We start from the raw sequence: 57671 nt of genomic DNA, 5'->3' as shown, positions 1-57671 counted from the left end.
CCGGGCGATACCCCGGCGAGCGTCGTACACTGGACGGTCCACCGCAGGCCGGTTCCCTCCGTGGGAACCGGCCTGGTCGTCCCTAGAAGGAGGTACGTGGATGACCAGCACCGTCCCCGCGCCGTCGACCCGTACGGCCGACGGCTCGGCCCTGCAGGCCGTTCTCCTCGACATGGACGGCACCCTGGTGGACTCCGAGGGCTTCTGGTGGGACGTCGAGGTCGAGGTCTTCGCCTCCCTCGGCCACACCCTCGACGACACCTGGCGCCATGTCGTGGTCGGCGGGCCCATGACCCGCAGCGCCGGCTTCCTCATCGAGGCCACCGGCGCCGACATCGGCCTGGACGAGCTCACGGTGCTGCTCAACCAGGGCTTCGAGGACCGTATCGACCGCTCCCTGCCGCTGATGCCGGGAGCCGCCCGGCTGCTCGCCGAGCTGTCCGAGCACGGCGTCCCCACCGCCCTGGTCTCCGCCTCGCACCGCCGCATCATCGACCGTGTGCTCACCACGCTGGGCCCGCAGCACTTCGCGCTCACCGTCGCCGGCGACGAGGTGAGCCGCACCAAGCCCCACCCCGACCCCTATCTGCTCGCCGCGGCCGGCCTGGGCGCGGACCCCGCGCGCTGCGCGGTCGTCGAGGACACGGCGACCGGGGTCGCCGCCGCCGAGGCCGCCGGCTGCCAGGTGGTCGCCGTCCCCTCGATCGCCCCCATCGCCCCGGCCGCCCGCCGCACGGTCGTGCCCTCGCTGGAACACGTCGATCTGGCATTTCTCCGCGGGCTGATGACAGCCGCCTGATGACAGTTCGACCACGACTCGTCACTGTCATGACAACTCGAATGCGCCGGCCGTTCACCCGCTTCTTCATCCGCCTGTTCACCGAGCGTGCAGCGCCGATTGCGGAGAAATTCCGCGCGTAAATTCGAACGCGCCGGACGGCCGAATTCCAGCGCTCTCCAAGATCGTCCAACCTGTGACGTTCGCCACTCCCGAGGCGCACTCGGGGGCGCCCGCCTCGCGCGGTCCGCCCCCGAACAACGGTTTTGAGCCCACCCTTGTGTCCCGATTGATGGACCCGTGCGCCAATCCTTCCGCCCTCGGCCTTCCGGTGCGTCCACACCCGATTCCACTGAGTGAGGAAGCCCCAACTCCGGTCCCCTCCAACCGTCCTGTGGGCGCGGACTAATCTCATCGCGAGAACATCGCCCTTACCCCGTGATCGGCCGCACCACCCTCTGCATGCCGGGTACACGGAGACAACAGCTGGAGAAACCCGAGCATGAACCGTAAGACTTTGGTGCTGCCGGTCGTCATCGGCCTGCTCGCGCCGGTTCTCGCCGCCTGCGGCGGAACCGACAGCGGCAGCGGCGGCGGCGACGCGATCGTCGTGGGCACCACGGACGTGTTCACTGCCTCGGAGGAGAGCCCCGCACCGCTCGACCCGGCCTGGGCCTACGACGTCGGCCTGTGGAACGTCCTGCGCCAGACCGTGCAGACCCTCATGATCCAGCCCCGCGGCGAGGGCGAGCCCGTCCCCGAGGCCGCCGAGAGCTGCAGCTTCACGGACAGCGGCAACGAACGCTACGCCTGCACCCTGCGCAAGGACCTCACCTTCGCCGACGGCGACCCCGTCACCGCGGACGACGTGAAGTACTCCATCGACCGCGCCCTCTCCCTGAAGGCCGACAGCGGCGTCTTCGCCCTGCTGTCCACCATCGACACCGTCGAGACGCGCGGCGACCGCGAGGTCGTCTTCCACCTCAAGACCGCCGACGCCACCTTCCCGTACAAGCTGTCCACCCCGGTCGCCGGCATCGTCGACCCGGACGCGTACGACAAGAAGAAGCTGCGCGACGGCTTCGAGGTCGACGGCTCCGGCCCCTACACCTTCAAGGCCGACGTCGAGGGCGACAAGCTCGTCTCCGCCGTGTTCACCAAGAACCCCGAGTACAAGGGGAGCCTCAAGGTGAACAACGACAAGGTCGAGATGCGCAACTTCGACAGCGCCGACGAGATGGGCGCCGCCCTCGACCGCGGCGACATCGACGTCATGACCCGCGCCATGTCGCCCGAGCAGATCGACGCGCTGGCCGCCGACTCCGACGACGACGTCGACCTCATCGACCTCGCCGGCCTCGAGATCCGCTACCTCGCCTTCAACACGAACGACTCCACCGTCCGCAGCAAGGCCGTCCGCCAGGCCATGGCCCAGCTGATCGACCGCGGCGAACTCGTCTCCAAGGTGTACGGCTCCCAGGCCGAGCCCCTCTACTCGCTCGTCCCCGCCAGCATCACCGGGCACTCCAACGCCTTCTTCAACAAGTACGGCGACCCCAGCACCGCCAAGGCCAAGAACATCCTGGAGCGGGCCGGTGTCACCACCCCGGTCCAGCTGACGCTGCACTACACCACCGACCACTACGGTCCGGCCACGAAGAAGGAGTTCGAGCTGCTGAAGGAGCAGCTCAACGGCAGCGGCCTGTTCGACGTCGACATCAAGGGCGCGCCCTGGGACGTGTTCCGCCCCGCGGAGAAGAAGGGCAAGTACGAGGTCTACGGCATGGGCTGGTTCCCGGACTTCCCCGACGCCGACAACTACGTCGCCCCGTTCCTCGACAAGGACAACTTCCTCGGCTCGCCCTACGCCAACGCCCGCGTCCGCAACAGCCTGATCCCCGAGTCGCGGCGCGCCGCCGACCGGATCGCCGCGACCGGCAGCCTCACCGAGATCCAGGACATCGTCGCCAACGACGTGCCGTTCATCCCGCTGTGGCAGGGCAAGCAGTACGTCGCCGCCGGCGACGACATCACGGGCACGGCCTACGCGCTCAACTCCTCCTCCACCCTCCAGCTCTGGGAGCTCGGCCGCGGCGTGAGCGGCTGACACCCCCGTCCGGCGCCCCCACCCGGGGCGCCGGACCCGCCCGGCTCCCCGACGGGCCCGGGTTCCTCACACAACCGACGACAAGGCGCTCGTAAGTGAACATGCGCAAGCACTGGCCGGTGCTGCCCCTCGTGGCAGGGCTGGCCTCCGGCCTGTTGACCGGCTGCGGAACGGAATCCGGGGACGCAGGGGGCGACGGGAACACCGTGGTCATGGGGATGTCCGACGACGTCCTCGCCACCGACCCCGCCTCCGGCTACGACCCGGGCTCCTGGCTGCTGTTCAACAACGTCTTCCAGTCGCTGCTCAGCTTCCCCAAGGGCGCCACCGAACCCCAGCCCGAAGCCGCCGAGCAGTGCTCCTTCTCCGACACCGGGGCCACCGTCTACAAGTGCGCCCTCAAGGACGGCCTGAAGTTCAGCAACGGTGACGAACTCACCGCCGCGGACGTCAAGTTCTCCTTCGACCGGATGCTCAAGATCGACGACCCCGACGGCCCCGCCGTCATGTTCTCCACCCTGGACAAGGTCGAGACCCCCGACGAGCGGACCGTCGTCTTCCGGCTCAACACCCCGGACGCCACCTTCCCCAGCAAGATCGCCTCCGGCGCCGGCTCCATCGTCGACCAGGACCAGTACGACGCCGACGGCCTGCGCGAGGACGGCGAAGCCGTCGGCTCCGGCCCGTACAAGCTCGAAGAGTTCAACGACGACCAGGCCGTCTTCACCGTCAACGAGAACTACAAGGGCACCGCCGAGGTCAAGAACAGCGGCGTCACCCTCAAGTTCTTCCGCGGCGACCAGCAGCGCCTCAAGCGCGCCCTGCTCGCCGAGGACATCGACATCGCCTACCGAGGCCTCACCGCCGGCGACATCGCCGACATCGAGAAGGCCGGCACCGACGCCTCCGGCGTCGAGGTCGTCGAGGGCAGCAGCGCCGAGGTCCAGCACCTCGTCTTCAACATGGACGACCCGGTCACCGGACAGCTCGGCGTCCGCAAGGCCATCGCCTACCTGCTCGACCGCGACGCCCTCATCCGGGACGTCCACGAGGGCACCGCCAGCCCGCTCTACTCGATCATCCCGGCCGGCATCGCCGGCCACAACACCGCCTTCTTCGACACCTACGGCGCCCGCCCCTCCCGCGCCAAGGCCGCCGCCGCCCTGCAGAACGACGGCATCACCGGCAAGGTCGAACTGACCCTGTGGTCCACTCCGTCCCGCTACGGCCCGGCCACCGACCAGCAGCTCAAGGCCATCGCCAAGCAGCTCAACGACAGCGGCCTCTTCAAGGCCGACGTCCGCTCCGTCGCCTTCGACCAGTACGAGAAGGACATCGCCAAGGGCAAGTACGGCGTCTACGTCAAGGGCTGGGTCCCGGACTACCCGGACGCCGACAACTTCACGGCACCCTTCTTCGGCAAGGGCAACGTCCTCAGCAACAACTACGACAACAAGAGCATCACCAACACGCTGATCCCGAGCACCGCCGCCGAGAGCGACCGCGCCGCCACCGACGACGCCTTCGGCAAGCTCCAGGACATCGTCGCCAAGGAACTGCCCATCCTCCCGGTCTGGCAGGGCAAGCAGTACGCCATCGTCCACGAGAACGTGTACGGCCTGGAGTACTGCCTCGACGCCTCCACCGTCTTCCGCTTCTGGGAGCTCAAGAAGGGCTGACCAGCGGCCCGCCCACACACGCACACGCCAGAGGGCGTCCCTCCACCGGAGAGACGCCCTCTGTCCGTCGCAGGGCCCGTCGCAGGCAGCGGCGGCCGGGACCGGCCCTACTGCGCGCCCGGACGCACCAGACCGCTCTCGTACGCGTACACCGCGGCCTGCACCCGGTCCCGCAGCCCCAGCTTCGTCAGCACATGCCCCACATGCGTCTTCACCGTCGTCTCGCTGACGAACAGATCCGCCGCGATCTCCGCGTTCGACAGACCCCGCGCCACCAGCTTCAGAACCTCCACCTCACGGTCCGTCAGCGTGTGCAGCGTGTCCGGCACCGGCTCGTCACCCGACGGCAGATGCGTGGCGTACTTGTCCAGCAGCCGGCGCGTGATGCTCGGCGCGAGCATCGCCTCACCCGCCGCCACCACCCGGATCGCCTGCACCAGCTCGGTCGCCGGAGCGTCCTTCAGCAGAAAGCCGCTCGCCCCCGCCCGCAGCGCCTCCACCACATACTCGTCGAGATCGAACGTGGTCAGCACCAGCACCTTCGCCGGGCCGTCCCGCCCGGGCCCGGTGATCTGCCGCGTCGCCTCCACCCCGTCCATCCGGGGCATACGGATGTCCATGAGCACCACATCGGGCTGCAGGGCCCGCACCTGATCGAGGGCCTGCAGACCGTCACCGGCCTCGCCCACGACCGCGAGATCCTGCTCGGCCTCCAGAATCATCCGGAACCCGGTGCGCAGCAGGGGCTGGTCGTCGACCAGCAGGACGCGGATGGCCACGTAAGTCTCCTTCGCTAGGCAGGCCCCATTCTGCCCTGCGCGCCCGCCCCGGACTCGGCCGCCCCGGACACCGGCGTCAGCGGATACGGCGGGGGAGTGCCGCCGAACTCCGGGCAGTGCGCCCGGTGATCGCACCAGCCGCACAGCTTCGTCTGCCGCGGCCGCCAGTCACCCGTCTCCGTCGCCACCCGGATCGCCTCCCACAGCGCGAGCAGCTTGCGCTCCACCCGCTCCAGGTCCGCCAGCACCGGGTCGTACGTCAGCACATCACCACTGCCCAGATACACCAGCTGCAGCCGGCGCGGCACCACACCCTTCAGCCGCCACACCACCAGCGCGTAGAACTTCATCTGGAACAGCGCGCCCTCCGCGTACTCCGGGCGGGGCGCCTTGCCCGTCTTGTAGTCGACGATCCGCACCTCACCCGTGGGCGCCACATCGACCCGGTCGATGATCCCGCGCAGCCGGAGCCCCGACTCCAGCTCCGCCTCCACGAACAGCTCCCGCTCCGCCGGCTCCAGACGCGTCGGATCCTCCAGCCCGAACCAGCGCTCCACCAGCTGCTCCGCCTCACCCAGCCAGGTCGCCAGCCGCTCACCCTCCGGATCGTCCGCGAACAGCTCCACGACCTCCGGGCGGCTCTCCCGCAGCCGGTCCCACTGCCCCGGGATCAGCGACTTCGCCCGCGGCGCCGTCCGCTCCGCCGCCGGCGCGTCGAAGAGCCGCTCCAGCACCGCGTGCACCAGCGTCCCCTTCGTCGCCGCCGCACTCGGCTTCTCCGGCAGCCGGTCGATCACCCGGAACCGGTACAGCAGCGGACACTGCATGAAGTCACTGGCACGCGACGGCGACAGCGACGAAGGAGCCCGCACCACCGACGGCACACCGGCAGCGCCCTCCACCGGCACCTCCCCATCCGCCCCCGCCGACCCCGCATGAACGGCCGCCCCCGTGGGGTACACGTCCGTCATCGGCGCCGTCGCCCCCGCGACCTCGCCGCCGCCGTCCGCCGCGGCGCCCTCCGTGCTCGTCTCCATGACCACAGACCCTACGGCCCACCACTGACAGTCACCCAGCCACGGGCACCCGCGGACAGCCCCAGCGGGGTGCCGGGGCGGAACGCCACAGCACCGCCGCATACCATCGACTCGAGACCTTCCGCCCGGCAGGCGCGGACGACGCATCCAACGAGGGGACACCGTGGACGAGAGCGGCGGGAGCGGGAAGCCGCGCTCCGGCACCGACGAGCCGACCGAGCACCGTACGGACCGGCCGGCCCCCGACCCCGGACGGCCCGACGCACCCACCGGCCCCGAGACGGGCAGCACCCCCACCGGCCCCGGCCCGGACGAAAAACCGCCCGCCGAGGACCAGGACCACCAGCACCCCACGGGCGAGGACACCCGGCCGCCGCACACCACGCCCGGCACCGACGGCCCCCACCCCCCGCACCTCCACGACGACCGCGCCTTCGCCCACTCCGACGACGACAAGCCCCGCCCGCCCCGGCGCCCCCGCGACCCCCGAGGCGGACTCCTCATGGGCCGCCCCTTCGGCGTACCCGTCTACGTCGCCCCCAGCTGGTTCCTCGTCGCCGCACTCATCACCTGGGTCTTCGGCGGCCAGCTCGACCGCGTCCTACCCGAGCTCGGCGCCGCCCGCTACCTCGTCTCCCTCTTCTTCGCCATCGCCTTCTACGCCTCCGTCCTCGTCCACGAACTCGCCCACACCGTCGCCGCCCTCCGCTTCGGCCTGCCCGTACGCCGCATCCAGCTCCAGTTCTTCGGCGGCGTCTCCGAGATCGAGAAGGAAGCCGAGACACCCGGCCGCGAATTCGTCCTCGCCTTCGTCGGCCCCCTCCTCTCCCTCGTCCTCTCCGGCGTCTTCTACGGCGCCCTGCGCCTCGTCGAACCCGGCACCGTCCCCGGCGTCCTCCTCGCCGGACTGATGATCTCCAACCTCATCGTCGCCGCGTTCAACCTGCTCCCCGGCCTCCCCCTCGACGGCGGCCGCATGCTCCGCGCCGTCGTCTGGAAGATCACCGGCAAACCCATGACCGGCACCGTCGCCGCCGCCTGGGTCGGCCGCGCCCTCGCCGTCTCCGTCCTCATCGGCCTGCCCTGGCTCACCCAGTCCGGCGCCCTCGGCTCCGACGCCGTCGACAACGTCGGCATGGACACCGTCATGGACGCCCTGCTCGCCGCCATCCTCGCCGCGATCATCTGGACCGGCGCCGGCAACAGCCTGCGCATGGCCCGCCTGCGCGAACACCTGCCGGAACTCCAGGCCCGCGCCCTCACCCGACGCGCCGTCCCCGTCGAAGCCGACACCCCCCTCTCCGAAGCCCTGCGCCGCGCCAACGCCGCCGGCGCCCGCGCCCTCGTCGTCGTCGACGCCGACGGCAGCCCCCTCTCCCTCGTCCGCGAAGCCGCCATCGTCGGCGTCCCCGAACACCGCCGCCCCTGGGTCGCCGTCAGCAGCCTCGCCCAGGACATCACCGACGGCATGCGCGTCTCCGCCGAACTCTCCGGCGAAGAACTCCTCGACGCCCTGCGCACCACCCCCGCCACCGAATACCTCGTCGTCGAGGAGACCGGCGAGATCTACGGCGTCCTGTCCGCCGCCGACGTCGAGCGCGCCTTCGTCAAAGCCATGGCCCGCCCCAGCTGACCCCCCACCGCCCGTGGTCGGCGGCCCACCGAAACGCCGGTAGGCTGTTCACATGTCCGAACCGACCGGTGCCGCCCGCAGGCGCGGGCCCTTCAAGGTCGGGGACCAGGTTCAGCTGACCGACCCCAAGGGCCGCCACTACACGTTCACGCTCGAAGAGGGAAAGAACTTCCACACCCACAAGGGTTCCTTCCCCCACGACGAGCTGATCGGCGCTCCCGAGGGCAGCGTTGTCCGCACCACCGGTAACGTCGCCTACCTCGCGCTGCGCCCCCTGCTCCCCGACTACGTCCTGTCCATGCCCCGCGGGGCGGCCGTCGTCTACCCCAAGGACGCGGGGCAGATCCTCGCCTTCGCCGACATCTTCCCCGGCGCCCGCGTCGTCGAAGCCGGCGTCGGCTCCGGCTCGCTCAGCAGCTTCCTCCTGCGCGCCATCGGCGACCACGGAATGCTGCACTCCTACGAGCGCCGCGAGGACTTCGCCGACATCGCCCGGCAGAACGTCGAACGCTACTTCGGCGGCCCCCACCCCGCCTGGCAGCTCACCGTCGGCGACCTCCAGGACAACCTCAGCGACACCGACGTCGACCGCGTCATCCTCGACATGCTCGCCCCCTGGGAATGCCTCGAGGCCGTCTCCAAGGCCCTCGTCCCCGGCGGCATCGTCTGCTGCTACGTCGCCACCACCACCCAGCTCGCCCGGACCGTCGAGTCCATCCGCGAGATCGGCTGCTTCAACGAGCCGACCGCCTGGGAGACGATGATCCGCAACTGGCACATCGAGGGCCTCGCCGTCCGCCCCGACCACCGCATGATCGGCCACACCGGCTTCCTGCTCACCGCCCGTCGGCTCGCCGACGGCGTCGAGCCGCCCATGCGCCGCCGCCGCCCCGCCAAGGGCGCCTACGGCGAGGACTACGAAGGCCCCAACGCCGACCGAGGCGCCGGCCGCTGACCCCGGCCCGCACACCGACAACGCGAAGACGCCGGGGTGGAGTTCCCGAAACCGACAGGGAACTCCACCCCGGCGTCGTTCCGTTCACCGGACCCGCCCCCGGCCCTCCCAGGAGAACCGGACCAAGTACCCACCCCGCCGTTCCCCCGCACTGTGACGTGTGGCACGATGCTGGCCACCCCCACCGGCACAGCCCTCACAGGAGACGCTCCTCGTGCAGCAACCCGCCGTCCCGGAACTGGCACACACCCACACCCGGCCCATCCACTGGGTCGCCACCGCCACAGCCCTCGCCGGCGTCGTGGCGCTCTCCAGCGTCCTCCAGTCCAACTCGGCGACAGCGGCCCAGCCGACCGGCACCGACGCCAAGAACGCCCCCGCCGCCACCGCCGCGCCCCCCGACCCCGCCAAAGCCGACTTCCCGCTGACCTGCGGACCCGTCAAGGCCATCGTCGTCAAGAAGGCCACCGGCGACCTCGACGGCGACCACCGCCCCGAGACCGTCGCCGTCGTCCACTGCGACTCACCCATGGGCACCCCGCCCGACGGCGTCTACGTCCTCACCAACGCGACGGGCAAAACCGCGCCCCGCATCGTCGCCACCCTGATCGACCCCAAGGACAGCGTCACCGTCCGTGACATCGCGATCCGCGACGGAGCCGTCACCGCCCACCTCTTCGGCTACTCGTCACCCGACGTGCCCCGCTGCTGCCCCGACGTCAACGACAGCGCGAAATGGCAGTGGAAGAACGGCTCGTTCCTGCGCTCGACACCCGCCGGAGCACACAGCGTCTGACATCCATGACGCACCGTGTGAGAAATCAGACAGCCGTAACGAGCCGTACCCGCAAGGTCACTCGGCGTCCGGACCGAACACCTCGACCTTGTCCAGAACCCGACGTACATGGATGCACTCGCCCGGACACTCCCGCGCCGAATCCACCACATCCGTGAGAAGCGGCAGCGGCACGGGCGTTGTCGCCCCCTCCGCCTGCAACAGCTCCTCGTCGGCGCCCTTCACATAGGCCAGACCATCGATGTCCAGCTCGAACACCTCAGGCGCATACTGGGCACAAATACCGTCACCCGTGCACAACGCCTGATCGATCCAGACCTCCAGCGCCTCACCCTCGACCGAGGCCGCCTGCTCCACGCTCATCTCTCCCACCGCTTCCCCCGCCCAGCCGCACGGGAATCCGGCCAGCTCCGACGGGTGTTGAACACCTCGACACTACCCCCGCCTGGGTTCCATTCATGTCCGGTGGGTATTCCCCTGGCGTGAGGGAGAGCGCAAGGGTGAAGATCGGACACACCCCGACCGTCTTTGTGATCTAGGGGTTTCAATCGACACCCACCCAGGTAGGGTCTGGAAGCGTCCAGCTCCCTTTGGAGGAGGTGAGGACCGTGGCAGCCCACGACGACGACATGAACCGCGGCATCCGCCCGGGACGAGGGTCCGACGACCCGGCCGGGCAGATCGCCTATCTTGAGCAGGAGATCGCCGTCCTGCGACGCAAGCTCGCCGACTCTCCGCGGCACACGAGGATTCTCGAAGAGCGGATCGTCGAGCTGCAGACCAACCTGGCCGGCGTATCCGCCCAGAACGAGCGACTCGCCAACACGCTCCGTGAGGCCCGCGACCAGATCGTGGCCCTCAAGGAAGAAGTCGACCGGCTCGCCCAGCCACCGGCCGGCTTCGGAGTCTTCCTGCAGGCCAACGAGGACGGCACCGCCGACATCTTCACCGGAGGCCGCAAACTCCGCGTGAACGTCAGCCCGAGCGTCGAACTCGACGACCTCCGGCGCGGCCAGGAAGTCATGCTCAACGAAGCCCTCAACGTGGTCGAGGCCATGGAGTTCGAGAGCGTCGGCGACATCGTCACCCTCAAGGAGATCCTCGAGGACGGCGAACGCGCACTCGTCCTCGGGCACACCGACGAAGAACGGGTCGTACGCCTCGCCGAACCCCTGCGCGGCATCACCATCCGCCCCGGCGACGCCCTCCTGCTCGAACCCCGATCCGGCTACGTCTACGAGATCGTCCCCAAGAGCGAGGTCGAAGAACTCGTCCTCGAAGAAGTCCCCGACATCGGCTACGAACAGATCGGCGGCCTCGGCGGCCAGATCGAGGCCATCCGCGACGCCGTGGAACTGCCCTACCTCTACCCGGACCTGTTCAAGGAGCACGAACTGCGCCCGCCCAAGGGCGTCCTGCTCTACGGACCCCCCGGATGCGGAAAGACACTCATCGCCAAGGCCGTCGCCAACTCGCTGGCCAAGAAGGTCGCCGAAGTCACCGGCCAGGCCGCCGGCAAGAGCTTCTTCCTCAACATCAAGGGACCCGAGCTCCTCAACAAATACGTCGGCGAGACCGAACGGCAGATCCGCCTCGTCTTCCAGCGCGCCCGCGAGAAGGCCTCCGAGGGCACACCCGTCATCGTCTTCTTCGACGAGATGGAATCCCTCTTCCGCACCCGCGGCTCCGGCGTCAGCTCGGACGTGGAGAACACCATCGTCCCGCAGCTCCTCGCCGAGATCGACGGCGTCGAAGGCCTGCAGAACGTGGTCGTCATCGGCGCCTCCAACCGCGAGGACATGATCGACCCCGCCATCCTGCGCCCCGGCCGGCTCGACGTGAAGATCAAGATCGAGCGTCCCGACGCCGAGGCCGCCAAGGACATCTTCGGCAAGTACCTCACCGAACGCCTCCCGCTCCACTCCGAAGACCTCGGAGAGCACGGCGGCGACAAGTCCATGACGGTCCAGAGCATGATCCAGACCGCCGTGGAACACATGTACGCCGAATCCGAGGAGAACCGCTTCCTGGAAGTCACCTACGCCAACGGCGACAAGGAAGTCCTCTACTTCAAGGACTTCAACTCCGGCGCCATGATCGAGAACATCGTGGGCCGCGCCAAGAAGATGGCGATCAAGGACTTCCTCGAGCACAGCCAGAAGGGCCTCCGCGTCTCCCACCTCCTCCAGGCCTGCGTGGACGAGTTCAAGGAGAACGAGGACCTGCCCAACACCACCAACCCGGACGACTGGGCCCGGATCTCCGGAAAGAAGGGCGAGCGGATCGTCTACATCCGCACCCTCATCACCGGAAAGCAGGGCGCCGACACCGGACGCTCCATCGACACCGTGGCGAACACCGGTCAGTACCTGTAAAAGACAGGGCGGCTGCGGGCTCCCCACCGGGAACCCGCAGCCGACTGTTTTTCCGGCCACGCCGGACCGAAGGCGACCAACGCAATGACGCAAATGATCTCCCCACCAGCGCAAAGGCGTTCTAGGCTCTTCCATACCGCGCAGTCGCGCAGTGCGGGGACGGGCACCGCACACGCCACCGAGCGCCAGCGGTATCTGCGCGGCGCCCACGACCGAGGGCGCCGCCGGGCAAGGAGGGCCGCATGACCGTACGGCGAGTAATGGGCATCGAGACCGAGTACGGAATCTCCGTCCCCGGCCACCCCAACGCCAATGCCATGCTCACCTCATCCCAGATCGTCAACGCCTACGCCGCGGCGATGCACCGGGCCCGCCGGGCCCGCTGGGACTTCGAGGAGGAGAACCCCCTGCGCGACGCGCGAGGCTTCGACCTCGCCCGCGAGGCCGCCGACTCCACCCAGCTCACCGACGAGGACATCGGCCTCGCCAACGTCATCCTCACCAACGGCGCACGGCTCTACGTCGACCACGCACACCCCGAATACAGCGCCCCCGAGGTCACCAACCCCCGCGACGCCGTCCTCTGGGACAAGGCCGGCGAACGGATCATGGCCGAAGCCGCCGAACGAGCCGCCCAGCTCCCCGGCGCCCAGCCCATCCACCTCTACAAGAACAACACCGACAACAAGGGCGCCTCCTACGGCACACACGAGAACTACCTGATGAAGCGGGAAACCCCCTTCTCGGACATCGTGCGCCACCTCACGCCCTTCTTCGTCTCCCGCCAGGTCGTCACCGGCGCCGGACGCGTCGGCATCGGCCAGGACGGCCACGAACACGGCTTCCAGATCAGCCAGCGCGCCGACTACTTCGAAGTCGAGGTCGGCCTCGAGACGACACTCAAACGGCCCATCATCAACACCCGCGACGAGCCCCACGCCGACGCCGAGAAATACCGCCGCCTCCACGTGATCATCGGCGACGCCAACCTCTCCGAGATCTCCACCTACCTCAAACTCGGCACGACCGCCCTGGTCCTGTCCATGATCGAGGACGGCTTCATCGCCGTCGACCTCGCCGTCGACCAGCCCGTCCGCACCCTCCACCAGGTCTCCCACGACCCCACGCTCAAGCGCCTCATCACGCTCCGCAGCGGCCGCACACTCACCGCCGTACAGCTCCAGATGGAGTACTACGAACTGTCCCGCAAGTACATCGAGGAACGCTACGGAGCCGACGCCGACGACCAGACCAAGGACGTCCTCACCCGCTGGGAGGACACCCTCAACCGGCTCGAGAACGACCCCATGAGCCTCTCCGGCGAACTCGACTGGATCGCCAAACGCGAACTCATGGAGGGCTACCGGCGCCGCGACGGCCTCGACTGGGACGCCGCCAAGCTCCACCTCCTCGACCTCCAGTACGCCGACGTACGGCCCGACAAGGGCCTCTACAACCGCCTCGCCGAGCGAGGGCGCATCAAGCGCCTCCTGGACGAGGACACCGTCCAGCGGGCCAAGACCACGCCCCCCGAGGACACCCGCGCCTACTTCCGCGGCCGCTGCCTCGAGCAGTACGCCGACGACGTCGCCGCGGCCTCCTGGGACTCGGTCATCTTCGACCTCCCCGGACGCGACTCCCTCCAGCGCGTCCCAACCCTCGAACCACTTCGCGGAACGCGAAATCACGTCAAGGAGCTCCTGGACCGCTGCCGCACCGCGGAAGACCTGGTCAGGGTCCTGTCGGGCAACTGAGGGGTACCCGGACCGGGCCGGCCGAGCACCGGCCCGGCAGGGTGGAAAACCCGGCGGCCGGGAATCATCGAGATGGCCCCCGTACGTTGGAGAAACTGCGGGGCCGATGTCGGACCCGGCTTGTAGGGTCTGATCATCACCGATCGGCAGGAAAGCCGACCTGTCGACCATGTCGGGCGAACTGAGCGGGGTGAGGGATATGGCAACCAAGGACACCGGCGGCGGGCAGCAGAAGGCCACGCGCTCCACCGAGGAGGTCGAGGAGCAGAGCGCCGAGGCGCAGGCCTCGGAAGACCTCAAGGAGCGCCAGGAAAAGCTGAGCGACGACGTCGACTCGGTACTGGACGAAATCGACGACGTACTCGAGGAAAATGCCGAGGATTTCGTGCGCTCCTTCGTGCAAAAAGGCGGGGAGTAAAGGGTCCTAGGTCGATTTTCCTTCGAAGTGAAGGAAAGCGGGGGAGTCGGGTGACTGGGCCGGACGTCAAGAGATGCAGGGGCTGCGAGCGAGATCTGCCCCTCGCGTCCTTCGCGCGGGACAGGAACCGGCGGGACGGCCTCCAGGTGCGCTGCCGGGAGTGCGTGGCGGAGTACAGTGCCGCGCACTACCGGCGCCGCCGGGCGGCCATCGGCAAGTCCGTCCGGGAGAAGGTGGCCGTTCCTGCCGGACACAAGTTGTGCAGGCAGTGCGGAGAGGTCAAGCCGCACAGTGAGTGGCACCGCAACGCCACGGCCTCCGACGGCCTGGCGACACGATGCAAGGCATGCAAAGCCGTCCAGGGCCGGCAGGGTCACCTGAAGCGCGCGTATGGCATCACGGAGGCCGATCGCCAGGGGTTGGTCGCCTCGCAAGGGGGCGTCTGCTGCATATGTTTGGCGGCTTTGCCCGAGCATGTGGATCACTGCCATGAGACGGGTAGGGTCCGTGGCGTACTGTGCTTCAGCTGCAATGCCGCGCTGGGGCAGTTCAAGGATCGGCCCGACGTCATAAGGCGGGCTGCTGCTTACGTGGAAGGAATCGCGTGGAAGCCAACACTCGTAGCACCGGGCGTCTACCAGCTGCCTTCCTGACGCCTGGGTCGTCCTCGTTCATGGACTTTCTCGCCGAGCACCAGCCGGAGATGCTGCCCGGCAAGCGTCAACTGCCGCCCACGCAGGGCGTGATCGAGGCGCCGCACGGCACCACGATCGTCGCCGTGACCTTCCCGGGCGGTGTGGTCCTCGCCGGTGACCGGCGGGCCACGATGGGCAATGTCATCGCGCAGCGGGACATCGAGAAGGTGTTCCCGGCCGACGAGTACTCGGCGGTGGGGATCGCCGGCACGGCGGGTCTGGCCGTGGAGATGGTGAAGCTGTTCCAGCTGGAGCTGGAGCACTTCGAGAAGGTCGAGGGCGCGCAGCTGTCGCTGGAGGGCAAGGCGAACCGGCTGTCGACGATGATCCGTTCGAACCTGGGCATGGCGATGCAGGGTCTGGCGGTGGTGCCGCTGTTCGCGGGGTACGACGTGGACCGTGAGCGGGGGCGGATCTTCTCCTACGACGTCACGGGCGGGCGTTCGGAGGAGCACGGTTACGCGGCGACGGGTTCGGGTTCGATCTTCGCGCGCGGCGCGATGAAGAAGCTGTTCCGTGAGGATCTGAGTGAGGCCGAGGCCACGACGCTGGTGGTGCAGGCCTTGTACGACGCGGCGGACGACGACTCGGCGACGGGTGGTCCGGATGTCGCGCGCCGGATCTATCCGATCGTCACGGTGATCACCGAGGATGGTTTCCGTCGGCTCGGCGACGAGGAGTCCTCCGAGATCGCGCGTTCCATTCTGGAGCGGCGTCTGGAGCAGCCCGACGGTCCGCGGGCTTCGCTGCTGTAGCGGTGTGGTCCGGTTGTTTCCAGGTGATCGTGTGACTTCGACAGAAAGGGACGGATAACCGGTGTCGACGCCGTTCTATGTGTCACCCCAGCAGGCGATGGCGGACCGGGCGGAGTATGCCCGGAAGGGCATCGCGCGTGGTCGCAGCCTGGTCGTGCTGCAGTATGCCGATGGCATTGTGTTCGTCGGTGAGAACCCGTCCCGTGCGCTGCACAAGTTCAGTGAGATCTATGACCGGATCGGTTTCGCGGCCGCCGGTAAGTACAACGAGTACGAGAATCTGCGGATCGGTGGGGTGCGGTATGCCGATCTGCGGGGTTACACCTATGACCGTGACGATGTGACGGCGCGGGGTCTGGCGAACGTGTACGCGCAGACGCTGGGCACGATCTTCTCGTCGGCGGCGGAGAAGCCGTACGAGGTGGAGCTGGTCGTCGCGGAGGTCGGTGAGACTCCGGAGGGTGATCAGATCTATCGGTTGCCGCATGACGGTTCGATCGTGGATGAGCACGGTTCGGTCGCGGTCGGTGGTAATGCGGAGTTGATCAGCAGCTATCTGGATCAGCGGCATCAGGACGGGATGAGTCTGGCGGAGGCGTTGCAGCTGGCCGTGCAGGCGTTGTCGCGGGAGTCGAACGGTTCGCAGCGGGAGATTCCGGCGGAGCGGCTGGAGGTGGCGGTGCTGGACCGTACGCGTCCGCAGTCGCGGAAGTTCAAGCGGATCGTGGGCCGTCAGCTGGATCGTCTGCTGGAGGCGGGTGGCGCGGCGACGGAGGCGGAGAGTTCGGACGAGGCGGAGGGCCCGTCCAGCGGTTCGGAGAAGTAGTCAGCCCTCTACACACCCTGCTTGTGCCCCGGTCGCCTGTGCGGCCGGGGCTTCGGCGTTCCAGGAAGCAGCAGGGGGCCGGTCAGGAGGCTCTGGGGGGTGCCGTGGAGCCGCGGACGACGAGCTGGACGGGGATGTCTCCTTCTTCCGGTGTGCGGCCTTCCAGGACGGCGAGGAGGGCTTGCATGCCGCGTTCGCCGAAGAGTTCGGCGTCGAGGCGGACGGTGGTGAGTTCGGGGTCGATGGCGGTGGCGAGGGCGAGGTCGTCGAGGCCGGTGACGGAGATGTCGTCGGGGACGCGGAGGCCGAGGCGGCGGATGGCCTTGTAGGCGCCGGCGGCGAGTTTGTCGTCGTCGCAGATGATCGCGGTGGGGTGGGGGTGGTGGGTGGCGAGGGCGTCGGCGGTGGCGGTGCGGGCCTCGTCGATGGCGATGGGGGCGCGGGCGGTGCGCAGGGTGGTGCCGGGTGCGGCGGTGAGGCGGGTGGTGAGTTCGCGGGCGCGGACGTCGAAGGTCCAGGAGGGGATGTCGGCGGCGAGGTGCAGGAAGTGGCGGTGGCCGAGGTCGAGGAGGTGGTCGGTGATCTGGCGGACACCGTCGGCGATGTCGAGGTTGACGGTGGCGGCGCCGAGGCTGCCGGCGGGGTCGCTGTCGAGCATGACGAGGGGGAGCTGGTCGCCTCGGATGCCGGTGAGGGCGTCGGCGGCCATGGAGGAGGCGATGACGCCGTCGAGGGCGGCCTGGGCGGAGGCGAAGGGGTCGCGGGCGGGGCCGATGCCTTCGGGGGAGGGGTAGAGGACGACGCCGAAGCCGTGTTGTGCGGCGATGCGGGCGGCTCCGGTGTAGACGCCGGCGAAGAATTCGGTGGTGAGGGCGGGAACGACGAGGAGTACGGTGCGGGTGTGGCCGAGGCGGAGGTTGCGGGCGGCGAGGTTGGGCCGGTAGCCGAGGCGGCGGGCGGCTTCGCGGACGCGTTCGGCGGTGGTGGCGGAGACGCGGCCGCGCCATTTGTCGCCGAGGACGAGTGAGACGGCGGCCTGGGAGACTCCTGCGGCCTGGGCGACGTCCCGGCTGGTGGGGCGGGTGCTGCCTGTTGCCACGGTGGCCTGCTCCTTCGTCTGGACGGGGATCAGCGCACATGGTACGTATGACGAAGGACGTTATACGTAAAACTTCTCTGGTGGAGGGCGGCGCGGCCGATGACCGGGGCATACCTGGAGGTCCTGCGGGCGAGGCATGCCGCCCGGTTGCTGGTGGGCACGCTGGTGGGGCGGTTGCCGAACGCGGTGGCGGCGCTGGCGATCGTGCTGTTCGTGCGCGCGGAGGGCGGCTCGTACAGCCTGGCCGGTGGTCTGGCGGCGGTGTACGGGGTCGCGAACGCGGTGGGGCAGCCGGTGCTGGGGCGTCTGGTGGACCTGTTCGGACAGCCGCGGGTGCAGTTGCCGGCGGCGGTCGCGTCGGCGGCGGCGACGGCGGTGTTCGCGTTCGTCGGTATCGACGCGCTGGGTCTGGCGTATGCCGCGGTGGCGGCGGCCGGCGTGTTCACGCCGCCGCTGGAGGGCGGTCTGCGGGCGTTGTGGGCGTCGGTGCTGCCGCGGGAGGGGCAGGTGCACACGGCGTACGCGATGGACGCGGTGGCGCAGGAGGTGATGTTCACGCTGGGCCCGCTGCTGCTGACGCTGGGCGCGTCGTTGTGGTCGGCGCAGGTGGCGCTGGTGCTGCTGAATGTGATCGGGGTGCTGGGGGCGCTGTCGGTGGTGGTGTCGCCGCCGTCGCGGGCGTGGCGTTCGGAGCCGCGGGAGGCGCACTGGCTGGGGGCGTTGCGGTCCTCGGGGCTGCTGGCGCTGCTGGGCGCGTTCCTGTTCGTGGGGATGGCGATGGGGTCGATCGCGGTGGCGGCGGTGTCGTACGCGGACGATCACGGTGGGGATGTGGTGTACGGCTGGCTGATGGCCGGTCTGGGGCTGGGTGCTCTGCTGGGTGGTGTGGTGTACGGGGCGCGGCAGTGGGGTGGTGAGCCGGCGCGGCGGTTGCGGACGCTGGTGGCGTTCCTGGCGGTGTGTTATCTGCCGCTGATGCTGATGCCGGGTGTGGTGGCGATGACGGGGCTGGCGGTGCTGGCGGGGGTGTTCCTGGCGCCGTCGATCGCGTGTGCGTTCGTGCTGGTGGACCGGCACGCTCCGCGGGGGACGGTGACGGAGGCGTTCTCGTGGCTGGTGACGACGTTCACGGTGGGTGCGTCGGTGGGGACGGGTGTGGCCGGGCCGGTGGTGGAGGCGGGCGGGGCGCTGTGGGGGTTCGCGGTGCCGGGTGCGGCGGGGGCGGTGTCGTTGCTGGTTCTGGTGGCGACGGGGCGGGTCCTCGCAGCTCCCGGACGGGGTGCGGTCGTTGCGGCTTCATCGGAAAATGATCCGAACCGTGCTGTCGAACCCCGTTTCAGCTCAGGGGATCGGGCGTAATGTTCAGTCATGGACCGCCGCATTTTCGGGCTGGAGAACGAGTACGGCGTCACGTGTACGTTCAGGGGACAGCGCCGCCTGTCTCCCGACGAGGTGGCGCGGTACCTCTTCCGCCGTGTCGTGTCATGGGGCCGCAGCAGCAATGTCTTTCTGCGAAACGGCGCCCGCCTCTATCTCGACGTGGGCTCACATCCGGAATACGCGACACCCGAATGTGACAACGTGACCGAGCTGGTCACCCACGACAAGGCCGGCGAGCGCATTCTGGAAGGACTCCTGGTAGACGCGGAACGACGCCTGCACGAGGAGGGCATCGCAGGCGACGTCTACCTCTTCAAGAACAACACGGACTCGGCCGGAAACTCCTACGGCTGCCATGAGAACTATCTGGTGGCACGCCATGGCGAGTTCTCCCGGCTCGCGGACATCCTCATCCCGTTCCTGGTGACCCGGCAGCTGTTGTGCGGTGCCGGGAAGGTGCTGCAGACGCCGCGCGGTGCGGTGTACTGCGTGAGTCAGCGGGCGGAGCACATCTGGGAGGGCGTCTCGTCGGCGACGACGCGTTCCCGGCCGATCATCAACACGCGGGACGAGCCGCACGCGGACGCGGAGCGCTACCGGCGTCTGCATGTCATCGTGGGCGACTCGAACATGTCCGAGACGACGATGCTGCTGAAGGTCGGCGCGACCGATCTGGTGCTGCGCATGATCGAGGCGGGCACGGTGATGCGGGATCTGACCCTGGAGAACCCGATCCGGGCGATCCGTGAGGTCAGTCATGACATCACGGGCCGGCGCAAGGTGCGTCTGGCCAGTGGCCGGGAGGCCTCCGCGCTGGAGGTGCAGCGCGAGTACTACGAGAAGGCCGTGGACTTCTGTGAGCGCCGCGGTATCCGTACGGGCACGGTCGAGCAGGTCCTGGAGCTGTGGGGCCGGACGCTGGAGGCGATCGAGACGGAGGATCTCGACCGTATCGGCACGGAGATCGACTGGGTCATGAAGTACAAGCTCATCGAGCGGTACCGGGCCAAGCACAACATGACGATGTCGCATCCGCGGGTCGCGCAGATAGACCTCGCGTATCACGACATCCACCGGCGCCGCGGGTTGTACTACCTGCTGGAGAAGAAGGGGCAAGCCACCCGGATCTGCAACGACTTGAAGATCTTCGAGGGCAAGTCGGTGCCCCCGCAGACCACTCGGGCCCGGTTGCGCGGCGACTTCATCCGCCGGGCGCAGGAGCAGCGCCGGGACTTCACGGTGGACTGGGTGCATCTGAAGCTGAACGACCAGGCGCAGCGCACGGTGTTGTGCAAGGACCCGTTCCGTTCGGTGGACGACCGGGTGGAGAAGCTGATCGCCGGGATGTGAGACGCGGGTCCGGCGTAAGTGCCGGAACGCAACACGGGCGCCGTACGTTCTCCCGTACGGCGCCCTTCTCACGCCGTAGAGTTGCGCGCACGCCTGTCCGCAAGATCGACTGATTACGAGGCCCCCACCGTGCGCCGACGCTCACTTCTCATCGCCCTACCTGCAGGAATGGTCACGCTCGCCGCTTGCGGTGACGACAAGGACTCGGGGGGCGAGGCGAGCGAGAGCGTGTCGCCGTCGGCGCCGCAGCAGTCGGCCGCGCCGTCGCCGAAGATCGTGGACGGTCCGCTGCCGGCGATCACGGCGGGGACGAAGTTCGGTGAGAAGCCGACGGTCGCCAAGGGCGAGGGGGAGCCGTCGAAGGACCTGGCGGTCCGCACGGTCATCGCGGGCAACGGCAAGACGGTCGCGGAGAACGACTACCTGCAGGCGAACTACCTGGGCCAGATCTGGGCGACCGGCAAGGTCTTCGACAACTCCTACGACCGTAAGACGCCGCTGCTGATCCAGCTGTCGCAGGGCCGCATCATCGACGGCTGGCGGTACGGGCTGACCGGCAAGAAGGTCGGCAGCCGGGTCGAGATGGCCGTCCCGCCGACGTGGGGTTACGGCAAGGAGGGCAACGAGCAGGCGGGCATCAAGGGCACCGACACCCTGGTGTTCGTCGTCGACATCGAGGACTCCTTCAACGCGTCGAGCTCGGCGAAGGGCACGAAGGTCGCCCAGGACGACGCGGACCTGCCGAAGGTCGGTACCAACACCGACGGCAAGGCGCCCTCCATCGAGGTCCCGAAGACGGACCCGCCGAAGAAGCTGGTGGCGAACTACATCCTGGAGGGCGACGGCGACGAGGTCGCCGCGGAGAACACCGTCCTGGTGCAGTACAAGGGCGTGCAGTGGGACACCGGCAAGGAGTTCGACTCGTCGTACGCAGCCAAGCAGCTGGTGTCGTTCCCGCTGGCGCAGGTCGTCAAGGGCTGGTCGCAGGGGCTGACCGGCAAGAAGGTCGGCAGTCGTGTGCTCATCGTCATCCCGCCGGAGCTGGGGTACGGCGACCAGCCGCCGCAGGGCAGCGGCATCGCGAAGAACGCCACGCTCGTGTTCAGCGTGGACATCCTCGCCAAGATGTGACCGCACCCCGGGTGATGAAAGACTGACCGCGTTGTCTTTTCACGAAAGCATGGAGCGTAAGACGTGAGCATCGACAAGCCCGAGATCGACTTCCCGGGCGGCGAGCCCCCGGCGGACCTCGAGATCAAGGACATCTGGGAGGGCGACGGCCCGGTCGCGGAGGCGGGTCAGACCGTCACCGTGCACTACGTGGGTGTGGCCTTCAGCACGGGTGAGGAGTTCGACGCCAGCTGGAACCGCGGTACGCCGTTCCGCTTCCCGCTGGGTGGCGGCCGCGTCATCAAGGGCTGGGACCGGGGCGTGCAGGGCATGAAGGTCGGCGGTCGCCGTCAGCTGACGATCCCGGCGCACCTGGCCTACGGCAACCAGAGCCCCACCCCGGCGATCAAGCCCGGCGAGACGCTGATCTTCGTCGTCGACCTGCTCGGCGTCTGAGCGTCGTGTCCGGTCGCCACCAGTGATCGATGCGCGACCGGAGCCGACCACCTGGGTCCATGCCTGTCCGGGCATGGGCCCTCGGCTTTTGCCGCGCCCCCGCGGGGCGGTACGGTCATCGGTCGTAAGCACCATAGGGAAGGCGAAGGGCGTCGATGGCCATTGCCAAGGCCGAGCGGCTCATGAATCTGGCGCTGTGTCTGCTCGGGACGCGGCGGCCGTTGAGCAAGCGCGAGCTGCGTGAGTCCATCGAGGCCTACCTGGAAGCGGGCTCCGACGACTCCTTCAACCGGATGTTCGAGCGCGACAAGGACGATCTGCGCGAGCTCGGCCTGGTCATCGAGACGGTGGAGAACCTGGACGGCGAGGTCGGCTATCTCGCCGCCCGCGACAGCAACAGGCTGCCGCCGATCACCCTGGACGCCGAGGAGGCCGCCGCGCTCGGGCTGGCCGCGAAGGTGTGGCAGCAGGCCCGGCTCGCGGGCGCGGCCAGCGGCGCCCTGCAGAAGCTTCGTGCGGCCGGGCTGCCGGAGGACGTCGACCCGTACGGGGCGCACAGCGCGCTGGAGCCCCGTATTCCGGTGCACGAGGCGGCGTTCGAGCCGCTGATGCTGGCCTGCCGGGACCGCCGGCCGGTCATGTTCGACTATCGCAAGGCCAACGCCGCGCGCCCCGAGCCGCGGCATGTGGAGCCGTGGGCGCTGGAGTGCTGGCGCGGCCACTGGTATCTGGCGGGCTGGGACCGCGACCGGGGCGCCGAGCGGGTGTTCCGGCTGTCCCGGATCACCGGCAAGGTGCGCAGCCGTGCCGGGGGTTTCACCGCCGAGGTGCCGGACGTCGTGACCGTCCGGGAGACCGTGGCGAGCTGGGCGGGGGAGATCGCCGACCGGTCCGCCCTGATCCGGCTGCGCACGGACGCCGGTTACCCCCTTCGGGCGAAGGCCACCCGGGTCCGGGAACTCGGGGACGGCTGGGACGAGTTGGAGATTCCGTACGGCCACGGGCTGGACGCCTGGCTGGTGGAGTTCGGGCCCGACGTGGTGGTCCTGGAGCCCGCCGAGCTGCGGGCCGACGTGGTGGACCGGCTGCGTGCCGTGGCCAAGGGCTGAGGGGGAGCGGAGCAAGACAGTGGCAGGCAAACCGGTCAGGCCCACGAGCGCCATCGACCAGACCCGGCGGATGCTCTCCCTGGTGACCTATCTGCGGGAGCGTCCCGGCGCGCGCGTCGAGGACGTCGCCCGTGCCTTCGGCATCTCCGAGGACGAGCTGGTCTCCGACCTCGACGTGCTGCCGATGTGCGGCACGAGTTTCCGCGGCGGTGATCTGCTCGACATCGACACCGACGGCGAGCGGATCTGGTGGCACAATCCGGACGACGTCGCCGAGCCGCTGCGGCTGGCCGCCGACGAGGCGACCGCGCTGCTGGTGGCGGCGCGCGCGGTGGCCACACTGCCGGGGCTGCGGGAGAGCGACCGGCAGGCGCTGCTGCGGGCCACCGCGAAGGTGGAGACGGCGGCCGGTGAGGCGGCCGTGTCCAGCGCCCGGCTGTCGGTGACGTTCGAGTCCGAGGGCGGCGTCTTCGCCGACGTCGACCGGGCGATCTCCGAGCGGCGCCGGCTGTGGATCCGCTACTACTCGCCGGCCCGGGACGAGGTGACCGAGCGGGAGATCGATCCGATCCGGCTGGTCAGCGTCGGCCACACCTATGTGGAGGCGTGGTGCCGGCGCTCCGAGGCGCGGCGCACGTTCCGGCTGGACCGGGTCGCCGAGATCAAGATCCTGGACGAGCCGTCCGCGCCGCCCGAGGTGGAGCTGCGGGATCTGTCCGAGGGGCTGGTGCAGCCGGCGGCCGAGGACCCGGAGGTCGTGGTCGAGGTCGGCCCCGGCGGACGCTGGGTCGCCGAGTACTACCCGCACGACAGCGCCGACGAGCTTCCCGACGGCGGGCTGCGTATCACCTTGCGCACCCCCGATCCGGCGTCGCTGCGGCGGCTGGCGCTGCGGCTCGGCCGGGACGGCCGGATCGTGTCGCCGCCGGAGCTGGCCGACAGTGCCCGGCAGGCGGCCCGTGAGGCGCTGGCGGCGTACGACGGGATGGAGATACGGGACGCCGGGGTGGCGCACGCGGCGCACGACGGGCAGTGAGGACGAGGCGGTCCGGCGGCGGCCGGGCCGGCGGTTCGGCAGCAGGGCGACAGGCGGGAGCGGGACTGTGAGCGAGTCGGCGACGTCCGGGGTACGGGCGGTGACGGTGGCATCCGCCTTCGCCGGGATGAGAAGCGTGACACCGGTGATGTTCCGGGCGGGCTGCCCGGACTGCCGGGGCCGGTTCGAACTCGCCGCGCAGGCCCTCAGACTCGTCATCGGCGCGAGCAGCCGGACGACGTTCTACTCGTTCACCTGCCCCGCCTGCGGGGCCGGGGTCCGCAAGCCGGCGGGGGAGCGCGTCGTCGAGCTGCTGACCGGCGGCGGCGTCAGCACCCTCCGGCTGCACTCCACCGTCTAGGAACGGTCTAGGCTCGGCTCATGTTCTGGCCGATGTTCGCGGTAGGTGTGGGTTTCGTGGGTCTCGCCGTCCTCGGTGTGCTGGCCGTACGGGTGTTCGTCGAGGCGCAGCGCCTCGGCCGGCAGGTGACGGAGTCGGCACGGCGGATCAACAGGGCGGCGGAGGACCTGGAGCGGGCCTCGGTCGGTGCGGCCCGGGCCGCCGCGGACTCCCTGTAGGGCGCCCAAGGAATCGGTGTGAGTCCCCGAGCGGGGGTGTTTTGCACCGCTTCGCCCCGTCGACGCGCTGTGGGTGGCGGGTACGCTGCTCAATTGCGGCCCGGGAGCGAGGCGCGGGCACGCAACTGGGAGTGTGCACAGGGATTGTCCTGCGTTCACCCCCGAGCGTTACGATCGCTGGCAGCACGGTGGTCGGATGTATGTCCGATCGGCCGGGTATTCGGACCATGTCGCCTCGGTGAAGAAGGTATACAGCTATGGGTAGGCTCGGCCCCACCGAGATCATCCTGATCCTCGTCGTCATCATCCTGCTGTTCGGTGCCAAGAAGCTCCCGGACATGGCCCGCTCCCTCGGCAAGTCGGCCCGCATCCTCAAGAGCGAGGCGAAGGCGATGAAGGACGAGGACAAGTCCGCCGCCCCGGCCGACCCGCCGGCCAACACCACCGGCGACCAGCAGCCCCCCGCTCAGCGCGTCATCCAGGCTTCCCCCGGCGACGTGAACAGCTCGCGCCCGGTCAACGAGCCGACGGACACCACGAAGCGCTGACGCAGGGCCGGTGACCTCCGGCCCGACGCACGAGATGGGAACGTGGGTTGCTGAAGTCTGCCCGCAAGCAGGAGAGAGATCCCGAGGGGCGGATGCCTCTGGCGGAGCACCTCCGCGAGCTCCGCAACCGGCTCGTCAAGAGTCTGTTGGCGATCCTTGTCACGACGGTGGTGGCAGCCTTTTTCTACAAGGACACCATCCAGTTCTTCACGGATCCCATCCTCCAGGCGGTGGGATGCGACTACAGCTTCGCCGAACTGGCCAAGAACCCCAATGAGACCCAGTGCGCACGCATCGTGCAGAACGGCCTGCTGAGTCCGTTCACGCTGGCCCTGACGGTCTCCCTGTCGTCGGGTGTGGTGCTGGCCGCTCCCGTGTGGCTCTACCAGCTCTGGGGATTCATCGCGCCCGGCCTGCACCGGCACGAGAAGAAGTACAGTCTCGCCTTCGTGGGGGCGGGCTTCCCCCTGTTCCTCGCGGGCGCCTACTTCGCGTACTGGTCGCTGCCCAAGATGGCGTCGGTGATGCTCGAGTTCTCGATCATCGGCAGCGACAATCAGCTCCCCCTCGACGACCTGCTGCAGCTGATCATGCGGATGACCGTCGTCTTCGGCCTCTCGTTCGAACTGCCGCTGCTGCTGGTGATGCTGAACTTCGGTGGCGTGCTGTCCGGCAAGAAGATGGCCGGCTGGTGGCGCGGCATGATTCTGGGCATCACGCTCTTCGCGGCGATCGCCACGCCCAGCACGGACCCGATCTCCATGCTGGCGCTCGCGGGCCCGATCTGGATCCTGTACTTCGCCGCGACGGCCATCGCGCTCCTCAACGACAAGCGCCGCGCTCGCCGTGAGGCGGAGGGCCCCGGCGACGACGAGGCCTCCGACCTCGATCTGACCCCGGAGAGCATCGGCGCGGTGGAGCCCGTCGCGCCGAGCCGCGCCCTGCCCGAGCAGGCCACCACCGAGCGCGTCAACGGCTACGACGACGTCACCTGAGGCACGCTTGCGGCAGTGCACGACCTGCGGAAACGGAAGGAGCGGCTCATCGACAAGCGATGAGCCGCTCCTGACCTGACCCCCAGCTTCAGACGTCAGATGCTGGGAGAACCACCGAGGGACCAGGTTCCGCCGCCGGCGCCGTCGTTCTGGATGTCCCATTTGACGTGCCCGTCAGCAGTCCATCCCCCGGTCGTGCTGCTCCGGAAATTGGCACCTGTGGCCCGTACAGCGCCCGACGAACTGCCGTTGACCGCCTTCAGGCCGAAGTTCTGGTTCTTGTAGTCCGCGTCGTTCCGCTCCAGGCGGAGGTTCAGTTCGAGGTCCTCCATCCCGGCGCTCACGCCGCCACCGCCGTCCTTCCAGGTGACATCGGCATACGCGTTGTAGTAGCCGTCGCCGCTGCGGTGGACGCAGAGGGTGATGTACACGTCGAGGTTGGAGCCGATCGTGTCGAACTCCTTGTGCTGGGTGCCGCTGCATTGGGTGGCAGCTGCGGCCATGGCGTACCCGGGCGTCATCACGACGGTTCCCAGGGCGGTCACACCCACGGCTATCGCGGCGCTGGTCAGGCGCGTGATCTTGAGCTTCATGATTCCCCTCGTTTCTGCAGGACAACGCCGACCATGCTCATGACCATGGCCGACGGAGTTGCGATCTTCCCACGGACTCCGAGTCCAGGAGGGCGGGGGTGAGGGAAAGGGTTTTCCCGGCAAGGGTGACCAGTCCGGCAGCGTACGGTCCGACCTGATCCGGATAATGATCGTCCTGTTGTCAGTGGCGCCCGGTACGCTCGAAAGTACGATGACAGAGGATCTCTCACCGGCCGAGCGGTACGCGGCAGCACGCAGGCGCGCTGTCGAGCAGGCCACCGCGCTCGCCTCCTTCCGCGAGATGTACGACTTCGGCCTCGACCCCTTCCAGATCGAGGCGTGCCAGGCGCTCGAGGCGGGCAAGGGCGTCCTGGTGGCCGCGCCTACCGGCTCGGGCAAGACGATCGTCGGCGAGTTCGCCGTCCACCTCGCCCTCATGCAGGGCAAGAAGTGCTTCTACACCACGCCCATCAAGGCGCTGTCCAACCAGAAGTACGCCGATCTGTGCCGCCGCTACGGCGACGACAAGGTGGGCCTGCTCACCGGTGACAACAGCATCAACTCCGACGCCCCGGTCGTCGTGATGACGACCGAAGTGCTGCGGAACATGCTGTACGCCGGATCGCATACCCTCCTCGGCCTCGGCTACGTGGTGATGGACGAGGTGCACTACCTCTCCGACCGCTTCCGCGGCGCCGTCTGGGAGGAAGTGATCATCCACCTCCCCGAGTCGGTCACCCTGGTCTCGCTGTCGGCGACCGTGTCCAACGCCGAGGAGTTCGGCGACTGGCTGGACACCGTCCGGGGAGACACCGAGGTGATCGTCTCCGAGCACCGGCCCGTGCCGCTGTTCCAGCACGTGCTCGCCGGACGCCGGATGTACGACCTGTTCGAGGAGGGCGAGGGCAACCGCAAGGCGGTCAACCCCGACCTGACCCGGCTGGCGCGCATGGAGGCCAGCCGGCCCTCCTACCAGGACCGCAGACGCGGCCGTGCCATGCGGGAGGCCGACCGGGAGCGTGAGCGCCGCCAGCGTTCCCGCGTGTGGACTCCGGGCCGCCCCGAGGTCATCGAGCGGCTCGACGCCGAGGGCCTGCTGCCCGCCATCACGTTCATCTTCAGCCGCGCCGCCTGCGAGGCCGCCGTCCAGCAGTGCCTGTACGCGGGGCTGCGGCTCAACGACGAGGAGGCCCGGGAGCGGGTGCGTGCCCTGGTCGAGGAGCGCACCGCCGCCATCCCCACCGAGGACCTGCACGTCCTCGGGTACTACGAGTGGCTGGAGGGCCTGGAGCGCGGCATAGCCGCCCACCACGCCGGGATGCTCCCGACGTTCAAGGAGATCGTCGAGGAGTTGTTCGTCCGCGGCCTCGTCAAGGCCGTCTTCGCCACCGAGACCCTCGCCCTCGGCATCAACATGCCCGCCCGCTCGGTGGTCCTGGAGAAGCTCGTCAAGTGGAACGGCGAGCAGCACGCCGACATCACGCCCGGCGAGTACACCCAGCTCACCGGCCGGGCCGGCCGCCGCGGCATCGATGTCGAGGGCCACGCCGTGGTGCTGTGGCAGCGCGGTATGAGCCCCGAGCACCTCGCGGGTCTCGCCGGCACCCGCACCTATCCGCTGCGCTCCAGCTTCAAGCCGTCGTACAACATGGCGGTCAACCTGGTCGAGCAGTTCGGCCGGCACCGCTCGCGCGAGCTGCTGGAGACGTCGTTCGCGCAGTTCCAGGCCGACAAGTCGGTCGTCGGCATCTCCCGTCAGGTGCAGCGCAACGAGGAAGGGCTCTCCGGCTACAAGGAGTCCATGACCTGCCACCTCGGCGACTTCGAGGAGTACGCGCGGCTGCGCCGCGAACTCAAGGACCGCGAGACCGAGTTGGCGCGGCAGGGCGCGGCGCAGCGCCGCGCGGAGTCCGCGGTGGCGCTGGAGCGGCTCAAGCCGGGCGATGTCATCCACGTGCCGACGGGCAAGTACGCGGGCCTCGCCCTCGTACTGGACCCGGGGCTGCCGGCCGGCCGGTCCAACGGCCACCGCGGCTTCGACCACCATGACGGCCCGCGCCCCCTCGTCCTCACCGCCGAACGGCAGGTCAAGCGGCTGGCGTCGATCGACTTCCCGGTGCCGGTGGAGGCGCTGGAGCGGATGCGCATCCCGAAGTCCTTCAACCCGCGCTCCCCGCAGTCGCGTCGGGACCTGGCCTCCGCGCTGCGCACCAAGGCCGGGCACATCGCGCCGGAGCGCCACCGCAAGCAGCGCTCGCAGGCCGCCGACGACCGGGAGATCGCCCGGCTGCGCAAGGCGATCCGCGCGCACCCGTGCCACGGCTGCCAGGACCGCGAGGACCACGCCCGCTGGGCCGAGCGCTATCACCGGCTGCTGCGCGACACCTCGCAGCTGGAGCGCCGGATCGAGGGCCGCACGAACACCATCGCGCGCACCTTCGACCGGATCGTCGCCCTGCTCACCGAGATGGACTATCTGCGCGGCGACGAGGTCACCGACGACGGCAGGCGGCTCGCCCGGCTGTACGGCGAACTCGACCTGCTGGCCAGCGAATGCCTGCGCGAGCGGGTGTGGGAGGGCCTGGACCCGGCCGAACTGGCCGCGTGCGTCTCGGCGTTGGTCTACGAGGCACGCGTCGGCGACGACGCGATGGCCCCGAAGCTGCCGTCCGGGAAGGCGAAGGCCGCGCTGGGCGAGATGGTCCGTATCTGGGGGCGGCTGGACGCCCTGGAGGAGGACTTCCGGATCACCCAGACCGAGGGCGTCGGCCAGCGCGAGCCGGACCTGGGCTTCGCCTGGGCCGCCTACATGTGGGCCAGCGGCAAGGGCCTGGACGAGGTGCTGCGGGAGGCCGAGATGCCGGCCGGTGACTTCGTGCGCTGGTGCAAGCAGGTCATCGACGTGCTCGGGCAGATCGCGGCCGCCTCGCCCGTCGAGGGCTCGACCGTCGCCAAGAACGCGCGCAAGGCCGTGGAGGGCCTCCTGCGCGGAGTCGTCGCCTACTCCTCGGTGGGATGAGCGTGCGATGAGCGTGGGCTGAGCGTTGGGCTGAGCGGACACGGAGGGCCCGTGCCGGACCGGGGGACACCCCCGGCCGGCACGGGCCCTCGGCCGTTCAGCTCAGGACGACCAGCTGCCGGGTGGCGCGGGTCATCGAGACGTAGTGGTCCACCGCGCCCTCGACCCCCTCGCCGAAACGCTCGGGGCGGACCAGCACCACCAGGTCGAACTCCAGCCCCTTGGTGAGCTCCGGCGGCAGGGAGCGCACCCGGTCCGTCGACGGGAACGCGGGGGCGCCGATGACACAGGCGATCCCGTCGTCGTGCGCGGCCAGCCAGGACTCCACGACCGACTCCAGTTCCGAAACCGAACCGTGCACCACGGGGAAGCCGCCGCTGCGGATCGACGTCGGCACGTTGGCGTCCGGCAGCACCGCCCGGATCACCGGCTCCGCCTCCGCCATGATCTCCCGCGGGGTGCGGTAGTTGACGGTCAGGGACGCCTCCTCGACCCGGTCGAGCCCGACCCGCTCCAGACGCTCCCGCCAGGACTCGGTGAAGCCGTGCCGGGCCTGGGCGCGGTCACCGACGATGGTGAAGCTCCGCGACGGGCACCGCCCCAGCAGCATCTGCCATTCGGCGTCGGTGAGTTCCTGCGCCTCGTCGACGACGATGTGCGCGAACGGACCCGCCAGCAGATCCGGGTCGGGCGCGGTCAGCTCCGCGTCGTCGACCAGGCTCACCTGGGCGTCCTCACCGCGCAGCATCCGCACCAGGCCCTCACCGTCGTCACCGTCCGCGCCCGAGTCCGCGACGGCGGCGATCAGGTTGTCGACGACCTGCGTCATCCGCTCCCGCTGCACGGCCAGCGTCCGAGCGTGCCGCTGCGCGCGCCGGGCCGCCTCCGGGTCGCCGAGCCGCTGCCGGGCCGCGTCCAGCAGCGGCAGGTCGGACACCGTCCAGGCGTCCGGCCGCCCACGCTGCAGCAGCCGTACCTCGTCCGGGGTGAGCCACGGGGCGCACAGCCGCAGATACGCCGGGACCGTCCACAGGTCGCCGACCAGGTCGGCCGCCTCGAGCAGCGGCCACGCCCGGTCGAAAGCCGCCCGCAGCTCCCGGTGCCGGTCCAGCGACCGGCGCAGCAGCTGGGAGGGGATCTCCGCGTCGTCGCCGGAGGCGTCCTCCTCGTGCCGGTCGACCAGCAGGGTGAGCAGTTCCTCCCAGACCTGGGCGCGGGCCTCGTTGTGCGGGGTGCCGGGCTCCGCCGCGTCGAACGCGACCGCCCAGTCGGTGGCGCTCAACGGGATCGCGGACCAGGGGGTGGTCACCGTCATGCCCTCGGCCGGCGGCTCCTCGTAGAAGCGGACGGCCTTCTCGATCGCCCGCACCAGGTCCGCCGACGCCTTCAGCCGGGCCACCTCCGGGTCCGCCTCGACACCGGCCGTCGCGCCCTCGGCCACGAGGTCCCGCAGCACACAGGTCTGCACGCCCTCCTCGCCGAGGCTGGGCAGCACGTCGGAGACGTACGCCAGATACGGCCGGTGCGGGCCGACGAACAGCACACCGCCCCTGCGGTGCCCGAGGCGCGGGTCGGAGTGCAGCAGGTAGGCCGAGCGGTGCAGGGCGACCACGGTCTTGCCGGTGCCCGGCCCGCCGTCGACGACGAGCGCGCCGCGGGAGCCGGCGCGGATGATGGCGTCCTGGTCGGCCTGGATGGTGCCGAGGACGTCCCGCATCCGGGCCGAGCGGTTCCCGGCGAGGCTCGCGACGAACGCCGACTGGTCGTCGAGCGCGGCGTGCTCCTCCAGGCCGTCCGGGGTGAACACCTCGTCCCAGTAGTCGCTGATCCGGCCTCCCGTCCACCGGTAGCGGCGGCGGCTCGCGAGGCCCATCGGGCGGGCGTGGGTGGCGCCGAAGAACGGCTCGGCGGCGGGGGAGCGCCAGTCGACCAGCAGCCGGCGGCCGGTGCTGTCGGTGAGGCCGAGCCGTCCGACGTACACGGGACGCGGGTCGTCGGCGAAGACCATCCGGCCCAGACACAGGTCGAGGCCGAAGCGGCGCAGGGTGCGCAGCCGGCTGGTGAGGCGGTGGATCTCCGCGTCCCGGTCCATGGCCTGCCGGCCGAGGCCGCCCTCCGCCCTGCGCTCGGCGGCGAGCCGGGCGGTGAGGTCGTCCGTGGTCTCCTCCAGGCAGCGTGCGATGGCGGCGAAGTGCTCGTCGTCGGCGGCGATCAGGGCCGGGTCGGCCTTGGCGCGCCGGCGGTCGTCCAGGGCGAACGCGGTCGTGGGGAGGGGGTGCACAGCGGGTGCTCCGATCTGGGTCGCCGAGGCGCCGGAAAGAGTTTCCAGGTCAGGCCGGAGATTGTGCGTCATGGAGGGGGCCTTGCCGCAAGCCGGGGGGTGCGCTATATGTTGAGAGTGGCAAGGAGTACGTGACTCCTTGCCTTTCGTGTTTCCGGGCCCGTGAGGGGCGTCCGGGCCGGTGGTCGCGGAACCAGCCGTGGATCGGCTGTTCGGTTCGTCTCGCGCGCCACATCTCTCTCGGGTTCTCACCCGCCCCGGACGTCACACTTCCGCTTCCGTCGCACCGGAACGCGGCCTCTCACTCATCACGGTGAGTGTTTTTCGTACGCCCGTCCGCCATGACGTTACGTGTTCGAATGCGTGCCCAGCGTGCAAAAAGGCCGAGGGTACTCCTGTCGCCCGGGCCATTTCAGGTGCTTGCTGAATATGACACGGCGATGATCCGGTCGGACTAAGCTCGCCCGCAGCGCACCGAGTTGAGGTGTATTCGTGCGCTTGTTCCCTATGGCTCGGAGAAGTCCGACATACCCATGACGTACCCCACTGCAAGCTCCCCCTACACCCACCCGATTCATTTCAGAGGGCCCACATGGTGAGCGTTCAATCCCCGCCCCGTCGGCGCGAACTCCCGTATGCGCGCGTGCTGCTGCTGCCGGCCATAGCGATGGCCGCGGCGACCGGAGCCGCCGTCGCCCTCGTGGCCGAACCGGCCCGGACGGCCGTCGGCGTGTGCGGTGCCGTGGCCTTGCTGCTCGTCCTGGCCTGCGCGGCGGAAGCCGTCCGCCGCGGCCGCGCCCTGCGGGACGCCCAGGTCGAGCACGCCCGTCACACCGCGTATCTGGAACGGCGCGTCGCCGCCCACGACGAGGAGCTCGTCCGCCTCGCCACGGAGATCACCCCGGCCGCGATCGACCGGCTGCGGCGCGGCGCCTCGCCGTACGAGGTGATGCGGGACCTGGGGGAGATCGACCCGTCGTACGTCCATCTCCCGCCCGTGCAGATCGAGTTCGTACGGCACGTGATCGACCTGGTCGACCACGAGGAGGCGCTGCGCGACTCCGCCCAGCGGTCCTTCGTCGACATCGCCCGGCGCGTCCAGTCGATCGTCCACCAGCAGGCCGTGGAACTGAGGGAGATGGAGGAGGACCACGGGCGCAACCCCGAGGTCTTCGACGACCTGCTCCGCATCGACCACGGCACCATGCTGATCGGCCGCCTCGCCGACTCCATCTCCGTGCTCGGCGGCGGCCGTCCCAGCCGCCAGTGGCCCGAGCCCGTCCCGCTGTACAGCGTGCTGCGCGGAGCCATGTCCCGCATCCTGGAGTACCGCCGCATCAGCCTGGACTCCATCGCCAAGGTCAACATCGCCGGCATCTCCGTCGAGCCCGTCATCCACGCGGCGGCCGAACTCCTCGACAACGCCACGCGCTACTCGCCGCCGCAGACCAAGGTGCACGTCACCGCCACCGAGGTGCAGACCGGCGTCGCCATCGAGATCGAGGACGCCGGCGTCAGCCTCAGCGAGGAGGCCCGCGCCCGGGTCGAGGGCATGCTCGAACGCGCCAAGCAGGGCACCGACCTCCAGGACCTCGGCGAGTCCCCGCGCCTCGGCCTGGCCGTCGTCGGACGCCTGTGCACGGCGTACAACATGCAGGTCTCGCTGCGCTCGTCGGCGTACGGCGGTGTCCGCGCCGTCCTCGTCGTGCCGCGCGACATGATGACCACCGAGCCCGCGCCCGGTCTCGCCCACGGCATCGGCGCCGGCGCCGCGCCCAAGGCGGAGGGCTCCGAGGTGCTCGAAGGGCCCAAGCGGGCCCCCAAGAAGCGCCGCCCCACCAGCCCGAAGATCCCGGCGGTGGTCTCCATGGAGGACGACGTCCCCGTGGTCACCGAGTGGACCCCGAACGGGCTGCCCCAGCGACGCAGCCGGGTCAAGACCCCGCTCAGCAAGCGGATCGCCGAGCAGGCGGCCATCGAGCAGGCGGAGCGGGAGGGCCGGCCGACCATCTGGTCGACGCGCAGGTCCGAGCCCGATCCCACGCCGGCGGAGGACGAGCCCGTACCCGGAGCCTGGGTGGAGGCGTTCTGGAACGGGCTGAAGGACAAGCCGGACCCGCTCACACTCCAACCGCGAACCCAACAGGCCCGCCCCGAGGCCGATGACGAGGGGGACCTCAAGTGATCCAGCAGCGTGCCAACTTCGACTGGATGCTCAAGGAGCTTTACGACGGCGTACCAGGCATCCAGATGATCGTCGTGCTGTCCGCCGACGGTCTGCGCATCGCCCGCTACGGCGGTGAGGCCGACACCGCCGACCGGGTCGCGGCGGCCTGCGCCGGACTGCAGAGCCTGGCCAGCGCGGTCGCGCAGGAGATCCCGAAGAGCGACGGCAAGATGAAGATGGTCCTGATCGAGATCAACGGCGGCTACTTCTATCTGATGGCCGCCGGCGCCAACGCCTATCTCGCCGTCCTCTCCGACACGTTCGCCGAGCCCGGCCGTATGAGCAACCGCATGTCCGACCTCGTGGCCCGGATCGGCGCCCATCTCACGAGTCCGCCCCGGCGGAACGGGCAGACCGTATGACTCCTCCGAAACGCCAGCGGCGACAGTCCCAGGAGCACTTACCTCCGCCGCCCGCCCCCACCGGCAAGCAGAAGAACCCGGAACGGCTCTTCGTCGTCGCCGGTCCGGACGGCGGGGAACGCGACGGGGACCTCGACCTCGTCACGCTGATCGTGGCGCGCGCCGACCCCCCGCCCTCCGCCACACCGGAACAGGCGGCACTGCTCCGGCTGTGCACCGCCCCCCTGTCCGTGGCCGAGCTCTCGGCCTATCTCAACCTGCCGTTCAGCATGATGACGGTCGTTCTCACCGACATGCTCACGGCCGGGCTGGTGACCGCCCGCGCTCCCATCGTGCGCCAGGCCGTCGCCGACCGTTCAATCCTCGAAGCGGTGATGCATGGACTTCAAAAGCTCTGACGTCGTCCCTGGTCCACGGACCGAGGACCAGCTGCCGCACACGGCCGAAGCCGCGGTCAAGATCGTGATCGTGGGTGGCTTCGGCGTCGGCAAGACCACCATGGTCGGGTCGGTCAGCGAGATCAAACCGCTGACCACCGAGGAGACCATGACGCAGGCCGGAATCGGCGTCGACGACAACTACGGCTCGGACACCAAGACGGCCACCACCGTCGCCATGGACTTCGGCCGCATCAGCATCACGGAACAACTCGTGCTGTACCTGTTCGGCACCCCGGGCCAGGAACGCTTCTGGTTCCTGTGGAACGGGCTGTTCGAGGGCGCGCTGGGCGCGGTCGTCCTGGCCGACACCCGCCGCCTGGAGGTCAGCTTCGACGTCATAGGGCGGCTCGAGGAACGCGGTGTGCCGTTCGTCGTGGCCGTCAACACCTTCCCGGACGCGCCCCGTTACCCCGTCGCCGATCTGCGCACCGCCCTCGACCTGGCCGAGGAGATCCCCATCGTCGAGTGCGACGTCCGCCGCCGGGCCTCCAGCCGGGACGTCCTGATGACCCTGATGCACTTCCTGCACTCACTGGCGACGGCCAAGACGCCTGTGTGAGCCCACCCGCCGGTCGAGCCGTGCCGCCGGTGCCGACCGGGACCTTCCCCCCGACCTCTTGCAACCGGACAACCTCGTTTCGGAGCGACCATCGTGACGTCTGAATCCCTTTTCCCCACCGGTATGGACGATCCCACGGCCACCCCGCCCCCGGGCTGCCCCGCACACGGCATCGGCCCCGGCGGGCTGCGCCGGCTGTACGGGCCCGAGGCGGAGGATCTGGCGGCCGTCTACGAGAAGCTCCGTGCCGAGCACGGGCCCGTGGCCCCCGTGCTGCTGCACGACGACGTGCCGATCTGGCTCGTCCTCGGGCACGCCGAGAACCTGCACATGGTGCGCAGCCCTTCGCAGTTCTGCCGTGACACCCGGCAGTGGACGGCGCTGCAGGACGGCACGGTCAAGCCCGAGCACCCGATGATGCCGCACTTCGCCTGGCAGCCCATCTGCGTCCACGCCGAGGGGGACGAGCATCTGCGGCTGCGGGGCGCGGTCACCGGCGCCATCTCGACCATCGACCACCGCGGGATCCGCCGGTACATCAACCGCGCGACCCAGCACCTGGTGAACCAGTTCTGCGAGGAGGGCGGCGCCGACCTGGTCAGCCAGTTCGCGGAGCATCTGCCGATGATGGTGATGTGCGAGATCCTCGGCATGCCCGACGAGTACAACGACCAGATCGTGCAGGCCGCCCGTGACATGCCCAAGGGCAGCGAGACGGCCATCGCCAGCAACGCGTATCTGATGGACGTCCTGATGCGGCTGACCGCCCGCCGACGCGCCGAGCCCGCGGACGACTTCACCAGCCATCTGATCAGCCACCCGGCGCGGCTGACCGACGACGAGGTCGGCCAGCATCTGCGGATCATCCTGGTCGCCGCCTACGAGGCCACCGCGAACCTGATCGCCAACGTGCTGCGGGTGGTGCTCACCGACCCGCGGTTCCGCGCCCAGCTCAAGGGCGGGCAGATGACGGTGCCCGAGGCGGTCGAGCAGTCCCTGTGGGACGAGCCGCCGTTCAGCACGGTCCTGCCGTACGTCGCCAAGCACGACACGGAGCTGGGCGGGGAGCACATCAGCAAGGGCGACGCCCTCATCATGGGGATCGCCCCGGGCAACGTGGACCCCCGGGTCCGGCCCGACCTGTCCGCCCATATGCAGGGCAACCGCTCCCACCTCGCCTTCGGCGGAGGCCCGCACGAGTGCCCCGGTCAGGACATCGGCCGTGCCATCGCCGACGTCGGCGTCGACGCGCTGCTGACCCGGCTGCCGGATGTGCAACTGGCCGTCCCCGAGGACGAGTTGCGCTGGTGGTCGTCCATCTCCAACCAGCATCTGGTGGAGCTGCCGGTCAAGTTCGCGCCCAAGCCGCAGCAGGACGTCATGGCCCGGCCCGCGCACCCGCTGGCCTCGCCGCGCGTCAGCACCTGGCAGATCGGCGCCTCGGAGCCGCAGCCCAGGATGCAGGCGCCCGCCCCCGCGCCGACGGCACCGACGGCGCCGCCCGCGCCGGCCGGGCGGCAGGGCCCGCTGCGGCGCTTCCTGCGCTGGTGGCGTGGGGAGTGACCCCGGTGGGCACCGGGTCAGCCGGCCGCCCAGTCGTCGTACGACGACCAGGCATCCAGGGTGCGCGAGCTGACGAACCGGTGCCGGTGCCCGGTGACCGGGTCGGTGAACTCCAGTGTCCGCGCCAGCAGTTGGAGCGGGTGCCGGAAGTCACCCGCCGGCACCGGGCCGGTCACCACCGGGTACAGGGGGTCGCCCAGGATCGGTACACCCAGGGCGCTCATGTGCACCCGCAGCTGGTGCGTCTGGCCGGTGCTGGGCGTGAGCCGGTACCGGGCGCGCCCGTCCCGGTGCTCCACCAGCTCGATCCGGCTGACCGCGTTGGGCTCCCCGGGCACCTCGCGGGCCGCCATCACCCCGCGCTCCTTCACAATGCGGCTGCGCACGGTCCGGGGCAGGTCGAGGCCGGGCTCGTACGGGGCCACCGCCTCGTACTCCTTGGCCACCAGCCGGTCACGGAAGAGCGACTGGTAGGCGCCGCGCTCCTCGGGCCGGACCGTGAACAGCACCAGCCCCGCCGTCAGCCGGTCCAGCCGGTGCGCCGCGCCCAGCGCCGGGAGACCGAGGTCGCGCCGCAGCCGGGCGAGCGCCGTCTCGGCGACATGGCTGCCGCGGGGCGTCGTGGCCAGGAAGTGCGGCTTGTCGGCGACCACGATGTGCTCGTCCCGGTGGACGACCTCGATCGGGAACGGCACCCGCTCCTCGTCGGCGAGCTCGCGGTGGAACCAGACGTACATGCCGGGCGCGTAGGCGGTGTCGCGGGCCACCGGCCGCCCGGTGGCGTCCACGATGCGTCCCGCGTCCAGCATGCCGTCGATCACGCCGTCCCCGGCGGCGAGGCGCGCCACGAGATGGTCCCGCACGGTCGCCCAGGCGTCCGCGGCGGGCAGCCGTACGCGCACCGGGTCCACCCCGTTCAGCTGAGGCAGCGGGGAGGGCGGGGGCGGCGTACGGCGTCTCATCGGATGCCCAGCCTACGAGACCGCCTAGCGCGACACCGGTGCCAGGTTCGTGGGGTGCAGCTGGCCCGACTCGTCGGGGCTGAGGGCGTTGGCCGTGTGGGGGGAGTAACGGCCGTTGCTCCGGCTCCAGTCGTAGCTGCCGCGGATCCAGGTGAGCATGGCCGTCGCGTACCGGTGGAGCTTCTCGGACTGCGCGCCCGTGAGGCCGAGCCGGGACGAGAACAAGGGGATCATCCTGGCCTGCTCGTGGAGCCGGGCGACCGCGCTCTGGACGAGGGCGACGGCCATCGGGATGGCCTCCTGGCGGGAGCAGTCGCGCTGCCGCATCAGGCAGTGCACGAGGTTCGGGTCGCCGCGGGCGTCGTCGTTCTCCAGGGACATGATCTCGTTGATCAGCTTGACGGCGTCGACGGCGGCCCGGCGCATCGAGTCGAGGTGGCTGCTGTGCCAGACGAGCGGCGGGATCTCGAAATGGCCGAGCCGCTCGGCGAGATCGAGCGAGGGGACCAGGCCCAGGGTGCGGTGGCCTATCCGCATCCGGGTGGCGAAGTCCTGGGGGACCCAGGTGCGCCGGTCGATCTCCTCGGTCAGATTCCCCACCAGATAGTCGACCCAGTTGTGGGCGGCCCGCTGCCGCCACTCCTCGGACATGCCCGCCCGGGTGCGGCGCCAGATGTCCGCGAAGGCCGTCACCAGGGGCGGTTCGCTGTCGGGGTGCGGCCTGGTGCCGTCGCCGACGAGCGCGATGAGCTGCCGGCACACGTCGACGGCCTCGTCGGCCTCGCAGCCCTCAGGGACGTCGAAGAGGTCGTCGAAGAGGAAGAACCAGCCCATGGTGTCGAAGGCCAGGTCGAGGTCCTCGCCGGTGGCGTCCGGGTAGCTGTAGGCGGCCAGGTCCGCCACCGCCGAGAACAGGTAGCGGCGGGCGGCCGGGTGTCCCACCACGAGTCCCTGGCGGCGCATCCACTCCAGATGTCGCTCCCGGGCGGCGGCCAGGCCTGGGTTCAGCCGAGATGGAATGGGTAAGTTTATGGCGACGTTCTGGGGCATGAGCCTCTCCCGGGATCAGGGGTCCGAGGACGAGGTCGGTGCCTCCGCGAGGGCGGTGAGCCCTTACGGCCCGGGCACCGTCACGGGACGGCACTCCGGCCGACCAGCCGGGAACAGAGCCCTTCACGACGCCCTCCGAGTGGCGGAGCCGACCAAGTCCAGGAACTACGCGCTGTGCTTCCCTACGCTGCTGCCGCGGCGTGGCTGACTCGTGCACGGATGAGGCCTGCTGACGGAACCGGTCCTGTGGGGCATCGTCGATCGCGTGCTGTGTGGTGCCGTCGGCCATGGCCTCCCAGGCGACCACCGGGCGGTGCAGGTGATCGGTGGTCACCATCGCCACGACCGCGGCGTCGGCGACGCGGACGTGGATCACCTACACCTTCCTTTGCCGCCGTGCGTTTCGTCAACTGTTCAAACTGGCGGAGCTGTTCCCGGGACTCACGGGAACCGTGCTTCGCACCATGCGACGATTTCCGGCCGCCGAACAGGGCGTGCGCTCCGGAGCGTGGGACGTGTCCGCCGTGCGACGCGCGCGCGGACGCCCGCTCGTTCGCGCCATCGGCTCATCCGGCGCGAGCGCGAGCTGGTCCGTACGGCTACGCCGCGGGCGCCCCCTCCTGCTCCGCCTCGATACGCGCGTTCCAGTCCCGCTTGGACGCCTGCCAGCCGTCCTCGTTGTGACCCAGGCGCCAGTAGCCGGAGATCGACAGGTCCTCGCGGGACACGCTCCGCTCCACGCGGAGCAGATGGCGCAGCTCCTTCACGAAGTGCGCCTCGCCGTGGACGAAGGCGTGGACACGGCCCTCGGGGAAGGCGAGGGAGCGCACCGCGTCGAGCAGCGCCTCGCCGACGGGGCGCGCACCGCGGTGCAGCCAGACCACCTCGACGTCCGAGTCGATCTTCTGCTCCTCCTCGGGGCCGGACACCTCCACGAAGGCGTAGGCGGCGGCGCCGGCGGGCAGCGACTCCAGGGAGCGGGCGATCGCGGGCAGGGCGCTCTCGTCACCGGCGAACAGATGCCAGTCGGCGCCGGAGTCCGGGGCGTAGGCGCCGCCGGGGCCGAGGAAGCGGACGGTCTCGCCGGGCTGTGCGCGCAGCGCCCAGGGGCCCGCCAGGCCCTCGTCGCCGTGGATCACGAAGTCCAGGGTCAGCTCACGGTGCTCGGGGTCCCAGGCCCGCACGGTGTACGTCCGGGTCACCGGCCACTGCTCGCGCGGCAGTTCCTCGCGGACGCGCTCCAGGTCGAAGGGCTCGGGGAAGTCGGCGCCCTCGGGGGAGAAGAGGAGCTTCACGTAGTGGTCCGTGCAGGTGTCCGCCGTGAAGTCGGCGAGGCCCTCGCCGCCGAGCACCACACGCTGCATGTGCGGGGTCAGCCGTTCGGTGCGGACGACCTGCGCGGAACGGATCTTCCGTGGCTTGCGGGCAGGGCGTTCTGCCATGACGGCCTCCCTCTGGGTGAGCTTAGGTTTACCTAAGTTAGCACCTCGGCCGGGTCGCATGCGGGATCTGTGCGCCCGCGTTCATCTGTGGACGGGGAAGTACTGGACGAATGCCCCGTCCCAGATGTCCCATGTGTCCGGGGCGGCCGCCGCCGTCACTCGGCCAGCGTGGTGAGCAGCCGCTGCAGCGAGCCGCCGAGCCCCCAGCGCGCCGCCAGTGCCTCCAGTGCCTCCGGGTCCCGCGGGGCGCGCGGCACGGCGACCTCGACGTCCGGCAGCGGGACGTCGGCGGCGACCCGCACCACCGTCGGCGCGACGGCCACGTACGGGCGGGACTCATCCAGCCGCCGGCGCTGCGAGGGCGTCAGCTTCGCCTTCGGGTCGTCGACCGCCGCCATGATCCCCGCCAGGTCGCCGAACTCCGCGAGCAGCTTCGCCGCCGTCTTCTCCCCGATCCCGGGCACACCCGGCAGGCCGTCGCTCGGGTCGCCCCGCAGCAGCGCAAGATCCGCGTACCCGCGGCCGTCCACGCCGTACTTCTCGCGCAGCCATGCCTCGTCGGTGACCTGGAGGGTGCCGACGCCCTTCAGCGGGTAGAGCACACGCACCCCGCGCGCGTCGTCCACCAGCTGGTACAGGTCGCGGTCGCCGGTGACGATGTCGACGGGGCCCTTCGCCCGGGCGGTGAACGTGCCGATCACGTCGTCCGCCTCGTACCCCTCGACGCCGACGCGGGCGATGCCGAGCGCGTCCAGGACCGCCTCGATGACCGGCACCTGCGGGGACAGCGTGTCGGGCACCTCCTCCTCGTCGGGTCCGCCCTCGTGCTCCTCGGCGACGCGGTGCGCCTTGTAGGAGGGGATCAGGTCGACCCGCCACTGCGGGCGCCAGTCGGCGTCCATGCAGGCCACCAGCTCGTCCGGGCGGTGGTCCTTGACGAGGCGGTCGATGAAGTCGAGGAGCCCGCGCACGGCGTTCACCGGGGTGCCGTCGGGGGCCTTCACCGAGTCCGGCACGCCGAAGTAGGCGCGGAAGTACAGCGAGGCGGTGTCGAGGAGCATCAGTCGTCCGGTCACGCACGCATCATGCCGCACGGCACCGACAACGGCCCCGGAGTGAGCGTCCGGTCGCCCTGTGTGGCGGCCCTGTGGCCTGGACCACTTGTGCGTTTGTGGTCGGGAAAGCAGGGCAGGGGCGGCCCCGGGGTGCTCACTGCGCAACTGTTGCGCAGGTCGCTCCGTTCATCTGCCGCCGAGACAAGAGGTAAGCGTGTCATCCAGGCTTGAGGCCGACCATCTGTACAAGGTGTTCGGCAGACGACCGGACCAGGCCGTCGAACGGCTCCGCCAGGGAGCCGACCGGGAGGAACTGCGCGCCGACGGCACCACCGCCGCCGTGATCGACGCCTCCTTCACGGTCGAACCCGGCCAGATCTTCGTCGTCATGGGCCTGTCCGGCTCCGGCAAGTCCACCTTGCTGCGCATGCTGAACGGCCTGCTCGAGCCGACCGCGGGGCACGTCCGCTTCGACGGGCAGGACCTGACCGCGCTCGGCGACCGCGAACTGCGCGACGTCCGCGCCCGCAAGATCAGCATGGTGTTCCAGCACTTCGCTCTCTTCCCGCACCGCAGCGTCCTGGAGAACGCCGCCTACGGCCTGGCCGTGCAGGGCGTACCCCGTGCCGAACGGGAGAAGCGCGCCGCCGAGGCCCTCGAGCTGTGCGGCCTGGGCGGCTGGGAGAAGTCCTGGCCCGACGAGCTGTCCGGCGGCATGCAGCAGCGCGTGGGCCTCGCCCGCGCCCTCGCCACCGACGCCGACCTGCTCCTCATGGACGAGTCGTTCAGCGCGCTCGACCCGCTGATCCGCCGGGACATGCAGGACCAGCTGCTCCAGCTGCAGAAGACCCTGAAGAAGACGATCGTATTCATCACGCACGACCTCAACGAGGCCATGCGGCTCGGCGACCGCATCGCCGTCATGCGCGACGGACGCATCGTCCAGACCGGCACCGCCGAGGACATCATGCTGCGCCCCGCGAACGACTACGTCGCCTCCTTCATCCAGGACGTCGACCGCTCCCGCGTGCTCACCGCGAGCGCGCTCATGGACACCGGCGTCACCGCGGACGCCCCGCTCTGCGCGTGCGAGACCGCGACCCCCGACACGACGTTCGCCGAGCTGTGCGCGATCAGCACCCGGCTCACGCACCGCGTCTCGGTCGTGGACGGGGCCGGCCGGGTCGTCGGCGTCGTACCGCGCCGCCGACTCCTCGGCTTCCTCGGGGACGAGAGCGCCGATCCCTCGCCCTGCGACAACCCCGAGGGGAAGGTGACCGCTCGTGCCTAGGCTGCGTCTCGGCGACTGGGTCGACTCCGGAGTCGACTGGCTCGTCGCCCACATGGGCTGGCTCTTCGACGCCGTCAAGGCCGTCGTCGAAGGCATGTACGACGGTGTGAACACCGTCCTGACCGCACCCGAGCCCCTGCTGCTCGCGGGCATTCTCGCCGTGCTGGCGTGGTGGCTGCGCGGACTCGTCGCGGGCGTCCTCGCGTTCGGCGGGTTCGCCCTGATCGACTCGCTCGACCTCTGGGACCGGGCGATGTCCACGCTGGCCCTGGTGCTGGTCGCGACCCTCATCGCCCTGGTGATATCGGTCCCGCTGGGCATCTGGGCGGCCCGGTCCAAGACGGTCAGCGCGGTGCTGCGGCCCGTCCTGGACCTGCTCCAGACGATGCCGTCGATGGTGCTGCTCATCCCGGCCATCCTGTTCTTCGGGCTGGGCACCGCCGCCGGTGTCATCGCCACCCTGATCTTCGCGCTCGCCCCCGGCGTCCGCATGACCGAGCTGGGCATCCGGCAGGTCGACGGCGAGCTGGTGGAGGCCGCCGAGGCGTTCGGCACCACACCCCGTGACACCCTGCTGCGCGTCCAGCTGCCGCTGGCCCTGCCCACGATCATGGCGGGCATCAACCAGGTCATCATGCTGAGCCTGTCGATGGTCGTCATCGCCGGCATGGTCGGCACCGGCGGCCTCGGCGGCGCGGTCAACGAGGCCATCGGCCAGCTCGACATCGGCTTCGGCTTCGAGGCGGGCGTCGGCATCGTCGTCCTCGCCATCTACCTCGACCGCATCACCGGCGCGCTCGGCACGCACATCTCCCCGCTCGGCCGCCGCAGCGCCGCCAAGGCCCGCGCGGCCGGCGCCCCCAAGGTGTGGAACCACCGGCCGCGCCCGGTCGTCGCCGTCGCCGGCGTCGCCGCGCTGGCCCTGGTCGCGGGCGGCATGGGCGTCTTCGGCCCGTCCTCCGGCACCGCCGAGGCGTCCGCCACCAACATCGGCGAGGGCAGGAAGATCGAGCTCGGCTACATCCCGTGGGACGAGGGCATCGCCTCCACGTTCCTCTGGAAGGAGCTGCTGGAGCGGCGCGGCTTCGACGTCGAGACCACCCAGTACGCCGCCGGGCCGCTCTACACGGGCCTCGCCACCGGACAGCTCGACTTCCAGACGGACTCCTGGCTGCCGGTCACCCACGCCGAGTACTGGAAGAAGTACGGCAAGCAGCTCGAGGACCTCGGCTCCTGGTACGGCCCCACCTCGCTGGAGCTCTCCGTCCCCTCGTACATGAAGGACGTGAAGTCGCTGGCGGACCTGAAGAACAAGTCCGGCGACTTCAAGGGCAAGATCGTCGGCATCGAGCCGAGCGCCGGGATGATGGGCCTGCTCAAGGACAAGGTCCTCAAGGAGTACGGCCTGGAGGACTCCTACGACGTCGTGGACGGCTCCACGCCCGCGATGCTCGCCGAGCTCAAGCGGGCGTACGCCAAGAAGGAGCCCATCGTCGTCACGCTCTGGTCGCCGCACTGGGCGTACAGCGACTACGACCTGAAGAAGCTCGAGGACCCCAAGGGTGCCTGGGGCTCCGGCGACGACGTGCACACCCTCGCCCGCAAGGGCTTCGCCGAGGACAACCCCGAGGTCGGGGCGTGGCTGAAGGACTTCTCCATGACGGAGAAGCAGCTCACCGGCCTGGAGTCGGAGATCACCAAGGCGGGCAAGGGCAAGGAGCAGGACGCCGTGCGCGCCTGGCTGGACCGCAACCCCGGCCTTGTCGACAAGTGGGCCCCGGTCGCCGGATCGGACCACAAGAGCCAGGCGGCCGGGTGACCTGACGGGCCCGACCGCCGCCCCCCGAGGGGTGGGCCACGCCGTACGTTCTTCCCCTCCGTACGGCGGGCCCACCCCTCGGGGTTTTCCGTCTCCGGAGCGTCGACACCTGTACGAAAAGGATCCGGCCAACCACACAGGGCGATGTCCCGCGCCGGCCCGGTGGGCGCGAAGCGCCGGTGCGCCGGGCCGAGTTCGGCGTCCGGCACACGTCCTCGCCCGGCCCCGGTGAGCAGGTGCGTCGTCCGGGGCGGTCCGGGAACACGGGGGCGGGACGGCGCATTGAACAAGGCAGCGGCACATGTGCGGCGGGGCGGGGACCGGGCGGGCCGCCCGGGCCCGTGGCTCCTCCCGCGGCCGGTGGTTCTGGCGTGATCCGGCGGGTCGCGCTTCCCTCGATGTGTCGTCGATGTGACGGGCGCATGAAACGGTTTGCCGAACATGCGTAGGGTGCAGAGAACCCAGCAGAAGGTGTGCGCCGGACCGCCGGCGTGAGGGCGGCGGACCGGCGAGCGAAGGAGGGAGCCGAGGCGATGGGCGACCACAAGGAGCAGCCCCTCCGGGTGGGCGCCGCGGTGCGCCGGCGCCGCCGCGCCCTGAACCTGACGCTCGCCGTCGTGGCCGAGCGCAGCGGCCTGTCCGTGCCCTTCCTCAGCCAGGTCGAGAACGACAGGGCGCGGCCCAGCCAGAGCTCCCTGGAGAAGGTCGCCGACGCGCTGCGCACCACCGCGGTGGAACTGCTCGCCGCCGCGGACCCGGCGTGCAGCGTCGACGTGGTCCGCGCCGACACCACCGACCTGGCGCCCGAGCCGCGGACCCGGTCCCTGGTGCGCGGCCACCACCAGATGCACGCCTCCGAGTACACCGGCGACCATGACGCCGGCCGTGAACTGCAGCACCGCAACGACCAGTTGATGTACGTCGCCGACGGTGCCGTGGAGATCGAGGCCGAGGGCCGCGCCTACCGCCTGGGCCGCGGCGACACCCTGTATCTGACCGGCGGGGTGCGCCACCGGTGGCGGGCGACCGTACCGGAGACCCGGATCGTCGTCGTCGCCGTGGCCGAGCACATCGAGGCGGTCCGGGACCGGCCGGGACGCTGATGCGCGTCGTCTCCCTGATGCGTGTCGTCTCCCTGGTGCCGTCGCTGACGGAGGCCGTCGCCGTGTCCGCGCCCGGCGTCCTGGTCGGCGCCACCGACTGGTGCACCCACCCCGACGGCCTCGACGTCACCCGGATCGGCGGCACCAAGAACCCCGCGCTCGACCGGATCACCGCCCTCGCCCCCGACCTGGTCGTCGCCAACGAGGAGGAGAACCGCGCGGCCGACCTCGACGCGCTGCGCGCCGCGGGCGTCGAGGTCCTGCTGACCGAGGTGCGGGACGTGCCCGCGGCCTTCCGTGAGCTGGCGCGGGTGCTGGACGCGTGCGGGGTGCGGACCCGGCCGCGCTGGCTGGACGAGGCCGAGGACGCCTGGTCGTCGCCGCCCGGGCCGCCGCGCCGGGTGACGGCCGTGGTGCCGGTGTGGCGGCGGCCCTGGATGGTGCTGGGCCGCGACACCTTCGCCGGGGACGTCCTGGCCCGCCTCGGCGTGGACCACCTGTACGCCGGTCATGCGGACCGCTATCCGCGCGTCCCCCTGGACGAACTGCGGGCCGCGGCGCCGGACGTCGTCGTCCTCCCCGACGAGCCGTACCGCTTCACGGCCGGGGACGGCCCGGAGGCGTTCGACCCGCTGCCGTGCGCGCTCGTCAGCGGACGGCACCTGACGTGGTACGGACCGTCACTGGCCGAGGCGCCACGGGTGCTGTCCGGGGCGCTGCGAGCAGCGCTCCGCTGAACAGGCCGCGGGCGGTGTGCACGGCGGCGACGGCCCAGGCGGCCACCAGCAGGCCGTACAGGCCGACCGCGAGCCCGTCGTAGACGAACAGCCCGGTGTGCCGGGCGAGCGCGGCGGCGCCCGTGACACAGGTGCCGACCGGGAAGGTGAACGCCCACCAGGTCATCGCGAAGCCCATGCCGAGCCGCCGGGCGCGTACGACATGGGCGCCGGCCAGCCCCAGCCACAGCAGGGCGAACCCCATGACGGGCACCCCGTACAGCACGGCGAGCACGCCGAGGCTCTCGCCGTACGGGGCGGGCAGCGCGCCCGGGGCGGCGTCCGCGAACGCGGCGACGGCCGTCGTGGACTGCCCGAGCGGGCCCAGCACCAGGAACAGCGACGGCGTCAGCGTGAGCGGCAACGGGCCGCCGGTGATCAGCCGGGCGAACACCAGCGGCAGCATCAGCAGGGTGGCGAGCAGGCTCAGCCCGAACATCGCCACACAGCCCAGCAGCAGCGTCGCGCGCGCCTGCCCCGGCGGCAGATGCGGCACGAGGAGCGGGCCGACGGCCGCCGCCACCATGGGCGCGACGAGCGGCAGCAGCCACACGGGCGTCGCCTGCGCCGCCATTGTTCGATGCCGTACGGCCATCAGGTACGGGACGGCGACGGCCGCCGCCAGCCCGGTCGCCGTACCGGCGGTGAACAGGACGACGTCCAAGGCGAGCGCGGCATCGTCGCCGATCCAGTCCCGGCCGACGGTGGGGGCACCGCCGCCGACGGCGAGCAGAGCCATCGAAAGGCAGCCGTAGAACGGGGCGACGGCCGGATCGAGGAGATGGGCGCGGGCCTGGTCGCGGTGGTGGGTCCAGTGCAGGGCGCGGGCCGCGAGCAGGGCGAGGAGCAGCAGCAGCGACAGCGCCCAGACGGCCGCGCAGACGGTGCGCAGACCGGGGACGCGGGGCCCGGGCAGCGCCGCGCCCGCGGTGGCGACGGCGGCGGTGCCCATGACGGCGGCGTACCAGTTCGGTCCGAGGTGACGGACGGTGGTGACCATGACCCCAGCGTCGGGGCGCCGCGGACCGCCCGCCAGGGAGTCCCTTCCTATGGCGACATAAACTGACCTTATGAGCGAGGAGGCGGAGCAGCGGTTCCGCGCCGGATCCGTGGCGCACCGCGTCCCCGATCTGGGCGCGATGGAACTGCTGCTTGCGGTGGCACGACTGGGCAGTCTGGGCGGGGCGGCGCGGGAGCTGGGCATCACCCAGCCGGCGGCGAGCAGCCGGATCCGCTCCATGGAACGCCAGTTGGGGGTCGCGCTGGTGGACCGGTCCCCGCGGGGCTCACGGCTGACCGACGCGGGGGCGCTGGTCACCGACTGGGCGCGGCGGGTCGTGGAGGCGGCGGAGGCGTTCGACGCCGGGGCGCAGGCGCTGCGGGTGCGGCGGGACTCACGGCTGCGGGTCGCGGCGAGCATGACCATCGCGGAGTATCTGCTGCCGGGCTGGCTGCTCGCGCTGCGCGCCCAGCGGCCGGACACCGCGGTGTCCCTGCACGCCGGGAACTCGGCGGCGGTCGCGGAGCGGCTGCTGTCCGGCGAGGCGGATCTGGGGTTCGTGGAGGGGCTGACCGTGCCGACCGGGCTGGACTCCGTGGTCATCGCCCACGACAGCCTGATCGTGGTGACCGCGCCGGGGCACGCCTGGGCGCGGCGGCGCCGTCCGCTGGACGCGACCGAGCTGGCGGCGACCCCGCTGATCCTGCGCGAGAAGGGCTCGGGCACCCGGCAGGTCCTGGACGCGGCACTGGGTGGACTGGCCCGGCCGCTGATCGAACTGTCCTCCACGACGGCCGTGAAGGCGGCCGCCGTGAGCGGCGCCGGTCCCGCCGTCCTCAGCGAACTCGCCGTCGGCGAGGAACTGTCCATGCGCCGCCTGGTCGCCATCCCCCTGGCCGGCGTCTCCCTGGCCCGCGACCTCCGCGCGGTCTGGCCCACGGGCCACCGCCCGGTGGGCCCGGCGCGGGAACTGCTGTCGCTGACGCGGGGGTGAGGGGGGCTCCGCCGGGTGGAGCGGAGGTCTGCGGTGCGCGGGCGATGCGAGGGTGGCCCTCGACCGCTCCGGGTCGGATCAGCGCCCGGACGGTGGCCGGGGGCGCGGTCAGGTGGACGCTTGCCCGCCGGCTCGGCGTGGACGGTCAGGCACACCCGAGGCCGGGGAAGGGGCGCCCCGGCGGGGCAGGCGCTGGATCGGTCGCTGGTGTCTCGTGTCGGGGCCGCTGGTGAGCCGTGCGCGCGACGGCCGGACGTCGTCGGCTGGCGGGGGTGGTCGGCGCCGACGGACCGACGGTCGCCCGTGTCTCGCGTTGGTGCCGGCGGTTGGCCGCTCGCGCGCCGGCTGGGTGCCGTCGGCTCGCAGGGAGGGGCGGCGCGTGCGGACCGGGCGCGGTGGTGGGCAGGCGCGGGCTCGGTCGGTCGTGTCTCGTGGCGGCGCCGCCGGTTGGCCGCTCGCGCGCCGGCCGGGCGCCATCGGCTCGCGGGGATGGACGGCGCCTGCGGACCGGGTGTGACGGTGGTGCCGGCGCCGGGGCGGCCGGCCGACGCCCCGGCGCTTCAGCCGCCCGCCGCCTGCACCAGGGCGCGCATCACCCGTACGTCCTCGCCCATCTCCGGGTGCCACTGGACGCCCAGGACCCAGGGGGACGAAGGGAGTTCGATCGCCTCGACCGTGCCGTCGGCCGCGTGGGCCGTGGGGATCAGGCCCTCGCCGAGCCGGTCGACGGCCTGGTGGTGGTAGGTGGGGACGGTCGTCTCCTCCGGGACCGCGGCGGCGTACAGGGTGCCCGGCACCGGCTTGACGGGGTGGCCGCCGAAGACGCCGACGACCTCCGCGTGCCCGTCGAGGTGCTGGACGAGCGTGCCGCCGCGGGCGACGTTCAGCAGCTGCATGCCCCGGCAGATGCCGAGCAGCGGGACGCCCGCCGCCAGGGCCGCGTCGATCAGGGCCAGCTCCCACACGTCCCGGTCCGGCGCCGGCGGCCCGGTGCGCGGGTCGCGCTCGGCGCCGTACCGGACCGGGTCGACGTCCGGGCCGCCCGCGACGACCAGCCCGTCCAGCCGGGCCACGGCCGCCGCCGCGTGCTCCGGGTCGTCCGGCGGCAGCATCGCGGCCAGACCGCCCGCCCGCTGTACCAGGCGCGGGTAGCCGACCGGCAGCAGGGCCGCCTCCAGCTCCCACACGCCCCAGCGCGCCCCCGCCTCCAGATAGGTGCTGACCCCGATCAACGGCCTGCTCACGACCGCTCCTTCCCGCTGTGCCGTGCTGCTCAGTCCCGTGTCAACTCTGCCTCGGCCGCCGCCAGCGCCGCGAACTCCTCCTCCGGCGCCTTCGCCACCAGATGCTTGCGGCTGTACAGGCCGAAGTAGGCGACGGCCACCGCGTACACCGCGAGTGCGATGAACGCCGCCGTCACGTCCACCAGGAACGTCGCCACCAGCGCCGCGCACGCGAGCACCAGCGCCACCGAGGAGGTCAGCACCCCGCCCGGCGTCCGGTACGGCCGCGGCAGCTCCGGCTCGCGGCGGCGCAGCACGATGTGCGACAGGGACATCAGGGCGTACGAGATGGTCGCGCCGAAGACGGCGATGTTCAGCATCCGGGCGCCGTTGCCGGACGCCGCGGCGAGCAGGAAGCCGATGCTGCCGGGCACGATCAGGCCCAGGTAGGGCGCCTTGCGGCGGCTGGTCAGGGACAGGAAGCGGGGCAGGTATCCCGCGCGGGACAGCGCGAACAGCTGGCGGGAGCCCGCGTAGATCAGGGAGAAGAAGGACGCCACCAGCCCGGCCAGACCGGCGTAGTTGACGATCCGGCTCAGCACGGTGGCCTCGCCGTCCGGCTGCAGGGCCTCGACCAGCGGGTTGCCCGCGTCCTGGACGGCGGCCGAGCCGCGCGCCCCGGCCGCCGCGAAGAACGTCACCACGGCGAGGACCACCAGCACGCCCATCGACCAGCGGATCGCCCGCGGCAGCGTGCGGGCCGGGTCCTTCGTCTCCTCGGCTGCCAGCGGCACACCCTCCACGCCCAGGAAGAACCACATGCCGAAGGGGAAGGCCGCCCAGATCCCGAGCAGACCGAACGGCAGCCATGAACTCGACCCGGCGGCGGAGGTGTCCACCGGGATGTCGTCCAGCGATCCGAAGGAGAACTCGGGCAGCGCCGACAGGGCGAACACGATCAGGGCCGCCACCGCGATCCCGGTGACGACGAAGCTGAACCGCAGCGCCTCGCCGACGCCCCACAGATGGATGCCGAGGAAGATCGCGAAGCACACCAGATACAGCGGCCACCCCGACTCCAGGCCGAACAGGCCGAGGGACTCCACGTAGTCGCCGATGAAGATGACGATCGCGGCGGGGGCGAGGACGTACTCGATGAGGATGGCCGTACCGGTGAGGAAGCCGCCCCACGGGCCGAGCGCGCGGCGGGCGAAGCCGTAGCCGCCGCCCGCCGTCGGCAGGATCGAGGACAGCTCGGCGAGCGCGAACACCATGCACGCGTACATCGCGCCCATGAGCACCATGGCGATCGCCAGGCCGCCGAAGCCGCCCTCCGCCAGGCCGAAGTTCCAGCCGGAGTAGTCACCGGAGACGACGTAGGCGACGCCGAGACCGGTCAGCAGCACCCAGCCGGCGCTGCCGCGGCGCAGCGCTCTGCGGCTGAGATAGTCGTCCGCCTCCGCGGCGGACGGGGTGTCGGTGGATTCCTGGGACATGTGCGGACTCCCCACGGGGCGACGGGCACGGGCTGTTCCGGGCACGGTGGGGTCGTCGACCGGGCTCCGGCGCAATGGAATGGATGCATACCTTTGCGGTCGCCGTCCCGCAAGGCAAGACCCGTGCGTTAATCGCCCGTAAAACCTTCCCCGCCCGCTCCCGGTCACGCCCTGGGCCGTGCTCCTCAGCCGAGGAAGCCGCGCAGCAGGGCCGCCGTGCCCGCGCAGTGCTCGCGCATGATCTCCCGCGCTTCGTCGGCGTTCCCCTCGATCACCGCCTCCACCACCGCGGCGTGCTGGCGCTGCGAGTGCTCCAGGTTGCGCACCAGCAGCGGGATGCAGTCCAGCAGGTCGTTGACGCTCGCGCGGACCGCCGCGTACTGCGCGGTCAGCGTGGGGGAGCCGGACAGCTCGGCCAGCGTCAGATGCAGCAGGGTGTCCAGCCGCCGGTACTCGCTCAGCGGCGCGTCGTGCGTACGCGCCAGCGCCTCGCGCAGCCGGTCCGCCTGCCGTTCGTCCAGCCCGTGCGCGGCGCACAGCCCCGCCGCGCCCACCTCCAGCACCTCGCGGAAGCGCAGCGCGTCCTCCACGTCGACGTCCTTCAGCCGGCGCCGCAGCTCCTCCTCGCCGGGTGTCTCGGTGCGCGGCAGCACGAACGTGCCGCCGTACCGGCCGCGCCGCGACTCGACCAGACCCTGGTCCTGTAGCACCTTCAGCACCTCGCGCAGCGTCACCCGGCTGATCCCCAGCCGCTCCGCCAGCTCCCGCTCCGCCGGCAGTCGCTCCCCGCCCGGCACCAGGCCCAGCCGGACCACCTGGAGGATCTGTTCCAGGGCCTCCTCGAAGCCGTTGCCGGCCCGCACCGGCCGCAGGACCGACGTCAGCCGGTCGGCGGCCCCGGGCGCCCCGTGCCCCGTGTCCGTCCGCGACATGTCACCGGACCCCCTTCCCAATCAATGGTCCTGCGCAATACCTTATGGCTCCCGGCTGACCGAAGTAGCCGAATGGAGGCTCTCCCGTGGCAGACCGCACACCCCCGCTGAGCGTCGAGGAGCTGCGCGCCCTCGTCGCCGGCGGTGAGATCGACACTGTCGTCCTGGCCTTCCCCGACATGCAAGGCCGGCTCCAGGGCAAGCGGTTCGCCGCCCGCTTCTTCCTCGACGAGGTCCTGCACCACGGCACCGAGGGCTGCAACTACCTGCTCGCCGTCGACACCGAGATGAACACCGTCGACGGCTACGCCATGTCCTCCTGGGACCGCGGCTACGGCGACTTCGCCATGCATCCCGACCTCAGCACCCTGCGCCGCGTCCCCTGGAACGCCGGCACCGCGATGCTCGTCGCCGACCTCGCGTGGGAGGACGGCTCACCCGTGGCCGCCGCGCCCCGCCAGATCCTGCGCCGCCAGCTGGAGCGCCTCGCCGAGCTCGGCTACACGGCGAACGTCGGCACCGAGCTGGAGTTCATCGTCTTCAAGGACACCTACGAGCAGGCATGGGACGCCGGCTACCGCGACCTCACCCCGGCGAACCAGTACAACATCGACTACTCGGTGCTGGGCACCGGCCGTATCGAGCCCTTGCTGCGCCGTATCCGCAACGAGATGGCGGCCGCAGGCCTCATCGTCGAGTCCGCCAAGGGCGAGTGCAACCCCGGCCAGCACGAGATCGTGTTCCGCTACGACGAGGCCCTCGTCACCTGCGACCAGCACGCCGTCTACAAGACCGGCGCCAAGGAGATCGCCGCCCAGGAGGGGGTCTCCATCACCTTCATGGCCAAGTACAACGAGCGCGAGGGCAACTCCTGCCACATCCACCTCTCGCTCACCGACACCGGCGGCGACAGCGTGATGGCCGGACCCGACGGCATGTCCGAGGTCATGCGGCACTTCCTGGCCGGCCAGCTCGCCGCCCTGCGCGACTTCTCCCTGCTGTACGCGCCCAACATCAACTCCTACAAGCGGTTCGCGGCCGGCTCCTTCGCGCCGACCGCCGTCGCCTGGGGCCGCGACAACCGCACCTGCGCCCTGCGCGTCGTCGGCCACGGCCGCTCCCTGCGCTTCGAGAACCGGCTCCCCGGCGGCGACGTCAACCCGCATCTCGCCGTCGCCGGACTCGTCGCCGCCGGCCTGTACGGCATCGAGCACAAGCTCGAACTGCCCGAGCCCTGCCCCGGGAACGCCTACACCGCCGACTACGAGCACGTCCCCACCACGCTGCGCGAGGCCGCCGAACTCTGGGAGAACAGCCCGATCGCCAAGGCCGCCTTCGGCGACGAGGTCGTCGCCCACTACCGCAACATGGCACGCGTCGAACTCGACGCCTTCGACGCCGCGGTGACCGACTGGGAGCTGCGCCGCTCCTTCGAACGCATGTGAGGCCCTTCTTGTCCGACCAGCTCCAGGTACTGAACCCGGCCACCGAAGAGGTCGTCGCCACCGTCCCGGCCGCGAGCCCGGCCGACGTGGACGCGGCCGTCGTACGCGCCACCAAGGCGCAGGCCGTGTGGTCCGCCCTCGCACCCGGCGAACGCGCCCGCCTGCTGCGCCGGTTCGCCGTCACCGTCGACGACCACCTCGAGGAACTCGCCCGGCTCGAGGTTCGCGAAGCCGGCCACACCCTCGGCAACGCCCGCTGGGAGGCGGGCAACGTCCGCGATCTGCTCGACTACGCGGCCGGGGGAGTGGAGCGGCTCACCGGCCGACAGATCCCGGTCTCCGGCGGCCTGAACGTGACGATCCACGAGCCGCTCGGTGTCGTCGCCGTCATCGCCCCCTGGAACTTCCCCATGCCGATCGCCGCCTGGGGCACCGCCCCCGCGCTCGCGGCCGGCAACGCGGTCCTGCTCAAGCCCGCCGAGACGACCCCGCTGACCGCCCTGCGGCTGGCCGAACTCGCCCTGGAGGCCGGGCTGCCGGAAGGGCTCTTCCAGGTGCTTCCCGGCCATGGCCCGGTCACCGGCGACGCCCTGGTCACCCACCCCGGCGTCGCGAAGATCGTGTTCACCGGCTCCACCGCCGTCGGCAAGCAGATCCTCGCCAAGGGCTCCGCCCAGCTCAAGCGCGTCACCCTCGAACTCGGCGGCAAGAGCCCCAACATCGTCTTCGCCGACGCCGACCTCGAAGCCGCCGCGGAGGCCGCCCCTCTGTCCTTCCTCGACAACTCGGGCCAGGACTGCTGCGCCCGCACCCGCATCCTCGTCCAGCGCTCCGTCCACGACCGCTTCCTGGAGCTCCTGACCCCCGCGATCGAGGCCGTGACGGTCGGCGACCCGGCCGACGAGCGGACCCAGATGGGCCCGCTGATCTCCCGCGCCCAGCTCGACCGGGTCAGCTCCTACGTCGACCCCAAGGCGCCCGGCATCCGCGGCAAGGCGCCCGAGGGGCCCGGCTTCTGGTACCCGCCGACCGTCCTCACCGGCGTCGACCCGGCGGCACGGGTGGCCGTCGAGGAGGTCTTCGGACCCGTCGCCGTGGTCCTGCCCTTCGACGACGAGGCGGACGCCGTACGCCTCGCCAACGCCACCGACTACGGCCTGTCCGGCTCCCTGTGGACCCGCGACGTCGGCCGCGCCCTGCGCGTCTCCCAGGCCGTCCGCGCCGGCAACCTGTCCGTCAACTCCCACTCCAGCGTCCGCTACTGGACCCCGTTCGGCGGGTTCAAGCAGTCCGGCATCGGCCGCGAACTGGGACCGGACGCCCTGACCGCCTTCACCGAGACCAAGAACGTCTTCATCAGCACGGAGGGCCCCGCACAGTGACCGAAGCAATCGTGTGCCGTCGCCTCGCCGGCCGTACGGCCGTCATCACCGGAGCCGGCAGCGGCATCGGCCTCGCCACCGCCCGCCGGCTCGCCTCCGAGGGCGCGCACGTCGTCTGCGGCGACGTCGACGAACAGCGCGGCAAGGCCGCCGCCGAGGAGGTCGGCGGGATCTACGTCGAGGTCGACGTCACCGACCCCGAGCAGGTCGAGGCGCTGTTCAAGACCGCGTACGACACCTACGGCAGCGTCGACATCGCCTTCAACAACGCCGGCATCTCGCCGCCCGACGACGACTCCATCCTCGAAACCGGCCTGGAGGCGTGGAAGCGGGTCCAGGAGGTCAACCTCACCTCCGTCTACCTGTGCTGCAAGGCCGCCATCCCGTACATGCGGCGCCAGGGCAAGGGCTCCATCATCAACACCGCGTCCTTCGTGGCGAGGATGGGCGCCGCCACCTCCCAGATCTCGTACACGGCCTCCAAGGGAGGTGTGCTGGCCATGTCCCGGGAGCTGGGCGTGCAGTTCGCCCGCGACGGCATCCGGGTCAACGCCCTGTGCCCCGGACCGGTCAACACCCCGCTGCTGCAGGAGCTGTTCGCCAAGGACCCGGAGCGTGCCGCCCGGCGCCTCGTGCACATCCCCGTCGGCCGGTTCGCCGAGGCCGACGAGATCGCCGCCGCCGTCGCCTTCCTGGCCAGCGACGACTCCTCCTTCGTCAACGCCACCGACTTTCTGGTCGACGGCGGGATCTCGGGGGCGTACGTCACGCCTCTCTAGGCCGTGTCCGGCCGGAGGGGAGTGTCCCTTCCGGCCGGTGCCCGGCTACAGGAAGGTGTGGCCCTCGCCCCGGTACGTCGGCACGGTGTCCGTCACCCGGTCGCCCCGGACGAGGTGCAGCGCGTCGAACCGCTCGCACAGCTCACCGGCCTTGGCGTGCCGGAACCACACCTTGTCCCCGAGCAGCAGATCGTCCGCCGGGGAGCCCAGCAGCGGGGTCTGCACCTCGCCGGGGCCCTCCTGCGGGTCGTACCGCAGGCCCTCCGGCAGATACGGCACCGGCAGCCGGTCCTTGCCCGCCACACCCGAGGCGGGGTAGCCGCCGCCGAGCACGGTCACCACACCGACGCCCGGCCGGCGCACCACCGGCTGCGCGAACAGCGCCGCAGGACGCCCGTCGAACGACGTGTAGTTGTCGAACAGACGCGGCACGTACAGGCCCGAACCGGCCCCGATCTCGGTGACACACTCCTCGGCCGCGGTGAACTGCACACTGCCCGTCCCGCCGCCGTTCACGAACCGCAGCTCCGGCACCACGGCCCGGACCGCCCGCACCACCGCGGCCCGCCGCTCCGCCAGCTCCTTGCGGGCCGTGGCCTGCATCAGCCGCACAGCACGCGAGCGCAGAGGGCGCCCCGGCACGGAGTCCCCGACCCCGGCGACATGCCCCTCGTACGCCATGATCCCGACCACCTCGAAGCCAGGGCGGCGGGCCACCGCGCGGGCCATGTCGGCGACCTGGGCGGGGGAGTGCAGCGGCGACCTGCGGGCCCCGACCCGCACCCGGCCGCCGAACAGCCGCAGCGAGGTGTCCAACTCCAGGCACACCCGCACCACTTCACGGCCGCCCGCGCGGGACTCGTCGATCAGCCGCAGCTGCGCCGGGTCGTCGATCATCACGGTGACCGCCGCCGCGAGCTTGGGATCACTGGTCAGCTCGGCGAAGGCGGCCCGGTCGGCGGACGGATAGGCCAGCAGGACGTCGTCGAAACCGGACCGCGCCAGCCACAGGGACTCGGCGAGGGTGAACGACATGATCCCCGCGAAGCCGTCCTTCGCGAGGACGCGTTCGAGCAGCGCCCGGCAGCGCACGGACTTGCTCGCGACCCGGATCGGCTTGCCGCCGGCCCGGCGGAGCATGTCGTCCGCGTTGGCGTCGAAGGCGTCCAGGTCCACGATCGCGAGAGGGGCGTCGAGATGGGCGGTGGCCCGGTCGTAACGGGCCCGGTCGGCGGCGCGCGCAGTCATGAACGAAGCCTGCCAGACCGGATTACCGCAGGGTAGGGGGACGTTCCGGGCAGATGTGCACGGGGTCGCGGACTGGTTCCCTCCCGCCCCGCATCAACCCGTAGAGTGACGCGCACGCAAGGGGAACGCCACCGGTCGCGCACCGCGCCGGGATGACGCTCCCCGGGTGCGGGTATGCGTGCCTGGTCGGAGAAGTCCGCCGGGCGCACCGGCACCGGGGACGACGGCCCGTGGACGAGGACGGGCCCGGACACGAGGAAACGGGGGGTGCATGAGCACGGAAGCGCGCCGCGCCCCGATCCCACCGCGCCCCACCACACCCCCACCCCCGGCGACCCCACCCCGCCCCACGAACCCCCCGGAACCGCCGAGCACCGCCCC

General features: G+C 70.7%; 51 protein-coding genes and 1 pseudogene. 36 read left to right on the top strand and 16 right to left on the bottom strand.

Annotated elements, in window-relative coordinates:
- Nucleotides 1-100: 100 nt before the first annotated feature.
- The 3 genes from KBY32_RS29185 to KBY32_RS29175 all read left to right on the top strand — a co-directional run bounded on the left by KBY32_RS29185 (nt 101) and on the right by KBY32_RS29175 (nt 4564).
- Complete coding sequence (locus KBY32_RS29185; protein ID WP_210982207.1) at nt 101-799, top strand: HAD family phosphatase; 699 nt, start codon at nt 101-103, stop codon at nt 797-799.
- Nucleotides 800-1280: 481 nt separating this feature from the next.
- On the top strand, nt 1281-2885 hold the full coding sequence (locus KBY32_RS29180) for an ABC transporter substrate-binding protein (RefSeq protein ID WP_210982206.1): 1605 nt from the start codon (nt 1281-1283) through the stop codon (nt 2883-2885).
- A 95-nt stretch (nt 2886-2980) separates the two neighbouring features.
- The gene (locus tag KBY32_RS29175; RefSeq protein WP_210982205.1) at nt 2981-4564 is read left to right on the top strand and encodes an ABC transporter substrate-binding protein; all 1584 of its coding nucleotides are present in this window, start codon (nt 2981-2983) and stop codon (nt 4562-4564) included.
- A 107-nt stretch (nt 4565-4671) separates the two neighbouring features.
- On the opposite strand, the gene KBY32_RS29170 is transcribed toward KBY32_RS29175, so the two are convergent.
- Both KBY32_RS29170 and KBY32_RS29165 read right to left on the bottom strand, forming a co-directional pair.
- Nucleotides 4672-5343 carry a response regulator transcription factor gene (locus KBY32_RS29170; RefSeq protein WP_055622869.1) on the bottom strand — a complete coding sequence of 224 codons (672 nt, stop codon included), beginning with the start codon at nt 5341-5343 and terminating at the stop codon, nt 4672-4674.
- Between the two features lie 14 nt (nt 5344-5357).
- The gene (locus KBY32_RS29165) at nt 5358-6380 is read right to left on the bottom strand and encodes a RecB family exonuclease (RefSeq protein WP_210982204.1); all 1023 of its coding nucleotides are present in this window, start codon (nt 6378-6380) and stop codon (nt 5358-5360) included.
- 163 nt (nt 6381-6543) lie between these two features.
- Between KBY32_RS29165 and KBY32_RS29160 the strand changes: the two genes are divergently transcribed.
- From KBY32_RS29160 to KBY32_RS29150, 3 genes are all read left to right on the top strand, one after another.
- Nucleotides 6544-8013 (top strand): site-2 protease family protein, encoded by a 1470-nt coding sequence (locus tag KBY32_RS29160; protein ID WP_210982203.1) that lies wholly within the window; start codon nt 6544-6546, stop codon nt 8011-8013.
- A 52-nt stretch (nt 8014-8065) separates the two neighbouring features.
- Nucleotides 8066-8968 carry a tRNA (adenine-N1)-methyltransferase gene (locus tag KBY32_RS29155; protein WP_055622871.1) on the top strand — a complete coding sequence of 301 codons (903 nt, stop codon included), beginning with the start codon at nt 8066-8068 and terminating at the stop codon, nt 8966-8968.
- A 214-nt stretch (nt 8969-9182) separates the two neighbouring features.
- A complete protein-coding gene (locus tag KBY32_RS29150) occupies nt 9183-9764 on the top strand; it encodes a hypothetical protein (protein ID WP_055622872.1) in 582 nt (193 codons plus the stop codon).
- A 57-nt stretch (nt 9765-9821) separates the two neighbouring features.
- On the opposite strand, the gene KBY32_RS29145 is transcribed toward KBY32_RS29150, so the two are convergent.
- Nucleotides 9822-10127, bottom strand: coding sequence for a ferredoxin (locus KBY32_RS29145; protein WP_055622873.1), 306 nt, complete (start codon nt 10125-10127; stop codon nt 9822-9824).
- Nucleotides 10128-10372: 245 nt separating this feature from the next.
- Here KBY32_RS29145 and arc point away from each other — a divergent pair, with 245 nt between their 5' ends.
- From arc to prcA, 6 genes are all read left to right on the top strand, one after another.
- Nucleotides 10373-12139 carry a proteasome ATPase gene (arc, locus tag KBY32_RS29140; protein WP_055622874.1) on the top strand — a complete coding sequence of 589 codons (1767 nt, stop codon included), beginning with the start codon at nt 10373-10375 and terminating at the stop codon, nt 12137-12139.
- A 242-nt stretch (nt 12140-12381) separates the two neighbouring features.
- Complete coding sequence (dop, locus tag KBY32_RS29135) at nt 12382-13893, top strand: depupylase/deamidase Dop (protein ID WP_079033705.1); 1512 nt, start codon at nt 12382-12384, stop codon at nt 13891-13893.
- Between the two features lie 199 nt (nt 13894-14092).
- Nucleotides 14093-14311: a ubiquitin-like protein Pup gene (locus tag KBY32_RS29130; RefSeq protein ID WP_055622958.1), complete on the top strand. Its 219-nt coding sequence runs from the start codon at nt 14093-14095 to the stop codon at nt 14309-14311.
- A gap of 50 nt (nt 14312-14361) precedes the next feature.
- Nucleotides 14362-14964 carry an endonuclease VII domain-containing protein gene (locus KBY32_RS29125; protein ID WP_210982202.1) on the top strand — a complete coding sequence of 201 codons (603 nt, stop codon included), beginning with the start codon at nt 14362-14364 and terminating at the stop codon, nt 14962-14964.
- Nucleotides 14916-15761, top strand: coding sequence for a proteasome subunit beta (gene prcB, locus KBY32_RS29120; protein WP_055622876.1), 846 nt, complete (start codon nt 14916-14918; stop codon nt 15759-15761). Before KBY32_RS29125 ends, prcB begins: the two co-directional genes overlap by 49 nt.
- A 61-nt stretch (nt 15762-15822) precedes the next feature.
- Nucleotides 15823-16587 carry a proteasome subunit alpha gene (gene prcA / locus KBY32_RS29115; protein ID WP_210982201.1) on the top strand — a complete coding sequence of 255 codons (765 nt, stop codon included), beginning with the start codon at nt 15823-15825 and terminating at the stop codon, nt 16585-16587.
- Nucleotides 16588-16669: 82 nt separating this feature from the next.
- Here the strand turns inward: prcA and KBY32_RS29110 are convergent, their stop codons facing one another.
- A complete protein-coding gene (locus KBY32_RS29110) occupies nt 16670-17686 on the bottom strand; it encodes a LacI family DNA-binding transcriptional regulator (RefSeq protein WP_210982200.1) in 1017 nt (338 codons plus the stop codon).
- 99 nt (nt 17687-17785) lie between these two features.
- Between KBY32_RS29110 and KBY32_RS29105 the strand changes: the two genes are divergently transcribed.
- From KBY32_RS29105 to tatC, 10 genes are all read left to right on the top strand, one after another.
- Entirely contained in the window at nt 17786-19045 is a 1260-nt protein-coding gene (locus KBY32_RS29105) for an MFS transporter (RefSeq protein WP_210982199.1), read from the top strand.
- Nucleotides 19046-19054: 9 nt separating this feature from the next.
- Nucleotides 19055-20416 (top strand): Pup--protein ligase, encoded by a 1362-nt coding sequence (pafA, locus tag KBY32_RS29100; protein ID WP_210982198.1) that lies wholly within the window; start codon nt 19055-19057, stop codon nt 20414-20416.
- Nucleotides 20417-20545: 129 nt separating this feature from the next.
- Entirely contained in the window at nt 20546-21547 is a 1002-nt protein-coding gene (locus KBY32_RS29095; RefSeq protein ID WP_210982197.1) for an FKBP-type peptidyl-prolyl cis-trans isomerase, read from the top strand.
- A gap of 63 nt (nt 21548-21610) precedes the next feature.
- A complete protein-coding gene (locus KBY32_RS29090; RefSeq protein ID WP_210982196.1) occupies nt 21611-21982 on the top strand; it encodes an FKBP-type peptidyl-prolyl cis-trans isomerase in 372 nt (123 codons plus the stop codon).
- A gap of 155 nt (nt 21983-22137) precedes the next feature.
- The gene (locus tag KBY32_RS29085; RefSeq protein ID WP_210982195.1) at nt 22138-23091 is read left to right on the top strand and encodes a YafY family protein; all 954 of its coding nucleotides are present in this window, start codon (nt 22138-22140) and stop codon (nt 23089-23091) included.
- A gap of 19 nt (nt 23092-23110) precedes the next feature.
- Nucleotides 23111-24127 carry a YafY family protein gene (locus tag KBY32_RS29080; RefSeq protein ID WP_115506338.1) on the top strand — a complete coding sequence of 339 codons (1017 nt, stop codon included), beginning with the start codon at nt 23111-23113 and terminating at the stop codon, nt 24125-24127.
- Between the two features lie 67 nt (nt 24128-24194).
- Nucleotides 24195-24488, top strand: a complete 294-nt coding sequence (locus KBY32_RS29075; RefSeq protein WP_055622885.1) for a hypothetical protein — start codon at nt 24195-24197, stop codon at nt 24486-24488.
- Nucleotides 24489-24508: 20 nt separating this feature from the next.
- Nucleotides 24509-24706 carry a hypothetical protein gene (locus KBY32_RS29070; RefSeq protein ID WP_055622886.1) on the top strand — a complete coding sequence of 66 codons (198 nt, stop codon included), beginning with the start codon at nt 24509-24511 and terminating at the stop codon, nt 24704-24706.
- Nucleotides 24707-24963: 257 nt separating this feature from the next.
- On the top strand, nt 24964-25254 hold the full coding sequence (gene tatA / locus KBY32_RS29065; RefSeq protein WP_055622887.1) for a Sec-independent protein translocase subunit TatA: 291 nt from the start codon (nt 24964-24966) through the stop codon (nt 25252-25254).
- Between the two features lie 47 nt (nt 25255-25301).
- Complete coding sequence (tatC, locus tag KBY32_RS29060; protein WP_210982194.1) at nt 25302-26249, top strand: twin-arginine translocase subunit TatC; 948 nt, start codon at nt 25302-25304, stop codon at nt 26247-26249.
- 95 nt (nt 26250-26344) lie between these two features.
- Here the strand turns inward: tatC and KBY32_RS29055 are convergent, their stop codons facing one another.
- Nucleotides 26345-26842, bottom strand: coding sequence for a hypothetical protein (locus KBY32_RS29055; protein WP_210982193.1), 498 nt, complete (start codon nt 26840-26842; stop codon nt 26345-26347).
- A gap of 166 nt (nt 26843-27008) precedes the next feature.
- Here KBY32_RS29055 and KBY32_RS29050 point away from each other — a divergent pair, with 166 nt between their 5' ends.
- Nucleotides 27009-29861: an RNA helicase gene (locus KBY32_RS29050; protein ID WP_210982192.1), complete on the top strand. Its 2853-nt coding sequence runs from the start codon at nt 27009-27011 to the stop codon at nt 29859-29861.
- Between the two features lie 97 nt (nt 29862-29958).
- Here KBY32_RS29050 and helR read toward each other — a convergent pair whose 3' ends face one another.
- Nucleotides 29959-32142, bottom strand: coding sequence for an RNA polymerase recycling motor ATPase HelR (gene helR, locus KBY32_RS29045; RefSeq protein WP_210982300.1), 2184 nt, complete (start codon nt 32140-32142; stop codon nt 29959-29961).
- A gap of 592 nt (nt 32143-32734) precedes the next feature.
- Between helR and KBY32_RS29040 the strand changes: the two genes are divergently transcribed.
- The 5 genes from KBY32_RS29040 (at nt 32735) to KBY32_RS29020 (ending at nt 37293) form a co-directional block, all read left to right on the top strand.
- The gene (locus KBY32_RS29040; protein ID WP_210982191.1) at nt 32735-34327 is read left to right on the top strand and encodes a sensor histidine kinase KdpD; all 1593 of its coding nucleotides are present in this window, start codon (nt 32735-32737) and stop codon (nt 34325-34327) included.
- On the top strand, nt 34324-34731 hold the full coding sequence (locus tag KBY32_RS29035; protein ID WP_055622893.1) for a roadblock/LC7 domain-containing protein: 408 nt from the start codon (nt 34324-34326) through the stop codon (nt 34729-34731). The genes KBY32_RS29040 and KBY32_RS29035 overlap by 4 nt, the downstream gene beginning before the upstream one ends.
- Nucleotides 34728-35129 carry a DUF742 domain-containing protein gene (locus KBY32_RS29030; RefSeq protein ID WP_055622894.1) on the top strand — a complete coding sequence of 134 codons (402 nt, stop codon included), beginning with the start codon at nt 34728-34730 and terminating at the stop codon, nt 35127-35129. Before KBY32_RS29035 ends, KBY32_RS29030 begins: the two co-directional genes overlap by 4 nt.
- Entirely contained in the window at nt 35110-35730 is a 621-nt protein-coding gene (locus KBY32_RS29025; protein ID WP_055622895.1) for an ATP/GTP-binding protein, read from the top strand. Before KBY32_RS29030 ends, KBY32_RS29025 begins: the two co-directional genes overlap by 20 nt.
- A gap of 123 nt (nt 35731-35853) precedes the next feature.
- Nucleotides 35854-37293: a cytochrome P450 gene (locus KBY32_RS29020; RefSeq protein ID WP_079033707.1), complete on the top strand. Its 1440-nt coding sequence runs from the start codon at nt 35854-35856 to the stop codon at nt 37291-37293.
- A gap of 17 nt (nt 37294-37310) precedes the next feature.
- On the opposite strand, the gene KBY32_RS29015 is transcribed toward KBY32_RS29020, so the two are convergent.
- The 5 genes and pseudogenes from KBY32_RS29015 to KBY32_RS29000 all read right to left on the bottom strand — a co-directional run bounded on the left by KBY32_RS29015 (nt 37311) and on the right by KBY32_RS29000 (nt 41808).
- A complete protein-coding gene (locus tag KBY32_RS29015) occupies nt 37311-38255 on the bottom strand; it encodes an RluA family pseudouridine synthase (RefSeq protein ID WP_210982190.1) in 945 nt (314 codons plus the stop codon).
- Between the two features lie 24 nt (nt 38256-38279).
- Nucleotides 38280-39218 (bottom strand): pentalenene synthase, encoded by a 939-nt coding sequence (locus tag KBY32_RS29010; RefSeq protein WP_115506347.1) that lies wholly within the window; start codon nt 39216-39218, stop codon nt 38280-38282.
- A gap of 277 nt (nt 39219-39495) precedes the next feature.
- Nucleotides 39496-39681: pseudogene (locus tag KBY32_RS36020) on the bottom strand (DUF6192 family protein); the annotation flags it as partial.
- Nucleotides 39682-39904: 223 nt separating this feature from the next.
- The gene (locus tag KBY32_RS29005) at nt 39905-40747 is read right to left on the bottom strand and encodes a siderophore-interacting protein (RefSeq protein WP_210982189.1); all 843 of its coding nucleotides are present in this window, start codon (nt 40745-40747) and stop codon (nt 39905-39907) included.
- Nucleotides 40748-40902: 155 nt separating this feature from the next.
- Complete coding sequence (locus tag KBY32_RS29000; protein ID WP_108706057.1) at nt 40903-41808, bottom strand: 5'-3' exonuclease; 906 nt, start codon at nt 41806-41808, stop codon at nt 40903-40905.
- A gap of 208 nt (nt 41809-42016) precedes the next feature.
- On the opposite strand from KBY32_RS29000, the gene KBY32_RS28995 reads away from it, so the two are divergent.
- From KBY32_RS28995 to KBY32_RS28980, 4 genes are all read left to right on the top strand, one after another.
- Nucleotides 42017-43093 carry a glycine betaine/L-proline ABC transporter ATP-binding protein gene (locus KBY32_RS28995; protein WP_210982188.1) on the top strand — a complete coding sequence of 359 codons (1077 nt, stop codon included), beginning with the start codon at nt 42017-42019 and terminating at the stop codon, nt 43091-43093.
- Nucleotides 43086-44912 carry an ABC transporter permease/substrate binding protein gene (locus KBY32_RS28990; protein ID WP_210982187.1) on the top strand — a complete coding sequence of 609 codons (1827 nt, stop codon included), beginning with the start codon at nt 43086-43088 and terminating at the stop codon, nt 44910-44912. The genes KBY32_RS28995 and KBY32_RS28990 overlap by 8 nt, the downstream gene beginning before the upstream one ends.
- 533 nt (nt 44913-45445) lie before the next feature.
- Entirely contained in the window at nt 45446-46015 is a 570-nt protein-coding gene (locus tag KBY32_RS28985; RefSeq protein WP_055622902.1) for a helix-turn-helix domain-containing protein, read from the top strand.
- A gap of 17 nt (nt 46016-46032) precedes the next feature.
- Entirely contained in the window at nt 46033-46752 is a 720-nt protein-coding gene (locus KBY32_RS28980; protein WP_210982299.1) for a helical backbone metal receptor, read from the top strand.
- Here the strand turns inward: KBY32_RS28980 and KBY32_RS28975 are convergent.
- Nucleotides 46664-47791, bottom strand: coding sequence for a TDT family transporter (locus KBY32_RS28975; RefSeq protein ID WP_210982186.1), 1128 nt, complete (start codon nt 47789-47791; stop codon nt 46664-46666). The two genes, KBY32_RS28980 and KBY32_RS28975, sit on opposite strands and share 89 nt — an antisense overlap.
- Nucleotides 47792-47861: 70 nt before the next feature.
- Here KBY32_RS28975 and KBY32_RS28970 point away from each other — a divergent pair, with 70 nt between their 5' ends.
- Entirely contained in the window at nt 47862-48785 is a 924-nt protein-coding gene (locus KBY32_RS28970; RefSeq protein WP_210982185.1) for a LysR family transcriptional regulator, read from the top strand.
- 560 nt (nt 48786-49345) lie between these two features.
- Here the strand turns inward: KBY32_RS28970 and KBY32_RS28965 are convergent.
- From KBY32_RS28965 to KBY32_RS28955, 3 genes are all read right to left on the bottom strand, one after another.
- Complete coding sequence (locus KBY32_RS28965) at nt 49346-50017, bottom strand: gamma-glutamyl-gamma-aminobutyrate hydrolase family protein (protein WP_181890314.1); 672 nt, start codon at nt 50015-50017, stop codon at nt 49346-49348.
- A 41-nt stretch (nt 50018-50058) separates the two neighbouring features.
- Nucleotides 50059-51504, bottom strand: coding sequence for an ethanolamine permease (eat, locus tag KBY32_RS28960; protein WP_055622907.1), 1446 nt, complete (start codon nt 51502-51504; stop codon nt 50059-50061).
- Nucleotides 51505-51689: 185 nt separating this feature from the next.
- Complete coding sequence (locus KBY32_RS28955) at nt 51690-52436, bottom strand: FadR/GntR family transcriptional regulator (protein WP_210982184.1); 747 nt, start codon at nt 52434-52436, stop codon at nt 51690-51692.
- Nucleotides 52437-52522: 86 nt separating this feature from the next.
- Here KBY32_RS28955 and KBY32_RS28950 point away from each other — a divergent pair, with 86 nt between their 5' ends.
- Genes KBY32_RS28950 through KBY32_RS28940 form a run of 3 tightly spaced genes read left to right on the top strand, consistent with a single transcriptional unit; the run spans nt 52523 to nt 56042 of the window.
- The gene (locus tag KBY32_RS28950) at nt 52523-53881 is read left to right on the top strand and encodes a glutamine synthetase family protein (protein WP_210982183.1); all 1359 of its coding nucleotides are present in this window, start codon (nt 52523-52525) and stop codon (nt 53879-53881) included.
- A gap of 8 nt (nt 53882-53889) precedes the next feature.
- The gene (locus tag KBY32_RS28945; protein ID WP_247690157.1) at nt 53890-55263 is read left to right on the top strand and encodes an aldehyde dehydrogenase; all 1374 of its coding nucleotides are present in this window, start codon (nt 53890-53892) and stop codon (nt 55261-55263) included.
- Nucleotides 55260-56042, top strand: a complete 783-nt coding sequence (locus KBY32_RS28940; RefSeq protein ID WP_115506357.1) for a 3-oxoacyl-ACP reductase — start codon at nt 55260-55262, stop codon at nt 56040-56042. Before KBY32_RS28945 ends, KBY32_RS28940 begins: the two co-directional genes overlap by 4 nt.
- Nucleotides 56043-56087: 45 nt before the next feature.
- On the opposite strand, the gene KBY32_RS28935 is transcribed toward KBY32_RS28940, so the two are convergent.
- Nucleotides 56088-57290, bottom strand: coding sequence for an amino acid deaminase/aldolase (locus tag KBY32_RS28935; RefSeq protein ID WP_108706047.1), 1203 nt, complete (start codon nt 57288-57290; stop codon nt 56088-56090).
- Between the last annotated feature and the right edge of the window lie 381 nt (nt 57291-57671).

This window comes from Streptomyces sp. RK62, assembly GCF_018070255.1.
Taxonomy (GTDB): domain Bacteria; phylum Actinomycetota; class Actinomycetes; order Streptomycetales; family Streptomycetaceae; genus Streptomyces; species Streptomyces nigra.
Note: the sequence above shows the minus strand (reverse complement) of the source record. Positions and strands in the feature narration are given on the sequence as shown.

Coding starts and splice junctions, on each gene's coding strand:
- KBY32_RS29185 (WP_210982207.1), top strand. CDS start 101: ATGACCAGCACCGTCCCCGCGCCGTCGACCCGTACGGCCGACGGCTCG.
- KBY32_RS29180 (WP_210982206.1), top strand. CDS start 1,281: ATGAACCGTAAGACTTTGGTGCTGCCGGTCGTCATCGGCCTGCTCGCG.
- KBY32_RS29165 (WP_210982204.1), bottom strand. CDS start 6,380: ATGGAGACGAGCACGGAGGGCGCCGCGGCGGACGGCGGCGGCGAGGTC.
- KBY32_RS29155 (WP_055622871.1), top strand. CDS start 8,066: ATGTCCGAACCGACCGGTGCCGCCCGCAGGCGCGGGCCCTTCAAGGTC.
- KBY32_RS29145 (WP_055622873.1), bottom strand. CDS start 10,127: ATGAGCGTGGAGCAGGCGGCCTCGGTCGAGGGTGAGGCGCTGGAGGTC.
- dop (WP_079033705.1), top strand. CDS start 12,382: ATGACCGTACGGCGAGTAATGGGCATCGAGACCGAGTACGGAATCTCC.
- KBY32_RS29130 (WP_055622958.1), top strand. CDS start 14,093: ATGGCAACCAAGGACACCGGCGGCGGGCAGCAGAAGGCCACGCGCTCC.
- KBY32_RS29105 (WP_210982199.1), top strand. CDS start 17,786: ATGACCGGGGCATACCTGGAGGTCCTGCGGGCGAGGCATGCCGCCCGG.
- pafA (WP_210982198.1), top strand. CDS start 19,055: ATGGACCGCCGCATTTTCGGGCTGGAGAACGAGTACGGCGTCACGTGT.
- KBY32_RS29085 (WP_210982195.1), top strand. CDS start 22,138: ATGGCCATTGCCAAGGCCGAGCGGCTCATGAATCTGGCGCTGTGTCTG.
- KBY32_RS29070 (WP_055622886.1), top strand. CDS start 24,509: ATGTTCTGGCCGATGTTCGCGGTAGGTGTGGGTTTCGTGGGTCTCGCC.
- tatA (WP_055622887.1), top strand. CDS start 24,964: ATGGGTAGGCTCGGCCCCACCGAGATCATCCTGATCCTCGTCGTCATC.
- KBY32_RS29055 (WP_210982193.1), bottom strand. CDS start 26,842: ATGAAGCTCAAGATCACGCGCCTGACCAGCGCCGCGATAGCCGTGGGT.
- KBY32_RS29050 (WP_210982192.1), top strand. CDS start 27,009: ATGATCGTCCTGTTGTCAGTGGCGCCCGGTACGCTCGAAAGTACGATG.
- KBY32_RS29040 (WP_210982191.1), top strand. CDS start 32,735: ATGGTGAGCGTTCAATCCCCGCCCCGTCGGCGCGAACTCCCGTATGCG.
- KBY32_RS29030 (WP_055622894.1), top strand. CDS start 34,728: ATGACTCCTCCGAAACGCCAGCGGCGACAGTCCCAGGAGCACTTACCT.
- KBY32_RS29025 (WP_055622895.1), top strand. CDS start 35,110: ATGGACTTCAAAAGCTCTGACGTCGTCCCTGGTCCACGGACCGAGGAC.
- KBY32_RS29020 (WP_079033707.1), top strand. CDS start 35,854: ATGGACGATCCCACGGCCACCCCGCCCCCGGGCTGCCCCGCACACGGC.
- KBY32_RS29015 (WP_210982190.1), bottom strand. CDS start 38,255: ATGAGACGCCGTACGCCGCCCCCGCCCTCCCCGCTGCCTCAGCTGAAC.
- KBY32_RS29010 (WP_115506347.1), bottom strand. CDS start 39,218: ATGCGCCGCCAGGGACTCGTGGTGGGACACCCGGCCGCCCGCCGCTAC.
- KBY32_RS29005 (WP_210982189.1), bottom strand. CDS start 40,747: ATGGCAGAACGCCCTGCCCGCAAGCCACGGAAGATCCGTTCCGCGCAG.
- KBY32_RS29000 (WP_108706057.1), bottom strand. CDS start 41,808: ATGCTCCTCGACACCGCCTCGCTGTACTTCCGCGCCTACTTCGGCGTG.
- KBY32_RS28985 (WP_055622902.1), top strand. CDS start 45,446: ATGGGCGACCACAAGGAGCAGCCCCTCCGGGTGGGCGCCGCGGTGCGC.
- KBY32_RS28980 (WP_210982299.1), top strand. CDS start 46,033: ATGCGTGTCGTCTCCCTGGTGCCGTCGCTGACGGAGGCCGTCGCCGTG.
- KBY32_RS28975 (WP_210982186.1), bottom strand. CDS start 47,791: ATGGTCACCACCGTCCGTCACCTCGGACCGAACTGGTACGCCGCCGTC.
- KBY32_RS28970 (WP_210982185.1), top strand. CDS start 47,862: ATGAGCGAGGAGGCGGAGCAGCGGTTCCGCGCCGGATCCGTGGCGCAC.
- eat (WP_055622907.1), bottom strand. CDS start 51,504: ATGTCCCAGGAATCCACCGACACCCCGTCCGCCGCGGAGGCGGACGAC.
- KBY32_RS28955 (WP_210982184.1), bottom strand. CDS start 52,436: ATGTCGCGGACGGACACGGGGCACGGGGCGCCCGGGGCCGCCGACCGG.
- KBY32_RS28935 (WP_108706047.1), bottom strand. CDS start 57,290: ATGACTGCGCGCGCCGCCGACCGGGCCCGTTACGACCGGGCCACCGCC.